We start from the raw sequence: 54,523 nt of genomic DNA, 5'->3' as shown, positions 1-54,523 counted from the left end.
TCCTGATCCACTGCCCAGAAAAAACGGTCCGCCCATTCCAGATAGCCCTGCCATTTTGCGTCAGAGGTGAAATCTGCGCGTGAGGATTTGCATTCAACCACCCAGATCTCTCCCTTTGGCCCCAGCGCCATCACATCAACGCGCAAACCCCGCGTCGGCAGCAGTTCTTCGACACAGGCAAAACCGTGACTGACCAGATGTCGTGCCACACCGCGTGCCAAAAGCTGACCCGGTTGCAGGGGTGAGACCGAAGGGTGCAGATCAATTTGTGCCATACCCGATTAATGAACATTTCGTGAACATGACGCAAGTCCGTTGCCGCAGAATGGTATTTCAATGCCTCGCTCCTATCTTGAACAGCGGTGAGCGAAAAAGGGGGCGTCAATGTCCAAGGAAATTACGAACGCCCATGGGGTGCGTTATGCGCAGGAGCTGGAAGGCCATCTGGGCTGGCTGGACACCTTTACGGGCACAGCGCTTGGCGTGCTCGCTACAGCCTCAGGTATCTACACATATCTTGGCGTGTCCTCGCTTCTTGATAGCAACGGCGCGATGTCTGCCTTTGCCGCGATTGCCTATTCCGTTGCGGTTTCAGTCGGCATTTTTGTGTTCTGGTCCTATATGTTACGCCTTTTCCCTGCCGTGCGCAGTGCGCGGGCGCGGGTTGGCCTGCTGGGGGCAATGGGGCTTGGATCGCTTGCAATCATCGCGATGTCGAGTTGGCTGAACGCGGCCGCGCTTGCCGGGTCTGCCGCCGTCGAACAGCATCTGGCGCGCACCGTGCAAGACTATCAATCGTCGCTGGAACGTGCGCATGAAATCGCCATCTCTGCCCAAGGGCTGGAGCGCGATGTATCGCGTGTGCGGCAGAGTTTTGAAGATCTGAGCGAACAGGAGGCCACGGGGGGGCTGTCAGGCCTTGCAGGCAGAGGTGCTGTTTTTCGAGTGCTTCGGCAGAAATCAGCCGAACTTGCTAGCCTTGAAACGCAGATAGCCAGCCAGACACCGCTGGTCGAACAGGCTTTCGCTGAGGGCAACCAGATCCTGAGCAGGATACGTGCTCTGACCGTTGAGCAGGGTCCGGTAGAAGCGCGCTCTGTCGAATTTTCCGAAGCCTCTGTCCGTCTTGCCGGTCTGATCACCCAATTGCGTCAGCTTTCCGTGGCGCCATTGGTAGAACGCGCAGCCCAAGACCTTGCGGCATCAGTCGTGCTGCCCGAGCTGGACGCTAGTACGGCTGAAGATCGAGGGGCCCAGACCGCGACGATCACCTCCGTGCTGGAGAGGTGCTCGCCCAGCGCGCGGCCACGCTGGAGCGTGCCGCGCAGGCTGTCTTGGCTATGCCCCCGCCCACCGAGACCACTTACACACCCATCTCAAGTGCTGACGCGGTCATCCTTTATGCGCGGAATTTCGTCCCGTCTTGGGCCGGAGCAATCGCGATTGATCTTTTGCCGGCAGTGCTGGTCTTCATTCTTGCGATCACCCAGTCTGCCATTCGGTCAGGCCGTGACGACGCCAGCCTCGCAGATACGCTCACGCTAGCGGAGTTACGCGCCGCCGCCGCCGCGCTGCGGGATGTGGATTTCATTATGAAAGACGACACTCCCGAACAGACGCCTGCGCCTAAGGAAACAGCCGCGCAGGTCACATCGCTGAAATCCTCATGACAGATACGAGCACCCAGTCCCGCAATCCAATCAGACGTGTCCTGACAAGCGTGCTGTTCTTCCAGCTTGGTCTTGCGGGATTGCTGTTCTGGGGCGATTTGCGAAACGGGCTTCGTCTGCCGGGCTTCGGGCCCAGCGCCCCGGCGTTGACCGAGCCTATCCGCCCCGGTGACCAAACCCGGCGTTACCGCCCTGACCGCGCACCGGCGCCCGGCCAGCCTATGCCCACGTCTCCCCTGCCCGACCGGCTGGTCCTGACCATGATCGAAGCCGGTGCATCCGCGCTTTTGGAAGGTAGTATCGCTGCGGGTGACGGGGACCGGATGGCAAAAGAATTGGATGCTTTGCCACAACAACCTCGGCGCATCATCCTCAACTCACCGGGTGGCTCTGTTCAGGAGGCGCTGGCATTGGGGCGCTTTCTGCGTGCCGAAGGGTTCAACACTGCCCTGCGCGATGGTGACATTTGCTATTCCGCCTGCCCCTACCTACTGGCATCCGGCGTAGCGCGCGACATCCCGGATGGGGGCTCTGTCGGGGTGCATCAGCATTATTTTGGCGAGAGCACCCTTCTCCCCGCATTTGTCGCGGTTGAAGACATTCAGCGCGGTCAGGGTGAAGTGATGGGCTATCTCGATGAAATGGGGATCGACCCACTGGTCATGCGTCACGCGCTGGTGACACCGCCTGACGAAATCTACATTCTGGTTCCAGAAGAGCTGCGCAGCTACAAATTTACCACCAACCCCGCAGAGAGTTGACCAACGGCCCTTGTCCAAAGCCACAGTGCGCTCTACCTACAACCTTGTGACGGGTACTGCCCTGTTCGTGAGACGTTACATTCCAGTGGCCTTAAGCAAATCCGAGGGAGCTGGCTCTGTCCGGGCCCTGGTCCGGTTACCTGGCGCCCACCTGTATATACAGGTCCTCGGGAATAAAAAACTGACCGGCAGGTGTGGTCCCGTCACGCAAGACCACTGTTCCAGCCAAATTTCTTTTGATGAACCCGCTTAAAACGGACCCTTCTCCGCCTGCGCTGTCTGTGGTGCCGGGATCAAGGTTTCGGGCGTACCGCCACGGGGTCTATCTTCATCCTGATCGTCCTCGGCCATCAGCATGATCGCGACACCGTTTTGAACACCAGCAAAGACGATACCGTTCAATACCCAGAACACGACCAAGGCCATGATACCGATGTCAGAGGTGCTGATCAGGTGCCACAGGTTGGCCACGTTGAAAAACATCAGCGCCCCGATAAAGACTGCAGAGACAGCGAACCCGATGATGCAATGCTTGATGTAGAACCTAATGATTACTGGCATATCGCGCCCTCCTACAAGTCAATCATAGCACGGCACCTGCCCGGGGCAAATCAGTCAGAATGCCTCAGGTCGCGCTTCGCGTGCCATGTGATCAAGCACGGCATTCACGAACTTGGGTTCCTTGCCATCGGGAAAGAAAGCGCGCGCAACATCTACGTATTCAGTGATGACAACCTTTGGTGGCGTCTGGCTATCGCGCAACTCTGCCCCGGCTGCACGGAAAAGCGCCCGCAGGGTTGGGTCAATACGCGCAATCGGCCACTTGGCAACCAGTGCGCGGTCGGTCAACTGATCAATCGGAGCCTGATAGTTCACTGCATCTTCAAGGACGCGCGCGAACAGGGTTACGTCACCATCCAGCATTTCCTCGCCCTCATAGGTCTCACCGAAACGGTGCTCCAGAAACTCCCGCCGGACTACGTCCACGGTTTGGGACGAATGCTCCATCTGAAACAAGGCCTGCACCGCGTAAAGCCGGGCCGCCGATTTCATCTTGCGTTTCTGGTTGCCTGAAAGGGCGCTTGTCATGCTGTTGTATTTCCGTCCGTATCGCCCGCCATCAGCGTGTCTTCGCCGCGCGGCTTGAAGCCAATGCCTTTGCTGGCCGAGGCCCACTTACGGGCGAGCGCGATCAGATGCAAGGCCGCAGCCGCAGCCCCGCCTCCCTTGTTCTGGCCCTCAGGATCAGCCCGCACTTCGGCCTGTTTCTTGTTCTCAACCGTCAAAATGCCGTTGCCGATGCACAGACCTGACAGGCCCAGCATTGATAGTGCGCGCGAACTATCATTGCAGACTGTCTCGTAATGCGTTGTCTCACCCCGGATCACACAGCCCAGCGCGACATAGCCGTCAAAATTGCTGCGCCGGTCCGATATTCCGATGGCCGTCGGAATCTCCAGCGCGCCGGGCATTTCCACCACTTCGTAGGTCGCGCCTGCCGCCTCAAGCTCAGCCTTGGCGCCGGTCAGCAGACCTTCGGCGATTTCACTGTAATAGGGCGAGACCACGATCAGCACTTTGACAGGTTTGTCGAACGTCGGGCGCGGCAGGACGGTGTGTTCTTCGGCTGAGGCCATGTTATTCCCCTTGGGTGATTGGACGGGTGCCCACGATTTCAATGTGATAGGCATCCAGACCCAAATAGCGTGTTTCCGGATTGTCTGTCAGCAGGATCAGCTTGGTCAGCCCAAGCGTTGCAAGGATTTGAGAGCCAAGCCCGGTGTTCTTGACCGTGCGTGGCCCTTCGTCTTCTTCACCCTCCAGCCGCAGGCGTGGAAAAGGGTCGCGAAAGAGAAGAACCGCCCCGCGCCCTTCGTCGGCGATGATCTGCATCGCACGCGGCAATTCATCCGCCTGAGACGGCCCAAGCCCCAAAACATCTTCAAGAGCATTAATCGCGTGGGTCCGCACCAGAACCGGTGCGTCAGACGTGATGTCCCCCTTGGTCAGAACCACATGGTCTGTTCCAGTGATCTGATCACTGAATATCCGCATCTGCCAGTCACCGCCGTAGGCAGAGGTAACGTTGCGGCTGTCGCGCTCTACCAAAAGATTGTCGTGCTTGTGACGGTAGGCAATCAGATCGCTGATCGTTCCGATCTTGAGCCCGTGCTTGGCGCCGAACGCTACCAGATCCGGCAGACGTGCCATGGTGCCGTCGTCATTCATGATCTCGCAAATCACTCCCGAGGGATGCAGCCCTGCCAAACGGCTGATATCGACTGCAGCCTCCGTATGGCCGGCGCGCACCAACACACCGCCATCACGGGCCCGCAGCGGAAAGACGTGGCCCGGTGTCGCGATATCCGCCGCACCGGCCTGCTCGGAAATCGCAACGGCTACCGTCAGCGCACGGTCCGCGGCCGAGATACCGGTGCTGACGCCCTCGCGCGCCTCAATGCTGACGGTGAATGCCGTCTCGTGCCGGGATGAATTGTTTACCGCCATCATTGGCAGACCCAGTTCCCCCACCCGCTCTGCGGTCATAGGCAGACAGATCAGGCCACGCCCGTAAGTAGCCATGAAATTGATCGCTTCGGAATCGGCAAACTGCGCCGGTATCACCAGATCGCCTTCGTTCTCGCGGTCTTCGTGATCGACCAGAATGAACATCCGGCCCTGCCGCGCGTCATCAATAATATCTTCGATCGGAGAGATGGCGCTTGCCAGCTCTTCCTCGACCGGCCCCGGTGTTTCGTAGTTCATCAGCTTCCCCGTTGTGGCTGCGCCTCATGTAGCCCAGCCTTGCGCCTTTGACCAGCGGTGGCCGGGGTGTCGATCTTACGGCGTCAAGTGCATCCTGCATCTCATGTTTGACGGTCGACAGCTTGCAATGGGGCATGCAGCGCCAGTGCTTCCAGACCCGATGAGGTATCCGTGTCTGTCGCAATTCGATGCATGACAGAGTAGATCGCAGGTTTCAGGTTTGGCGATCCCTGAGAGGGTGAATTGGCGCATTTTCCGGGTCAGCAGAGGCTCTTTCAACTGACTTGGGCATACCACTGGTCACGATCATCGTGGCCTTTCAGCCCGCAAAGTACCGCGTGGCGTCAAGATATCCCGCTGCACGTGCGGCCGTCGTCCAGTCCCGTTCGAACGCCGTATCACCGATGATCAGAACCTGATCGCGGGTCAGGCGACGTTCGTTGATGAAGTTGCCCAGATGCGCGCGCATTTCGCCCCAACTGTCGGTGAATTTGGGGGCTAGTTGGACCGCATCCAATACCGGGTTCGCGATGCGGATCATGTCCGCGCTGAGCGGACGGTGAACCAAAGCAAGCTTCTGTTCGCCTTCAACAGCACGCACGACATCGCCGCGTTCAAGCGGAATGTATGGGGATGCAGCACGCACCACGCGCAAGGCATTCGATGAAAACAAAAGGCCCATGATATCGCGGCCCGAAGCTTTGCGGACAGCTGCATATGGCGGGTAATCCAGACCAAGCTGATGCGCCCGCGCAACATGCATTTTGACGACCATCAACGGCATCGCCTTTGGCATCGCCTCTGCACGGGCTTTTTGCCATTGGAAAGTGCGCCATTTCTGGCCCCGCTCCATTGTTGGGCCCTGATTGTGACCTATCCCCGGGATCATGACACGCACCAGGGGGCGGCGCCTCTGGCGGCTGCCTCTGCGGCTACACGCTCGCTAAATCGCTCCCCACTTGCTGCCCCAATGTGACGCCAGCCGTGTCCGTCTTCGGGATCTCTTCGACAGATCACATACCCAAAACTGCCATCCTTATGAGAAAGAATATCGACACAGCGCAGTCCGTCGGGATCTTCCCACGAGGCCAGAACGACGGGTTTCACGACATCTCTCCGAGCCGCGCGACATAACGCGCCAGTGTATCAATCTCGAGGTTGATCAAATCGCCGACCTTCGTATCGCCCCAGGTCGTCACCTCTTTTGTGTGAGGGATGAAGTTGATGCCGAAATCGCAGCCATCGACTTCATTGACTGTCAGCGAGGTCCCGTTCAGCGCAACGGACCCTTTTGGCGCAATAAATCGCGCCAGGTCTTTCGGTGCCCGCAGGGTCACACGTGTACTGTCCCCCTCATCCGCCATCGCCACGACCTCTGCAACGCCGTCCACATGGCCTGATACGATATGTCCGCCCAATTCATCACCGACCTTGAGCGCACGTTCGAGGTTGAGACGTTTACCAACCTTCCAAGACGACAGGTTTGTCTTGTCGACGGTTTCAGCACTGATCTGGACCTCGTACCAATCCGGACCCAAGCCAACCACCGTCAGGCAAACCCCGTCGCTCGCAATAGACGCGCCCATATCGATCCGGGATGTGTCATATCTTGTCTTGATCCGCGCCCGCAGATCGCCTTCCTGCTCCAGCGCAGTGACTTCGCCAACGTCCGTAATAATGCCGGTAAACATGCGCGCAGGCTCCTTTATTCCATTCAGCTTAGGAGGTAGCGGCCCCACCTTGCCATGGCAAGTGTCCCACACGCCGCATTTTCGTAGAGATTATCTTGTTTATCTGCGGCGCTGAAAGGCATAGCAAGGTACGTAATGACCGCAATCGCCAAGGACCACAGGGTCTTTCTGTTCCTGCAAGGGCCGCACGGACCCTTCTTCAACCGGCTGGCCAAAATGCTTCGCCTGGCAGGGGCCGAGGTTTGGCGCGTGGGTTTCAACGCTGGTGATCGAGCATTCTGGTTTCATCCGCAAAGCTATATTCCTTATCGCGGCACGACGGCGGATTGGCCTGAAACCTTCCAGTCGTTGATCGAGGAGAAAGGCGTGACGGACATTGTCCTGTACGGGGACACGCGCCCAATCCACGCCCAAGCCGTCGAAGAGGCCAAGGCACGCGGTATCACCATCCACGTTTTTGAAGAAGGCTATATGCGACCCTATTGGGTAAGCTATGAACGGGGCGGCTCAAACGGCAACTCGCGACTGATGCATATGACGATCCCGCAGATGCAGGCGGCACTTGCGCAATCAGATATGGAAGCCCCCGTGCCACCCGGTGACTGGGGCGACATGCGCCAGCATATCTTTTATGGCGCGTTATATCATTGGTTCGTGATGTTTCGGAATCGCGATTATCTTAACTTTCGCCCGCACCGCAGCTTGCCTGTGACCAAGGAATTCAGGCTTTACGTCAAACGCCTGCTGTTGATGCCCTTCCTGTCCGCTGATCGCCTGATCGCGACAGTGCGTATTCGCCTGGGCGGATTTCCCTATCACCTCGCCCTTATGCAACTTGAACATGACAGTTCGTTTCAGATGCATTCACCCTTTGAAACCATGACCGACTTTCTGGAGCTGGTCATTGAAGGTTTTGCCAAGGGTGCACCGAAACACCATCACCTGGTCGTCAAGGCGCATCCGCTGGAAGATGGCCGCGTGCCGGTGCGGCGAGAATTGAAACGACTGGCGCGGAAACTGGGCATCTCTGCACGGGTTCATTATGTGCGCGGCGGCAAGCTTGCACAGCTTCTCAATGACGCGCGCAGCGCTGTCACCGTCAATTCCACTGCGGGACAGCAGGTCCTTTGGCGGGGTATCCCCTTGAAGGTATTTGGCCGTGCGGTCTATGCGCAGCCGGAATTCGTCTCGGACCAGCCGCTGCCGGAATTCTTTGCAAAGGCCATCCGACCAGACAATAAGGCATACAAGGATTATAGGCGCTTTCTGCTTGAAACTTCACAGATTCCTGGCGGCTTCTATTCCGCACGAGGACGCCGGCAATTATTGCGGCAGGTCGTCGACATGATGCTGTCTCACGAAGATCCCTATGATGCCCTGCGATCTGGCACCGCGTCCCCACGGCAACAGTTGCGTATCGTCACCTGACACAAGCCCCTCACCTGACTAGCTTTTCGCTGCGACCTGCGGTAGCCTGCGCCTAATTACGTCGGTAAACCGACGAGTTTTGAGGCAGAGTTGAACAGGTCGAGGAGACCGGGCAGTGAAATCCGTAGTTTTTCGGTGGGCGCGCCCCATCGCAGCAGTCGCGGCCTTGGCCGTTGTTTCGTCTTGTGGTTTGCCGCAGGTCGGTCCGAACAAACGCCAGATATTCTCAGGTTCTGTGCAGGAAGAAGGCGACGCGTTCATCGTCTCCGTGAATGACCGCGTGACCCGTGCCACTTCCGTAGTGCCCGCACTTGGTTTCTCAGACGCATTCAAAAATGCAGGCCTGCTGGGTTCTGACGTGATCCGTCCGGGCGATGTTCTGGGTATCACCGTTTACGAGAACGTCGATGATCCGCTTTTGGGGGTCGAAGGCTCTCCGGCGACCGTGCTGGAAGAAGTCCAGGTTGACGGAGCAGGATTCATCTTCATTCCCTATGCAGGCCGGATCAAAGCGGCAGGCAATACGCCGGACGCCATCCGCCGCATCATCACCGACAAGCTGGGTGAACAGACCCCCGACCCACAGGTCGAGGTCCGCCGCGCGGCCGGTGACGGCTCGACCGTTTCGCTGATCGGGTCCATCGGTGCGCAGGGTGTTTACGCGATCGAGCGTCCGACCCGGACGCTGGGCACCATGCTGGCACAAGCGGGTGGTGTGACGATCGAGCCCGAGATCGCGCAGATCACCGTGATCCGCGGGACACACCGCGGCAAGATCTGGTTGCAGGACCTCTACGACCACCCCGAACTTGATATTGCCCTGCGCGGCGGTGACCGTATCCTTGTTGAGGAAGACAGCCGATCCTTTACTGCGCTGGGTGCCACCGGCGGTCAGGCGCAGGTGCCATTTGAATCCCAAACCCTCTCTGCCCTTGAAGGGATCGCGCAAGTCGGCGGTCTGAACGCAGGTACTGCGGACCCCACCGGCGTTTTCGTCTTTCGGAATGAACCCGAAGAAATCGCAGGGGCCGTACTGGGCCGTGACGATCTGCAGGGCGCACAGCGCATGGTCTACGTGCTTGACCTGACCCAGCCCAATGGCATGTTCATGGCCCGCGATTTCGTGATCCGCGACAGCGACACGATCTATGTAACCGAAGCGCCGTTTACCCAGTGGAGCAAGGTCATCTCGGCCATCACGGGTACTGCGAGTTCGGCAGCCGGTCTGACGACTTTGACAGGGGGCTGACCCCGCGACATGGCTCTTGGGCCTGAAACATACGACACCCCCGCCGCCGGCCCTGCAAAGGACCGGCGGCTTTTTATCTATAACGGGGGATTCCTGACCCAGCGCCGGGTGCGCCGCATTCTTAAGCTTGCGGGACATTCCTTGCATCTGGGCTTGCCCAAAGAAGGTGATGCCGTAGCGATCTGGGGCAATTCCCCCACAGCGCATCGCGGCTTGAGCGTGGCTGAAAAACGCGGCGTGCCTGTGGTCCGGGTCGAAGACGCGTTCTTGCGTTCGCTTTATCCCGGTCGCGCCGGAGAAGCGCCGCTGGGTCTGCTGGTGGATCACAAGGCGGCGCATTTCGACCCAAGCCACCCTTCCGACCTTGAGGATCTGCTCGCCACGCATCCGCTTGACGATACCGCCCTGTTGAACCGCGCACGGGGTGCGATGGCCCGACTGGCCGAGGCGCATCTGACGAAATACACCGCTTTTGATCTGGAAATCCCTGTGCCCGATCCCGGCTATGTGCTGGTGATTGACCAGACCTTTGGCGATGCCTCCGTCACCGCGTCGGGTGCCGACCGTGCCCGCTTTGTCGAGATGCTGGTCTTTGCGCAAGAAGAACACCCCGGCGCGCGAGTGATCATCAAAACGCACCCTGAGACGGCCCAAGGGTTTCGCAAGGGTTACTTCAGCCCCGACGATGCCAATGACCGCATCACGCTGCTGACCGACCCGATAAGCCCATGGACACTTTTCGAGGGTGCCGTCGGCGTCTACACCGTCTCGTCGCAAATGGGGTTCGAGGCGATCTTTGCAGGCCACAAGCCGCGCGTCTTTGGCCAGCCTTTCTATGCCGGATGGGGTCTGACGACAGACGAGTTCGAGGTCCAGCGCCGCCAGCGCAAGCTGACCCGCCCACAGCTCTTTGCCGCCGCGATGATCCTCTATCCAAAATGGTACGACCCCTACCGCGACCGCCTGTGCACGCTGGAAGACGCAATCGAGACGCTTGCCGCGCAAACCCGTTGTTGGCGCGAGGATCACCGGGGCTGGACGGCGTCGGCGATGCGGCTTTGGAAACGCAAACCTGTGCAGCAATTCTTTGGTCAGCACAAAGCGGTCGTGTTCGAAGACGATCCTGTCAAAGCGCGTCAAGCAGGCCGTCCATGGATGGTTTGGGCAGGTAAGGCGCAGGTCGGCCACGCGGATGCGATGCGGGTCGAGGATGGTTTTCTGCGCTCCAAAGGGCTTGGCGCAGAACTGATCCCACCGCTGTCGCTGGTCTGCGATGATTTGGGGATTTACTACGATCCTGCGCGCCCCTCACGACTGGAGAAATGGATCACCACTCGCTCCGATTTGCGCCCCGATCAGCATGCCCGCGCGCAGCGTCTGATCGAACGTCTGAGGGACGCGGGCCTCAGCAAATATAACCTGAGCGCCAAGCCACCTGATATGTCTCCCCTGCCTCAGGGCAAACGTATCCTTGTCCCTGGTCAGGTCGAGGATGACGCCTCGATCCGCACCGGCACCGATCAGGTGCAGACAAATCGTGCCTTACTTGAGGCCGTGCGCGCCGCGCATCCTGCGGCCCAAATCCTGTTCAAGCCGCATCCGGATGTCGAAGCAGGTCTGCGCGATGGCGGCACAGACGCGGGCGAGCTTGCCGATATGGTACTGCGCCAAACCGATCTGATTGCGCTGCTGGGTCAGATTGACGAGGTATGGACCATGACGTCGCTCCTTGGGTTCGAGGCGTTGTTGCGCGGCGTTCCGGTGACCACTCTTGGCGCACCTTTCTACGCCGGATGGGGGCTGACACGTGATCTGGGCGACGTTCCGCCGCGCCGACGGGCGGAACCAAGCCTTGAAGGTTTGGTCCATGCGACGCTCATCGACTATCCGCGCTACCGCGATCCCAAGACCGGTCTGCCCTGCCCGGTCGAAGTGATCGTGGACCGGCTCGCCTCTGGTGATATTCCGCGTCCCGGTCCGGCAAATCGTGTTCTGTCTAAACTTCAGGGGCTTTTCGCCACGCAGGCGCACCTTTGGCGGCGGGGCTGATGACCCACATTTGTTAACGTCAATAACCTGCTGGACGCGCACAATTGTCCGGCTACTCTGGTCATGAAACCAAGGAGAAAGGCATCATGGGCTTTGTACTGCGTTGGGTATTCGCGTTCTTGTTGCTTGCGGCGACGTTCAACCCCACGGAATAGAATTACGTCGATTGGGTGCGCAGCTACGGCGGGGCCAACCTGTCGATTGCGGTGCTAACCGGGCTGGTCCTTGGGAAAGGGTATATCATCTACCTGCGCGCAACCTTGCGCTCCATCGGGGCGTTCGGAATGCTGCTGGTTCTGGCAGTGGTCGGTGCTGCACTTTGGGTGCTTCATGATCTGGGTGTGTTGCGACTGGACAATGCCAGCTTTAATCTGTGGCTGGCGCTGGGGGCGTTGAGTTTCGTGCTGGGCATCGGTTTAAGCTGGAGCCATGTGCGCCGCGCCCTATCTGGTCAGTCAGACATGGATGATGTGGACGAATAGGGAGCAGACTTAATGGGACGCAGACCGGACAAAGCCCAGGATTTTCAGAAATTCTATTTCGACAAGGTGGCCACGGGCGAAGGGTGCGGCTGCGCCGAGCGGATCATCGACAACCATGAATTCAACCGTTTGGCCGGCACGTCACGCACTGTTACAGGGTGGCTGCCACGCAAAGGGGCATGGGGCCGGTTCCTGCGCAAAGCGGGGATTTTCAGCCGCAAGTGATGGGACTGCTGACGGGACACATCGCCCCCGTCGGCAATTGCATCGTCATGCATCTGCCAGCTTGACTGGTGCGCCATGTGGGGTGCTGAGATAGGCAGCCTCCCAGGCGTCGCGAAGCGCGGCTACATCCTCAGGTGCAGCCATGCCAATTTCATCGAGCAAGCTTTCAAGCGTTTCCAGCCACGCCGCGAAGTAATCCTCGCCGCCGTTCAATTCGCGGCCCAACCCGTGACGTTTCAGGGTTGCGCCAAAGCGCTCAGCCCATGCGCCCCACTCGAAATGCCCCGCTTCGTTCAGATGGACGGTGAGTGCAAAAACCTGCGCATGCCAAGGCGTTTCGAAGACGGGTTCAGGCTTCATGATGTGGGCTTGAGATAGCTTTGCCACATGTCCAGCACGACCTCATCGCGCGGATGCTCTGGATGCGCCCAAAGCTCGGACGCAGGGAAGACCACCGCATAGAGCGGCTCTGGCGCTTCGCCGAAGCCATGCGCGTGCGCATCGGGCAAGATGTGGCTGCCATGCAGACGCAGGATGGTGCCACGCGCACCGGCCGCGTAGGCAGGCAGGCGCGTATGCCCACCGCTGACTTTCATGTTCTCCGCATGGGGACGCGCAATCACCGTGTCGCCGGGGGCAAACATCGGGGCCACATTTCTGGGCCGGTCCACCGGACCGCCTTTTGACAGGACCTTGGCGATCTCCGTCGGCTTCCACGCTTTCTCGGCAAGGTCGGATGGAGCAGGCTCAGCGTTCCCAGCCAGTTCATCACGGGTCACAACACCTGTTTCCACCAGCAACGTCGCGAAGCCACCCATCCACTTTTCATAGTAGGAAAATCGCGCATAGTCCGTTGGCTTCAACCGCTCGCGCGCGTGACGTGAGATATCGAGGTTCCACTTCCCCAACGCCCCACAGGCCAGTACTACGGCCAGTGCCCGTTTGTGCCAGTCTTCATGGAATACTTCGTGCTCTGGTTCCGGCACAACGGCTCCATCCCCAAACCGCCCGCCCATATCATGCACGCGGGTCATGGCGTGCCCGCCAGTGCCGTGCCGATCATGCTGTCACGGCTCACAAGGTTCATCAGGGCTTCTTCGTCCATGTCTTCGGTTCCGGCAGGACGCTGCGGGATCACCAGATAGCGCATCTCGGCCGTTGAATCCCAAACGCGCACAGCCATGTCTTCGGGCAGGGTGACACCGAAATCCGCCAAGACCTTGCGCGGCTCACGCACGGCGCGGGCGCGGTAGGCGTCGGACTTGTACCAGCCGGGCGGGATGCCCAGCAAAGGCCACGGGTAACAAGAGCACAGCGTGCAGACGACCATGTTGTGCACTGCATCCGTGTTCTCGACCGCGACCATGTGTTCGCCTTGCCGGCCATAGTAACCAAGGTCGGCCACCACAGACGTGGCATCTTCAAGCAAGGCTTTGCGGAAATTCGGATCGATCCACGTCTTGGCGACGACCCGCGCGCCGTTGCGCGGCCCGATCTTGTTTTCATAGGTGTCGATGATCTCATCCAGTGCGGCAGGATCAATCAGGCCCTTCTTTGTCAAAAGAGTCTCAAGCGCCTTGACCCGAAGGGCCGGATCAGAGGGCAACAGCGCGTGCGGGTCGTCGTGGGAATGATCGTGTGGCATGGACTAAGACTGCACCACCAAATCAGCCGTGTCCATCGGGATTGAGGCCAAGTCCCTCATTCTCCTTAATTCTTTGTGTGCGATTTTTGCGCGCTTTTGTGATAAGGTAATTCCCATAGAGCGAGTCTGATCCACCTCAATTCCAGGATAGCCCTCTTAACATGGCGTGGTAGAGAACCGCTCGAAAAAAGACCGCCGCAATTTCGGCGGTCTTTGTTCGTGGATAGGCTACATTCGGCGCACATGTGACCCCAATCCCTCCTTGCCCCTAAGCGCAAAGATGCATAGATAGCCGCAAACCAAAAACGAAAGTCACCGCCCCATGGAAAACGTCGTTCTGATCATTCACCTTCTTCTGGCCCTTGGCCTGATTGCCGTTGTGCTGATGCAACGCTCTGAAGGTGGCGGTCTGGGCATGGGCGGTGGTGGCGGCGGTGCCGTGTCTGGTCGCGCGGCTGCCACGGCACTGACGAGGCTGACCTGGCTTTTGGGTGCGGCTTTCATCGTGACCTCAATCACGCTGACCGTGATTGTTGCACAGAAATCCTCCGGCGCTTCCGTCATCGACCGCTTGGGCGTCACACCGCCTGCGGCGACCGAAACAGACAGCACAGTGCCATCCGGCGAGAGCCTTCTGCCACCAACGGCTGATGACAACGCGCCTCTGGTGCCCCTGTCGGATTAAGCAAGAACTACAACACCTTGAGGAAGGCTCGAATTTCCCAACATGATGTTGGGCACCGGCCTTGCCTTGAGTTCACGAATCCTGTTATCCTTAAATCCCGTGATGCTGTGGTTTTTCGACGGCGGCTCAGGCGGGTTTTCCGCACAAACTGAACTTCACGGGGGTCCTAAAACGGATGGCGCGCTATATTTTCATTACCGGCGGTGTGGTCTCTTCCCTTGGCAAAGGGTTGGCGTCGGCTGCTTTGGGCGCGTTGTTGCAAGCCCGTGGTTTCTCTGTGCGCTTGCGCAAGCTTGACCCCTATCTCAACGTCGATCCCGGCACGATGAGCCCCTTTGAGCATGGCGAGGTGTTTGTCACCGACGACGGGGCAGAGACAGACCTTGATCTGGGCCATTACGAACGCTTTACCGGCGTTCCTGCCCGCAAGACGGACTCAGTCTCGTCTGGCCGCATTTATTCGAACGTGCTGGAGAAAGAGCGTCGGGGCGACTACCTTGGCAAAACAATTCAGGTGGTTCCCCATGTCACCAATGAAATCAAAGAGTTCCTCGCCATTGGCGACGATGAGGTTGATTTCATGCTATGCGAGATCGGCGGCACTGTTGGTGACATCGAGGGCCTGCCTTTTTTCGAAGCCATTCGTCAGTTCAGCCATGACAAGCCGCGCGGGCAGTGCATCTTTATGCATTTGACGCTGCTGCCCTATCTGGCGGCTTCTGGTGAGTTGAAGACAAAACCAACACAGCACTCGGTCAAGGAACTGCAAAGCATAGGCATCGCGCCTGACATTCTCGTGTGCCGCTCTGAAAAACCAATCCCTGAAAAGGAGCGCGAAAAGATCGCTTTGTTCTGTAACGTGCGCAAAGAGGCGGTCGTTGCCGCCTACGATCTTAAATCGATCTATGAGGCCCCGCTGGCCTATCACGCGCAAGGGCTTGATCAGGCGGTACTAGATGCCTTCGAGATCTCTCCGGCCCCGAAACCGGACCTGACCGTCTGGCATGACGTCTATGACCGCATTCATAATCCCGAAGGCGAAGTGCGCGTGGCGATCGTGGGCAAATATACGCAGCTTGAAGACGCCTATAAGTCCATTGCAGAGGCTTTGACACATGGCGGCATGGCGAACCGCGTCAAGGTCAGGATTGAATGGGTTGATGCCGAAATCTTCGACCAGTCCGAAGATGTCGGCGCGCATCTCGAAGGTCTTCATGCGATCCTCGTTCCCGGAGGATTTGGCGAGCGTGGGACAGAAGGCAAGATCAAGGCGGCCCAATATGCCCGCGAGCACAAGGTGCCCTATCTGGGCATTTGTTTGGGCATGCAGATGGCAGTCATCGAAGCCGCACGAAACGTGGCAGGTCTTAAATCAGCCGGATCCGAGGAATTCGATCATGAGGCCGGCAAGAAGCGGTTTGAGCCTGTGGTCTACCACCTCAAGGAATGGGTGCAGGGCAATCACAAGGTCGAGCGCAAGGTAGGTGACGACAAGGGAGGCACAATGCGTTTGGGGGCCTACGATGCGACACTGAAGCCAGGATCGAAGGCGGCCGAAGCCTATGGCACCACGTCGATTGATGAACGCCACCGGCATCGTTACGAAGTCGATATCGCCTATAAAGACAAGCTTGAAGAAGTCGGCCTTTGCTTTTCGGGCATGTCACCTGACGGCAAACTGCCCGAGATCGTGGAATGGACGGACCATCCATGGTTTATCGGGGTACAGTTTCATCCAGAGCTGAAATCCAAGCCTTTCGCACCGCATCCCCTGTTCAAGGATTTCATCCGCGCGGCCAAGGAAATTTCGCGTCTTGTCTGAGCGCCTCAGAAAATCCCGGTTTTCCTCCTAAAACTCTTGCAAGAGCTGTGTCCGGCCCCCACAGGTGGGACATGCTGTCATATCAACACATTTACCACGCCGGAAACCTCGCTGATGTCCACAAACATGCCTTGCTGGCGTGGATGCTGGCCTATCTGGCGGTCAAAGACAAACCTCTGACCTACATTGAAACACATGGCGGTCGGGCGCTCTATGACCTGTCCGGTGATGAGGCGCTCAGGACTGGCGAAGCCGCGCAAGGCATCAAAAAGGTGCGCAGCTGGTTTGCGCCCGATCACCCCTATGCACGTGTTTTGAAACAGGTTGAGACCGAAAACGGCCCCAACAGCTATCCGGGCTCCCCCCTAATCGCCGCCAGCCTGTTACGACCGACGGACCAGATTCACATCGCAGAACTGCACCCGCGCGAACATGCAGCCCTTGAACTGGCCCTCTCACCCTTCCCTGCCAAAATCCACAATCGCGACGGGTTTGAGATGGCTCATGCCCTCACCCCGCCGACACCCCGCCGTGGACTGATGCTGATTGACCCCAGTTACGAGGTCAAAGACGACTATGCCGCCATTCCACGTCATATCTCCAAGATTGCGAGGGCATGGAACGTGGGCATCATCGCGCTTTGGTATCCTTTGCTGGTCAGCAAGGCACATCTGCCAATGCTGAACGCGCTCACAAAGGCCCACCCCGACGCGCTGCGTCACGAGGTCCGCTTTCCGCCCGCACGGCCCGGCCACGGGATGGTTGGATCAGGCATGTTCATCATCAACGCACCCTATGGTACGCAAGACGAGGCCAAGCGGCTTTCAGCGAAATTCGCAACACTCTGATAAAAGGACAAAATATGCCCAAAGGATACTGGATCGGACAGATGGATGTGAAAGACGCCGAAGTCTATGACACCTACCGCGCAGCGAACGCCAAACCTTTTGCTGATTACGGTGCAAAGTTTCTCGCTCGTGGCGGCAAACAGCAAGTCGAAGAAGGCACATGGCGCGCCCGGACAGTGATCATCGAATTCGCATCCTACGCGGATGCGGTGGCCTGCTATCACAGCGACGACTACCAAAATGCCAAAGCGATCCGCCTGCCCGTCGCCGAAGGCAGTCTCGTGATCGTTGAGGGGTACGAAAGCTGAAAATTGTGCTAAACTGATGTTATGAAACGTCTGGCGGCCCTTTTTCTGGCACTTGCTCCCGGCGCGGCTTTGGCCTGCGGCGCGCAGGTCTGTCTGGTTGATCCCGATAGTCTGACCCTGACCGAAATCATCACGTTTGAGGATGTGCGCAGTGGCGCGGGTCCGGGGCGCAATTTCGATGACATTTTGCCCCTGCCCGGCGCCACTTTCGGAGAGCGTTTTGCGGGTCAGAGTACGCGCGCCCGCGGCTCACACGATGAAATCACGGGCGATGCCTTTGCCCCATTGACAATGCTGCCGGGCGCGACCGGGCAAAATCTTTCGGTGGTGCATTTCTACGGACAGACGGTGCTCAATGGCTACGGCGCGGCGGGATTTCCCAAACGCGAGGCGCAAGGTGAAGGCGCGATTGCCGTTCTGTTTGACGCCGATCAGTCCGCGCTTGCCTTCGATCTGCGCGGCGGTGAGGCAGGTGCCGCTTTTGTCACCTTCTACCGGCGCGATGGCAGCGCAATCGGCCAGGTGCCTGTACAGCCCACCGGTGAATTCGCTGTCGGTTTCTTGCGCAGTACGGGTCAAGCCGATATCGCTGGGTTCATCATTACCAACACGGACCCACAGGGCCTTGCCATTGATACGTTACGCTTTGGAAAACCACCTGATTTGAGTTAACAATCCATTATGTTTGAACGCCTTTTCCCGCGCCGCAAGCCCGCGCCGGCCCCCTTGCCACAGCCGAATGCACAATTGGCCCTCGGCGCTTTGTTGGTTCGTGTCGCTTTCGCGGACCGCAACTATAACGCCAAAGAGATCGGCCAGATTGATCGCATCCTGTCACAGACGTTTGACATTGGACCGATTGAGGCAGCCAAGCTGCGTGCAGTCTGTGAAAAGCTGGAACATGACGCGCCCGATACTTCCGATTTTGCCCGCATCCTGCGCGAAGAAGTTGATTACGCCCATCGCCTTTCACTGGGACAGGCCATGTGGTCCGTCGCACTTGCCGATGGTCATCGCCACGAGGCCGAAGAAATCCAGCTTTTGGCGATTGAAACCGCCTTGGGGCTGACCGACACAGACATCGAGGCGCTGCGCAAGGAAGCCACCGGCGAAAGCTGACTTGGCCTTTCCTGAACCGCCGCCTATATCCACACCATGTTTGGTGATTTTCTCAGACGGCTGACAGAGCCGGACCCCGCCCCCTTTGCCGATGACGACGCCCGTTTGGCGTTGACCGCCCTGCTTGTGCGCGTCGCGAAATCGGACCACGATTATGCCACGTCCGAGGCGCGCCTGATCGAAGATATCGCGTCAGCACGCTATGGTCTGAGTTCAGCAGACGCGCGGGAATTACGCAGCCAAGGTGAGGCTTTGGAGGCGGAGGCACCCGACACGGTGCGCTTTACCCGCGCGATCAAGGATGCTGTGCCGTATGAAGAGCGATTGGGTGTGATTGAGGCACTGTGGAAAGTTGTATTGGCAGATGGGACACGTACCGACGAAGAAAATGCGCTTTTGCGGCTGGTCGCCAATCTTCTGGGGGTGACAGACACAGACAGTGCGATGGCGCGGCAGCGTGTCGATGGCTGAACAAAAGGTTACTTTGGCAGCATGACCCAAAGTAAACCGCGCCGGTTATCCACACAATGCGTTGCAAATTGAGGCAGATTGCCGCTTTATACCCTCTGGAATCAATAGCAGTGGCTCGTACTTCGTGAATTCAGCACCCCCGGTGATCCAGATTGACGGCCTGCACAAGGCATACGGTTCTTTGGAAGTGCTCAAGGGCGTGAGCCTTAAGGCCCCTCGTGGGCATGTTGTTTCCCTTATCGGCTCTTCCGGCTCTGGCAAATCCACTTTGCTGCGGTGCTGCAACCTGCTTGAGGACAGCCAGCAGGGCGAGATCCTGTTCAAGGGTGAGCCGGTGAAGTGGAAAGGAACCCATCACGGTCGCCGTCCCGCCGACCCCAAACAGGTGCTGCGCATCCGCACGAACCTGTCAATGGTGTTCCAGCAGTTCAACCTCTGGGCCCATATGACGATCCTGCAAAACGTCATGGAAGCACCGCTGACCGTGCTGAAACGCGACCGTGCAGAGGTGGAAAAGGCTGCGCGTGGCTACCTCGACAAGGTCGGCATCGGCGATAAATGCGATGTCTATCCGGCACAGCTTTCTGGCGGTCAGCAGCAGCGCGCTGCGATTGCCCGTGGCCTGTGCATGGAGCCCGAAGCACTGCTTTTTGATGAACCGACGTCTGCTCTTGATCCGGAACTGGAACAGGAAGTGATCAAGGTCATCAAGGATCTGGCAAACGAAGGTCGCACGATGATCATTGTCACACATGACATGAAACTGGCCGCTGACGTGTCTGACCACGTTATCTTTTTGCATCAGGGCCTTATCGAAGAACAAGGGGCGCCCGATCAGCTGTTCGGTGCACCCAAATCAGAACGCCTGCGCGGGTTCCTTTCGGCCACCCACGCAACGTAACCAAAACCCAAGAAAAAAACGGGAGTATCGCTCAATGAAAAAACTGATCCTTTTGACGGCTGCCCTTGCGCTGACCGCCGGTCTGGCGTTTGCCGACGGCCACGCCAAAACAATCCGTATGGGAACCGAGGGCGCCTACCCTCCCTACAACTTCCTTGACGACAACGGCGAAGTGGCCGGTTTCGAGCGCGAAGTAGGCGATGAGCTGTGCGCGCGTGCCAAGCTGACCTGCGAATGGGTCACCAACGAATGGGACAGCATCATTCCGAACCTCGTTTCCGGAAACTACGACGTGATCATCGCAGGCATGTCAATCACGGACGAACGTGATGAAGTCATCGACTTCTCCGATGCCTACACCCTGCCCGACCCATCGGCCTATCTGGCGATGGGTGAAATGGACCCGTCGACCGGCGTGATCGCGGCTCAGTCGGGCACCATTCAGGCGGCACACATCGCGTCCATGGAAGGTGCGACACTGGTTGAATTCGCCACACCCGAAGAGACAGTTGCGGCCGTCAAAAATGGTGAGGCCGACGCGGTCCTGGCCGACAAGTCCTTCCTCGCCCCCATCGCTGAGGCTGAAGCCGACCTGATGCTGCTCGAACAGCAGGAGCTGATCGGTGGTGGTATTGGCTTGGGCGTGCGCGAAAGCGACGGTGAGTTGCGTGCCAAGCTCAACACCGCCATCCAGTCCATGAAGGACGATGGTTCCCTGAATGAACTGATCAAAAAGTGGCTCCCCGAAGCCGAACTGTTCTGATCAGATGATCCCGGGGCGGGCCATCATTGGCCTGCCCCTACCCGTCAAACCGCCCCGGTCGGTACGGTGCCAAAAGCGCGCCTGAACGGTTTGATACCCCTTCCAGCATTTCCTGCGCCACCACCTCGCCCGCAAGGGCACCCAGCGTGATGCCGGAATGCATGCAGGCGACATGCAGCCCGTCACGGACACTCCCGATGACAGGCAGACCGTCCTGCGGCACCGGTCTGAAAGCCAGCGTCAGTTCCTGCCAATCCAGCGCAACACCCGGCAACAGCGCGCGCAACCGCTCAAGCACACGCTGGGCTGTGACATCCAAAGGTTCCGCCAGTGGATCGGACGCATCCCCCTGATGGCTGACCGCCGCAGGCATCAAAAGCGTTCCATCCGGCAGCTGCCGCAACTCACCCAATTCAGAGACGAGGACGTGATTCAGTACGGGCGGCACGGGCCGGGTGCGCATGACAAGCGCGGGCCGGTGCAGCATCGGAAGCGGCACGCCAACCGCCGCCATCAACGCCGCCGTGCCGGTACCTGCGGCAACAAGAACCTGATCCGCTGTTGTGACGCCAGCCTCCGTTCGGATACCCGTGATGCGTCCTCCTTGTTCGACCAGTTCCCTGACCCGCAGACCGCGCAGTCTTTGCGCACCGGCAACGACTGCTGCGTTCATCAGCGTTTGCACCACCATCGGGCTGTCGGCGGCACCTTCCTGATGAAACTGCAAGGCCCGCTCCGGCGGCGTCGCGACATGTGGTTCCAGCTTGGCAAAGTGGTCTGAGCCGATTTCCGTGACGTCATAGCCTAACCCGCGCAATTGATCGCGCTGCTGGTCAAATGCCGCACCGGTCTCTTCCCAACACAAGGTACCTTGCCAGTCCAGAGGCAGCTTCAGCCTATCCGACAGGCGATGCCACGCGACGATCCCTTCCTCGCGCAGCCGAAAATGCGCCTCATCATGGAAAAAACTTGCATTGATCCAGCCAAAGGACGCAGTTGTCGCCGTCTCGCCCCCCGCATCGACGATTGTCACCCGCGCCCCTCCCGATTGCAGCGCATAGGCCGCTGCGGCACCGATGATGCCTGCGCCAACGATGATGATGGAGGGTCCCTGCTCTGTCATGACGCACCTTTCGCTGAAAACCTTGCAGCGGACACTGCACTGGCCCCGATCCTGCAGCAAGAGGTTGACACCGGCAGCCTACTGGGAAAACTGGGACAACCCAAAATGAGCACGTGATGTTTTCCTCCTGCGCTGACCCCGAACAACTTGAAAGCCTGCGCTGGTTCGCCTGCTACCTGACCACGGGCAAGCACATGAACCTTTATTGGTCGGTGCTGACCGTGTTGATCCTGCTTGGGATCACCGCGCCAACGGCACTTGCCTTCGGATTTGCCGGCGCCTCCGCCGCCCGCTCAGTCTTTGCGCCTCTCAGGTGGATCGGCAAGACCTACATCGCCATCGTGCGCGGCGTGCCGGACATTGCGTTTTTTCTGTTCTTCGTCATCGCCCTTGATCAAGCCATCGAATACACGCGCCACCGCATTCTATGCCCCGACGTGCTGGAGCCCGTTCGGCAGGGCAACGATTTTGTCGTCTGTCAGGCCGCCAAGATGCCGCTGGGCGAAGCCCCGCAGTGGGTGCACGAAACCTACGGCTTCGCCATTGCCGTGCTGACCTTTGCCATTGTCTACGGTGCTTTTGCCGCCAATGTCCTTTTCGGTGCCATGCGCGCCGTGCCGCATGCCCAGCTTGAGACTGCCGCAGCTTACGGCATGAACACGCGGCAGACCTTCTGGCGCGTGCTGGTCCCGCAGATGTGGGTCTTTGCACTGCCGGGTCTGTCGAACCTGTGGATGCTTCTGATCAAGGCAACGCCGTTGCTGTTCCTGCTGGGGGTCGAAGACATTGTCTATTGGGCACGGGAATTGGGGGGGACAAAGACACCACGCTTTACCGACTACCCACACGATGACTGGCGGATGTGGTATTTCCTCGGGCTTCTGGTTTTCTACCTGTGTTTCACGCGCATCTCAGAGATCGTCCTGGGCCGGGTCATGGCCCGGTTGACCCATGGCCAGGCTACGACAGCCGGTGAAGCACAAAGGAAAGCGGCATGAGTTGCTGGCAGACCATTCAGGATTACGGCCTGCGCGCTGTGGGCATTGGAGAACGCCTCCTCCCGCGTGAGGATTTCACGCTGTGCCAGCAGTTCACGCTGATCGGTTCGGGCATGATCTGGAACATCTACTTTGGTGTGATGGCACTGGCTTGTGGGTTTTTCCTTGCAACCGCTCTTGGTGTCGGCAAGGCCAGCGCAAACCCGTGGCTGCGCAAACCTGCAGAATGGTTCATCTTTGTCTTTCGCGGCTCACCGCTGTTTATCCAGTTCTTCTTTGGCTACTTCCTTTTCCTGACGCTCAAGTCGAACTACGCCTTCTTTGACCCGTTCACCGCCGCATGGCTGGGTGCGCTGATTGTTCTGTTCTTCAACACCGCGGCCTACGCGGGCGAGATTTTCTATGGCGCGCTGCAATCCATTCCAAAGGGCGATGTCGAGGCTGCTGACGCCTATGGTCTGTCAGGCTGGTCGCGGTTCCGCCGCGTAATCTGGCCCACCATGCTGCGCCTTGCGTGGCCTGCCTACACGAACGAGGCGATCTTTCTGTTCCATTCCACGACGCTGGTATTCCTGTCCGGCTTCCCCGCATGGCAGCAACGCGGCGACGCGCTTTATTACGCGAGCTATTTTGCGGACAAGACCTTTAACCCGTTCGTCCCCTATCCCATCCTTGCGGGCTATTTCATTCTGCTGACCCTGATCGTCATTGCTGCCTTTGGTCTGATCAACATGCGTCTTAACCGCCATCTGCCACAGCAGCGCCGTCAAAAAATGCGCTTGCGTCTCAATCTGATCCGGTAGTATCCAACATTTGATCAAATTATCCGGCGCGTGGGCGACGGAGGTATTCGGCACCCGCTGAACTGCATGGCCCACCGCCCTATCAGGTGTGCAATGAATAGCTGGCTTCGCAAGAACCCGCAGGTCCGGTCCATCCGGGTGGCTGCTGCTGATCTCAACGGCCAGCCACGCGGCAAACGCATCCCCACCCGCTTTGCCGACAAGGCGATCGAAGATGGCACCCGCTTTCCTTTTTCTGTCCTGAACCTCGATATCTGGGGCGAGGATATCGATGACAGTCCGCTCGTGCTGGAAAGCGGTGACAAGGACGGTGTGCTGCGCCCAACGGAGCGGGGTTTCATGCCTATGCCCTGGCTGGAGTCGCCCACAGCGCTGCTGCCCATCTGGATGTACCATGATGATGGGCGCCCTTACGCGGGCGACCCGCGCCATGCACTGAACGCGGTGCTGCAACGCTACAAGCAGCGGGGCCTGACTCCGGTCTGCGCGGTTGAGCTGGAATTCTTCCTGATCGACGATTCCGGGCGCAAACTACAGGTCCCGCCATCACCCCGCACAGGAAAGCGTCGTCAGGCGGGTGACATTCTCAGCATGCGGGCGTTGGACCAGTTCGATAACTTCTTTACCGATCTGTACGATGCCTGCGAGGAAATGGACATTCCTGCCGATACGGCGATTTCCGAAGCAGGTCTGGGCCAGTTCGAGATCAATCTAATGCACTGTGACGACGCGCTGCGCGCCGCTGATGATGCCTGGCTGTTCAAGATGCTGGTCAAGGGTCTGGCCCGCAAGCACGGTTTTGCCGCCAGCTTCATGGCCAAGCCGTATCCCGATTACCCCGGCTCTGGTCTACACACGCATTTTTCCGTCTTGGATGCAGAGGGCGAGAACGTCTTTGACAACGGTGGGCCCGAAGGCACTGACATGTTGCGTCATGCAGTAGCGGGATGCCTTGCAGCGATGGCCGGTTCTGCCCTGATCTTTGCCCCTCATGAAAACAGCTTTGCGCGGATGGTACCGGGCAATCACGCGCCAACCGGCATCAGCTGGGCCTATGAGAACCGAACGTCATCGATCCGCATACCGTCGGGCAATCCCAAGGCACGCCGGATTGAGCATCGGGTGTCAGGCGGCGATGTGAACCCCTACCTGATGTTGGCCGCTGTGCTGGGCGCCGCGATCAATGGCATCGAAGACGCCCAAGAACCGCCCGCGCCGATCACAGGCAACGCCTATGAACAAGACCTGCCACAGATCCCGTGCGACTGGCAGTCAGCCATTGATCTGTTTGAGAACGACCCCCATGTCGCCCGCATTTTCGCGCCTGAACTGATCCGCAACCTCGTGCTGACCAAGCGGCAGGAGCTGCAATATATGGAAGAGCTGAACCCCGAAGAGAAGGTCGAGATTTATCTCGACACCGTGTAAGGAAATCCCATGAAAATCGGCATCCTGATTACCGGTCATCCCCCCGAAGAACTGTCTGAGAACGGGCGCTATGACGCGTACTTCCGCAAACTTTTGGGCGAGGATACCTTTGAATACGCCAGTTGGTCCGTGGTGGACGGCGAGATGCCCGCAGCGGCCACCGAGGCGGATGGCTGGCTCATCACCGGGTCGCGCCATGGTGCTTATGAGCCGCATGACTGGATACCGCTCTTGGAGCAGTTTATCCGCGACAGCTTTGCCGCCCGTGTGCCCATGATCGGTGTGTGTTTCGGGCACCAGATCATCGCTCAGGCGATGGGCGGAAAGGTCGAGAAATTCGGCGGCGGCTGGTCGGTCGGGCCGGTCGACTATACCATTAACGGTGAGACCTATGCCATCAACGCGTGGCATCAGGACCAGGTCGTCGAAAAGCCGGAAAGCGCCCAAGTGATCGGAGCGACCGACTTCTGCGCCAACGCAGCGCTGGTCTATGACGATCTTTTCTGGACGATCCAGCCACATCCCGAATACCAGAATGACTTTATCGACGGCCTGATCCGCTATCGCGGCAAAGGGCTCGTTCCCGATGACCAGCTTAAGGCCGCCCGTGCCAAGCTCACGACACCGCTCGATTCCCCCAAAATTGCTGACCAGATGACCGCGTTTTTCAAGAAAGAGAGGGCCTGATGGCCGATTGGATCAAAAGCCTGCCCGGTGCTGCCCAAGTATATTTGGAAGACAAGCGGCTCGACGAGGTCGAGTGCATTATATCGGACCTGCCCGGGATCGCGCGCGGCAAGGCAGTTCCTGCGACAAAATTTGCGCGGCAGGACTACTTTCATTTGCCTGACAGCATCTTTTACCAGACCATTACAGGCGACTGGGGGGAAGCCGCCGGCGATGAGGGTTTCATCGAAAAGGACATGATCCTGAAGCCCGACATGGAGACAGCAACCGCAGCACCATGGACCGGCGACTGGACGTTGCAAGTGATCCATGACGCCTATGACAGGGATGACAAACCTGTCCCCTTCTCTCCGCGAAATGTGCTCAAGCGCGTGGTGCAGCTTTATCGCGACAAGGGGTGGGAACCTGTCGTGGCGCCCGAGATGGAATTCTTCCTTGTCGCTCGCAATCTCGATCCAGCGCATGAAATCGAACCGATGATTGGCCGTTCCGGGCGCCCTGCAGCGGCACGGCAGGCCTATTCGATGACCGCGGTGGACGAATTTGGTCCGGTGATCGACGACATCTACGATTTTGCGGAACATCAGGGGTTCGAGATTGACGGCATCACGCAAGAAGGCGGTGCCGGTCAGCTAGAGATCAACCTTCTACATGGCGACCCGGTCAAGCTGGCGGATGAAGTGTTCTACTTCAAGCGCCTCATTCGCGAGGCTGCGATGCGCCACAATTGCTATGCCACCTTCATGGCCAAACCCATCGAGGATGAGCCGGGATCGGCCATGCACATCCACCATTCCATTCTGGATGCGAAAACCGGCGAAAATATCTTCTCGAACAAAGACAGCAGTGAGACTGAACATTTCCAGCACTATATCGCCGGGCTGCAAAATCACATGCCAGCCGCCCTTGCCGTGATCGCGCCCTATGTGAACAGCTACCGCCGGTACGTGAAGGACCACGCAGCCCCCATCAACCTTGAATGGGGCCGCGACAATCGAACGACGGGCATTCGCATCCCGCTGTCCAGCCCCAAGGCAAGACGCGTTGAGAACCGTTTGGCCGGGATGGACTGTAATCCGTATCTTGGTATCGCGGCATCACTTGCCTGTGGCTATCTTGGGCTGACGGAAGGCAAAAAGCCAAAGGATGAATTCAAAGGGGATGCCTATGACGGCGACGGTGATATCCCACGCGTTTTGGGTCAGGCAATTGATCTTTTCGATGAAGCGACTGCGCTGCACGAAGTCCTCGGTCCCGAGTTCGCCCGCGTCTACAGCATCGTGAAGCGCGCAGAATATGATGAATTCCTGCAGGTCATCTCTCCGTGGGAGCGCGAGCATCTGCTGCTGAACGTTTGATGAACCTGCTCTTTGCCAATGACCGCCGGGGCGCTTATCCTGACAGCTGGTATGCCGCAACGGCCACACCGCTGGACCGTTTTGCACCGCTGAAAGGCGCGACCAAGGCCGACGTCTGCATCATCGGTGGTGGTTACACGGGCCTATCCTCCGCGCTGCATCTCGCACAGGCGGGGCGCGACTTGGTTGTGTTGGAGGCGCAGCGCGTGGGGTTTGGGGCATCGGGGCGGAACGGCGGACAGCTGGGCACCGGTCAACGCGTCGACCAAATGGCGCTGCAAAAAATGGTCGGGGCTGACCATGCACGCCAACTTTGGGAATTGGGGCTGGAGGCGGTCGCTCTCTGCAAAGACCTGATCAACGAACACCAGATTGATTGCCACCTGAAACCGGGCGTCGCATGGACTGCGTCTGACACCGCTGATCTCTCTCACCTGCACGAGTACGCGGACTTTCTTGGTGATCGCTACGGCTATGATCAGATCGAAAAGCTGGATCATTCAGCGCTGCAATCGGTTTGCCCATCGCCTGACTACAAAGGCGGCATTCTTGATATGGGAGCCGCGCACCTGCATCCGCTGAATTTCGCACTGGGATTGGCGCGGGCCGCCGATGCCGCAGGTGCGCGCATTTTCGAGGGAAGCGCGGTACATCACATAGAGGGTGGCAAACAGATCAGGGTCCAGACAGACGCGGGCCATGTCATCGCGGACCATGTGATCCTCGCCTGCAATGGCTATCTGGGCGGGCTAAACCGCAAGGTTGCCGCCCGTGTCATGCCCATCAACAATTTCATCGCCGCGACAGAGCCCTTGGGCGAAAGTGTCAAAGACGTGCTGCCACGCGACGTGGCAGTTGCCGACAGCCGTTTCGTGGTCAACTACTTTCGGCTAAGCCATGACGGCCGATTGCTTTTTGGTGGCGGCGAAAGCTATGGCTACAAGTTTCCCAGCGATATCGCCGCGAAGGTGCGCAAGCCGATGTCGGTGGTTTTCCCGCACCTGAAGGACGTCAGGATTGACTACGCATGGGGTGGCACGCTTGCCATCACGATGAAGCGTCTGCCCTATGTCGCAAGGGTCGCTCCCAATATCTTGTCTGCCTCTGGGTACTCAGGGCATGGCGTCGGCACTGCAACCCATGCCGGGATGCTGATGGCCCGCGCCATCCAAGGCGATGGTGACGGCTTTGACACGATGGCCGCCATTCCGAACATGCCATTTCCCGGCGGTCCGGCAATGCGAAATCCTTTGCTTGTTTTGGCGATGAGCTGGTATGCGATGCGGGATCGCTTGGGGTTCTGATCAGCAGGGTCAGTGCGCCGACGGACAATCTCTAGCTTTGATCCAGGCGCCTCAACCGCGCTCCCAGATGTGCATCACGTCCGCACCGACATGCCGGACAGATTGCAGCGCGTATCGCGGTGCAGCTGCCAGTTTGGACAGGCCCATCGCACCGATACCCGGCAATCCTTCGGCACCGATCACAACGCCAGCGGTAAAGCCAACCAGTTCATCCACAAAATCCGCCTCAATCAAGGACGCGGCCAGCGCGCCACCGCCTTCGCAGAACACCCGTGTCAGCCCATGAGCGCCCAGTTGCTGCAACACATCGGCAGGGTCCAGTTGTGTACCCCGGATGGCGCAGGGCAAAAGCGTGGCACCCAGATCGCGCCATGTCTTTTGAAGTGCATGATCCGCATCCGCGCCGTGGCACAGAATGACAGATGTCTCTGATGCAGTTCGCGCCAGCTTCCCCATCAATGGCAGGTCCAGCCGTCTTGATACGACAACCCGTGCGGGTTGATGCGAGATACCCAGATCGCGCACGGTCAGGCTGGGGTCATCCTTGCGAGCGGTACCGCCGCCGACCATCACCGCGTCGTGCCTGCTGCGCATCCCGTGTACCAGGCGACGCGCCTCTGGCCCTGTGATCCATTGGCTTTCGCCCGTCCCTGTCGCAATCCGACCATCAAAGGAATTAGCCAGCTTCAAGGTCAGGAAAGGACGACCGACTTCGGTACGCGTAAAAAAGCCCGCATGATCACGGCGGGCCTCTGATGCGCCTTCTCCCACCGAAACCTCAATCCCAGCCGCACGCAATATCTCCAGACCTTTTCCATCAACCCGCGCATCATTGTCGGCAACCGCGACAACAACGCGGGCCACACCGGCATCGACCAATGCCTCGGCGCAGGGGGGTGTTTTTCCGTGATGTACGCAGGGTTCAAGCGTGACATATGCCGTGGACCCACGGGCGTTGTCCCCCGCTTGCCGCAATGCTTCTGTTTCAGCGTGGGGTCTGCCGCCATCCTGCGTCCAGCCACGCCCGACGATCCGCCCGTCTTGCACGATCACGCATCCAACAGCTGGATTGGGCCATACCCTTCCCTGCCCTCGCCGGCCCAAGGACAGGGCCAGCGCCATGAAGCGGGCGTCGCTCACTCTTCCGGTGGTGTCTCTGGGCGCAGTTCCTGAACGAACTTGTCAAAGTCATCCGCGGCCTGGAAATTCTTGTAGACGCTGGCAAATCGCACATAAGCCACAGTGTCGATCCGGGCCAGTGCTTCCATCACGATCTCACCGATCTGCTTGGACTGGATGTCGGTCTCGCCCATGCTTTCGAGCCTGCGCACGATACCGGAAATCATCTGGTCAATACGTTCGGGGTCAATGGGGCGCTTCTGCATCGAGATACGGATGGATCGCTCCAGCTTGTCGCGGTCGAAATCCTCGCGCTTGCCGCTGGATTTGATGACGACCAGATCACGCAACTGAACCCGTTCATACGTGGTGAAGCGGCCACCACACGCGGGGCAAAATCGACGTCGCCGGATCGATACGTGGTCCTCAGCGGGTCGAGAATCCTTCACCTGGGTGTCAATATTTCCACAAAACGGGCAGCGCATGGGCCGTCCCCCTCTTTTTTCCTGCCATGACTAGTGGGGCGTGAGGCCCTCTTGTCCAAACTTATAGGGCAGCCGCGAGGTTTTGGGTAGGGGCGAAATGCACCGCAACATCTGGGGGTCAGAACGTGGTGAACCGGATCGGCCCATCGCGCGTTGAGCCGGGAATTCAAACAAACAGGAGCATCCCATGACCAAGACACTTTTCATCACCGGCGCCTCAAGCGGCATCGGTGCCGCCACTGCCAAAGCCGCTGCTGCTGCAGGCTGGAACGTTGGCCTGTTTGCCCGCAGCGAAGACAAGTTGAACAAGTTGGCAGACGAGATTGGCGAATGGGCGATGGTCTTGCCCGGAGACGCGACAAGCTACGACGCGCAGAACGAAGCGATTGAAAAGCTGGTCGGGCGATACGGTCAACTCGATGCCGCTTTTGCCAACGCCGGGCGCGGAACCTCTAAGGCAGGTACGGAGAAGGGCGATCCATCAGATTGGAAAGATATGGTGGACATCAACATCATGGGCGCGCTTTACACCGCGCACGCGGCCCTGCCCCACCTGCGCAAGACAACCGGCCAGTATGTTGTCACCGGGTCGCTTGCCGGGCGCCGTCACCTCAAAGGGTCAATCTATGGGTCGACCAAGTGGTTCATTCACGGATTTGCCGGCAACCTTGCAGACGAAATGGTCGAATGGGGCGGACGTTGCATGGTGGTCTCTCCGGGGATGGTGAACACCGAGTTCTTTGCCGAGGCCAAGCCAGATAAACTGCAGCCCGACGATGTGGCCAATGCAGTTGTCTATGCCCTGAATGCGCCAGATCATGCCGCTGTGCGGGAAATCCATTTGATGCCCACAGGCTAAGCCCGCATGATGCCCTTCTATTGGCGATAAGTTCAGTGTCCGCGCACATGCGCGGGCCGCCGCCGCCAAAACAGAGAGGAAACATCATGTCTATCGCACGCGTTACTGAAATTTCCGCAACCTCAACAAAAAGCTTCGAAGATGCCGTGACAGAAGGCGTCGAACGGGCGAGCAAGACCTTACGCAACGTCGTCAGCGCATGGGTCAAAGAGCAATCTGTAAAGGTCGAGGGCGGGAAGATCGCGCATTATCAGGTCAACCTGATGGTGACGTTCCTGTTGGAGGACTAACCTAAATTGGCCACTGAAATGCGCCGCCACCTGCCGGGTGTGCGGCGCATCGCGATGTTCAAACAGATAGACGCCTTGCCATGTTCCCAGCCGCATCCTGCCTTCAAGCACAGGAATGGACAGGCTGATCGGCAGCATCGCGGACTTGATATGTGCGGGCATATCGTCTGGCCCTTCCATTCGGTGGGTCAGGTAAGACATTGCACCGTCATTCGCGGGCGGAACAAGCCGTTGGTAAAAGGCCAGCAGATCAGCCTCACATCTGGATCCGCGTTTTCCTGAATAAGAAGTGAAGCCGAAGGATGTCGCACCATCAGCGTCAGCAATCCATCGGTCTGACCGGAAAGCCATGCTGCGATATCGGTCGTGAACTCATAAAGCCCCTGACCTCTTGTCTCAATGATAAAGGTGGTTTGCATTTCGGCACTCTGCCGTGGCCAGCATTGCTTGGCAATCCAAGGACACGCCAGCTATTTCGTAGATCTGGTGAATGCATCGCGGCAGTAGCGACGCGCCTGGAAGGATTTTAACGTCGCGCCGGTTCTTTGAACGGTCAAAGTCACCCTGCCCGGATCCGCAGGCGGCAGCCCTGCATCAGAGGTCGAGAATACAACGCCGTTACGCCCGGGTGACGTTACACTTGGCCCACGCGGACGTTTGACAAAGATCGGGGTCAACTCTGACAGGCGGCTCCGGCGTTCGATGAATGTCGCGGCACCGCACCAGAATTCCGCTGCACCAAAGTTGGTACCTTGGATTACCTCGAAATCAGTGCTGTTGATGCGGTTGATTACGATGGTATCTTCTTCGCCAGTGGTGGCCGCACCTACGGCTACAGGCGCCAGCGCCCACGTCAAAGCCAGTATCATCCATTTCATCAATTGATCAGCCTCGCATCTGCACAAAACCTGTACGCAAGCCCAACAGATAGATTGGAACCGGCCCTGCTCAAGGAAGCACCGACAATAATCACGGTACGAGGCGTGAGACCGGATGCATCCATCGTAAAGCGCACTGGCGCGCGTTGCCCCAACCCCGGTGGACGCCCCTCTGCCACGTAAATGCGGTCAACGGATGCCGCCCCCAGCACCCTGCGCGAATAATCTGCTGCCGCACACCACATGCCGCGCGCCCCATGGCCGCCATCACTTTGGACCTCAAAGCCTGCTGAGAAAGGGAGGACAAAAACACCGTTCTCCGCGCGAAATGTTTGCGCAGCGGCAGATGTGGCGATCAACAGAAATGCTGCAAGAAAGACGACCCGGCGCATGGTTTATCTCCGGTGGCGCCTGAAGAGACCATCGTCAAGATCGAGGAAGTAATCCCGGCAGAACTGATGTGCATGATGCACGGGCAGACCCAGACCCTTGGTCCGGACTGTGACGGAATAGGATTGTTTTGGGCTTGTCCCCAAGGATGCCGCATCGGTTGTAAAGACCACACCCACACGGCCGACACCGCTGATAGAGGGTCCTCGCGGCGACTTGACATAAATGCGCGCCTGGCGTGGGGCGTTCATACTGTAGATGGCAAAGTCCGCGGCCGCACACCATATACCGCGCGCACCCTCGCCGCGGCCCTCAATCACCTCAAAATCAGTCGCGTTCAGCGGCACAACCGTGAGCCAGTTGATGGCCCGGTAAACTTGCGCAGAAGCGGGAAGAGGCAGCAGAGTGCAAAATGCAAGAAGAGAAAAAAGAACCGTTCGTATGATGCCCATGATGAAATTCCCAGCTTATGGATTGATCTAACGGTAGAGCAGCGCGTGAGCCAGTCAAAATCACGCTTGCGTCACAAGCCAACGACCGCCAATTGAAAGAGGTTAACGGTTGAGACGCTTCTCAACTTGAGAAATCTCAATAGGACAACTGCGGCCTTGGTCACTGAAGGCTCCGCGCACGCCAGAAACACGAAAACCCAGCCGCGCGGGCTGGGTTTGTGATGACTTTAGGGTCGCTGAGCGCGCCCTGAATTATTGATCCAGGAATGACCGCAACTTGCGTGATCGGCTGGGATGTTTCAGCTTACGCAGCGCCTTTGCCTCGATCTGACGGATGCGTTCGCGTGTCACACTGAATTGTTGGCCCACTTCTTCGAGCGTGTGATCGGTGTTCATACCGATACCAAAGCGCATTCGCAGAACCCGTTCCTCGCGCGGAGTAAGGCTTGCCAGAACCCGCGTCGTGGTTTCCTTGAGGTTTTCCTGAATGGCGCTGTCCAAAGGCAGCACAGCATTCTTGTCCTCGATGAAATCACCCAGCTGGCTGTCTTCCTCGTCACCGATTGGGGTCTCAAGCGAGATCGGCTCCTTGGCGATTTTCATCACCTTGCGAACCTTCTCCAAAGGCATCTGTAGCTTTTCGGCCAGTTCTTCTGGCGTGGGCTCGCGACCAATTTCGTGCAGCATCTGACGGCCCGTGCGCACCAGCTTGTTGATCGTTTCGATCATGTGCACAGGGATACGGATTGTGCGCGCCTGATCAGCGATTGACCGCGTGATCGCCTGACGGATCCACCATGTCGCGTAGGTCGAGAATTTGTAGCCACGGCGGTATTCAAACTTATCGACCGCCTTCATCAGGCCGATGTTACCTTCCTGAATCAAATCAAGGAATTGCAGGCCACGGTTCGTGTATTTTTTGGCGATCGAGATCACCAGACGCAGGTTCGCCTCGACCATTTCCTTCTTGGCCTGACGGGCTTCTTTTTCGCCCTTCTGAACCTGCTGCACGATACGCCGGAATTCGGAGATATCGAGACCAACGTACTGCCCCACTTGCGCCATGTCCGCGCGCAGTTCTTCAACCTTGTCGGTTGATCGTTCGATGAACATCTGCCAGCCGCGCCCGGGCTTTTCAGCCATCCGCTCCATCCAGTTGGGATCAAGCTCGTAACCACGGTAGGCGTCGACAAATTCCTTGCGGTTAATGCGGGCCTGATCGGCAAGCTTCACCATTGCGCTGTCAATTTGCATGATGCGGCGATTGATGCCGTAAAGCTGGTCAATCAGCGCCTCAATACGATTGTTGTGCAGGTGCAGCTCATTCACAAGCAGCACAATCTCTGCGCGCAGCTTCTGGTACTTTGTTTCTTGTTTATCACTGAACGATCCATCCTCGTTCAGTGTCGCCGAGATACGGCTGTCCTGCATCTCGCTCAGCTTGGCGTAATCATCCGCGATGATATCAAGTGCTTCGAGCACCTGTGGCTTGAGGGCGGCCTCCATCGCGGCAAGCGACATGTTGGCCTGTTCGTCCTCGTCATCGTCATCGTCCACGGCGATAGGATTGCCGTCGGCATCCAATTCCTGCTTGGTCTCTTCTTCCTTCGTCTCGCTTGGTGCGCCCGCAGCAGGGACAACGGGTGTTGTCTCTTCTTCATCCAACTGGTTGCCAAAGGTGGCTTCCAGATCGATCACGTCGCGCAGCAAAATGTCCTCGGACAAAAGTTCGTCACGCCAGATCGTGATCGCCTGAAACGTAAGCGGGCTTTCACAAAGCCCGGCAATCATCGTGTTGCGGCCCGCCTCAATGCGTTTGGCAATCGCGATCTCGCCCTCGCGGCTGAGCAGTTCAACAGAGCCCATTTCCCGCAGGTACATGCGCACCGGATCGTCCGTCCGGTCCAGCTTTTCCGCAGTACCAGAAGAAAGCGCGACTTCCTTGTTGCTGTCGGTGGTCGCCAGTTCGGTCGAGCCCTTGGCCTCTTCCTCTTCCGCATCCTCGTCTTCGATGATGTTGATGCCCATTTCGGACAGCATCGACATCACGTCTTCGATCTGTTCGGAGGATACCTGATCCGGCGGCAGGACAGTATTCAGCTGATCGTACGTGATGTAGCCTTTTTCACGCGCCTCCGAGATCATCTTTTTGACGGCAGCCTGGCTCATGTCCAGCGAATGACCGCTGTCGGCGTCGTCCCTCTTGGCGTCTTCGTTCGTGTCCTTAGCGGCCATATATGTCCCTCCAGCGCCAGCGCGCGAATCAGATGCAGATGATTCGTTATTCCGAATCATGCGGGTTTCGAGGTGATTCTTAAACCCGATATCCTGCTTTTTCCTAAAGTACCTGCCAAAAGGTCACGGGTTTCAGCCACCGCCCTTTGACTTGCTGAAATTGATAGTGCCCAGCAGCGTGTCCCACGCGCTGCGTTCGTCCTTGCTGATGCGTGCGCCATTGTCGCCTACATCGTATTCCGCTTTGTCTTCCTGCCCTGAACGTTTCGCCAGATCGGCAGCGCGTGCGGCCTCAGACAGTCGCCACGTCACGCCCTCATCTGCCACCCCGCTCAGGTCCTCCACCGCTTCTGCGATTTCGGCATCCAGCCCGCGTGTTGCCTCCAGTTTGGCCAGTTCCTCGGCTACGGTGAGGCTGGCCATCTCGATATTGCCCGGATTTCGCACGCAGGGTGTGATGGCAACGTGGCGCTGTGACAGCAGGTTTTCAAGGGCGTCAGGCCCCAGTGCGCTAAATATTTTTTCGCGCAACGCGTCCGCGCCGCTGGGACCGTTGCGCAGCATGATGTCCCGCAGGGTCCGGTGCGTGGGGTCGGTACAAGTCATTGCTTCCAGCCCGCTTTCAAAATCTTCGATGATCTGTGGACAGGTGAGAAAAGCCGCAAGGATAACCGCCTCGCGCAAATGTTCGGTCGCGTTTGCGTCGGTTGCAGCGGCCAGAACAGAAGACTTGGTCGTGGGCAATGGCGCTCGCGGTGCTGCCTGCCATTTGCCCTTACCCCGCGCCATGGCCTGCCGGCCACCTGTCTGTGGACGGAACAATTTCCAGCGCAAGTCCTTGATTTCTTGACCGTAATGACCGCGGATAGACGGGTCCTTGATCAGCATCATCTTTTCACGCAGGGATTTGTCCAGCGCTGCTTTACGCTCTGGGCTGTCGAACACGCGGCCTTCGGTCTCACGCTGCCAAAGCAGTTGAACCATCGGCAATGCCCCGTCGATCAGCTTCTGGAAAGCCCCCGCTCCAGCCGCTTTCAGCAGATCATCCGGGTCCTGCCCCTCGGGCATCATGACAAAGCGCAAGCTGCGTCCTGCCTCCAGCAACGGGAGCGCCAGATCAATCAACCGGAACGCCGCGCGCTGCCCCGCGGTATCGCCATCGAGTGTGATGATCGGCTCCGCGTCGATGCGCCACAGCATCGCAAGCTGATTTTCGGTGATTGCAGTGCCCAACGGTGCCACTGCCGCCTCAAAGCCCGCGCTATGGAGCGCTATGACGTCCATATACCCTTCGGCCACCAGCAAGGGCTGCCCCTTGCCCGCCGCCGTCCGCGCGTCCTTCACATTGTAAAGGCTGCGCCCCTTGTCGAAAAGTTCCGTCTCTGGCGAATTGAGGTACTTGGCGTTGTCATTGGGATCCATCGCCCTGCCGCCAAAGGCTATCGCCCGCCCCCGCGCATCGCGGATAGGGAACATGATCCGCCCCCGGAACGTGTCGTATGGCTTGCCGCCTCTTGTTGAAGGTTTTGCCAGCCCTGCGCCAAGGATCAGTTCGTCGCTGACATTCTTTCCCTTCAGCGCATCCCAAAGCCCTTGCCAACTGTCCGGCGCGAATCCGATCTCCCAGCGTTCCAACGCGGCATCATCCAGGCCTCGACGACCAAGGTACGCGCGCGACTCTTCCGCAGCACCCGTCTTGAGCTGCAACCGGAACCAGCGCACAGCCAGTTCCATCACCTCGGCCAATTCGGATCGCTTGTCTGCTTTTTCAGCCGCCCGGGGATCGCGTTCGGGCATCGGCATTCCGGCCTCACGGGCCAAAATCTCGACGGCCTCCATGAAGCCTACGTTTTCCGTTTCCCGCACAAATGAAATTGCATCGCCCTTTGCGTGACAGCCAAAGCAGTAATAGAATCCCTTGCGGTCATCGACGTGAAAACTGGCGGACTTTTCCTGATGGAACGGGCACGGTGCCCACATGTCTCCCTTGCCCTGATTTGACTTGCGCTGGTCCCACATGACCTTGCGCCCGACGACCTGTGACAGGCTCGACCGGGTGCGCAATTCGTCCAGAAATCCGGGTGGCAGGCTCATGCCCTGTTATATTGGCGCGGGTTGCTCAGAGTCCAGAAGGCGCGTCATTGGAACCATAAGAAGATTGGCGTCTGTCGGGGTTTTCAATCCAGAGGCTTGCCGTCGCTCCGAGTAAACGTCCTGCCGTCTCCGGAGCGACGCAATTTCACGTCATGATCGGGATAATGAACCACATCCCTCTCGGCACGCGCACCCACCACCAACATCACGGCATCACTGTCGGACCGGTTCTCAAGACAATGCGCGACGGGCTCACCTGCTTTCCACCCGGGCAGCTTCACCCGCCTGCAGCAAGACTTCCTGATCCTCGATCAATACAAGCTCACCGGAAACCACATAGATGAATTCATCCTCGCCCTCATGCCAGTGACGAAAAGAAGACCGTGAACCCGGCGGAAGGCGCTCCAAATGGACGCCGAACTGGGACAGGCCCACCACATCACCAAGGGGGAGATTTGCGTAAGGGCCGTTGTCCAGCCCGATGACCTGGTGGACTCCACCAGCATGCTCAGACCATATGCTGTGTTCGATTTTAGGCATGGCTCAGGTTCTGTTCCAAGAATGGCAACCCTGATCGCAAGGATTTCCCATCGGCCGATGCGCGGGCGTCTTGCTTTTGGCAGACGATGTTACTGCTGCAAGCAAAGCTCTGTCCAAGCGGCGGCAAGGTCCTTGTTGCGCACATCGCGCATCGTCACGTCCTTGCCATAGACCCAGCCCGCAATCAGAGGGATCGCATTGTTGTAATTCTCAGGCCAGGTAGCGTTCTCTCTGACGTGCTCCTGCACCTTGCGTTCGCGCACCCGGTCAAGCCGCGCCTGCTGAACCGCAGCCACGACTGCGGCCTGGTGCCTGCAATCGACCTTACGCGCCTCGCTGGTCTGCGCCGACATCGGACCACCAAGCCCCATTACGAACACCGCCGTCAAAACTCCCGCACGCACCATCACACACTCCATCAGATCAGAATCGCGTTGATGTTAACCGCGTGATGCCACAGCTGCCATAGCTCCCTTGAGGTCATATACCAGCGTCCCAGCCATCGATCGGAAGACCATGATCATTAAATGATCCGTGCCCAGTTTGGTGATCGAAGCATTCATGTGCATCACCTGCGTGCGCACCGTATGCCCGCGCTTGAAGGCAGCGTCGCGCAGATCAACGGGCACCAGTCGCGCCAGAACGTCTACCGCGCCAGGTCCTGCCAAGGATACCACTGCCCAGGCATCAGATTGATCCACCACCGCACCGTGCTTGGCCAAACCCATGTCAGGCGCGGGCCCAATCAGAAGCGCTTCATCACGCCCGAACCATATGCACCGCCCACCGTCCTTGCCGGTACTTCTGTTCGGCTTGGGCCAAGTACACCCATGCGCTTTTTCCAAGGCCGCAGACAAATCCGAAGCATCACCGAAGGGTGACAATGAGGTCAGCCGCCCAACATCCTGTTCATCCAGCGTGACCGACCCCAGAGTAATCGGCAGCAACCCCGCGCAGGGGCTTATTTGTATTAACTCAACCACGCACCCGCTCCCCTTCCGGATCAAGGAAAACGGGATGGCATATTTCCACCTCCGTCTCAACGCCGCGCAGGTGATCGACCATCCGGATCACCTCGCCATGCCGCTCTGGCCCGCGCGCAAAGAATCCCAGACCGATCATCGTTCCGAGGTCTGGCGAAAATCCGACCGAGGACACGTGCCCCTTGGAGTTGATACGCACTGCCTCGGCATCACGCTCAAACAGATGCGCGCCCGCGGTCAGCTGCTTTGCGGCATCGACAGGTTTGAGGCCGACCAACTGCGGTCTGTCTTCATCCACCAAACCGGGTCTGGCTGCCATCGTTTTTCCGACACAGTCTTTCTTGGCCGAAATCATTTTTGCCGCGCCGATGTCAAAAGCCGTAGCCCGCCCTTCAATTTCAGCATGCGTGATGAACCCTTTTTCAATCCGCAGGACGTTCAACGCTTCCATACCGTAAGCACCACCGCCCATCTCTTCAGCCCGTTTCAAAAGGATATCGAAAAGGCTCGCTCCATACCGCGACGGTACTGCAATTTCGTAGGCATGTTCACCGGAAAAGGAGATCCGGAAGAGCCGCCCCTCAACACCGACAACGCTGACCGGCCCACAGGCCATGAAAGGCCAGCTCTCGCCCTTGATCGGTTCATCCAGCAACCCGTTCAACAACTCCCGCGACTTCGGCCCTGCCACTGCAAACTGCGCCCATTGCTCTGTCACCGAAGCAAAGGACACTTCCCACTCCGGGTGCAAAGCCTGCGTCACGAATTCCAGATGCCGCATCACATTGCCGGCTGCCGCCGTCGTCGTGGTCATAACGAAATGCTGCTCGCCCAGCCGCGCGGTGGTGCCATCGTCCATGACGAAGCCATCCTCGCGCAGCATCAGCCCATAACGCACACGCCCCACCTTCAGGCTCGAGAACATGTTGGTATAGACGAAATCCAGCAGTTTGGCCGCATCCGGCCCCTGAATGTCAATTTTTCCAAGCGTGGACACATCACAGACGCCCACGGCATTGCGCACATAGCCTACTTCCCGATCACAGGACTGCCGCCACGTGCTTTCCCCCGGCTTCGGGAAATAGCTGGGCCGGTACCATAAGCCCGCCTCAATCATCGGTGCGCCCATCTCGACCGACCGCTTGTGTGACGTCGTCCAGCGCTCCGGCGCGAAGCCATGTCCCTGCGCGCCCGCGCCCATTGCAGCAATGCTGACCGGCGAATAGGGCGGCCTGAAGGTTGTCGTTCCGGTCTCCGGTATGCCGCGCCCCGTCGCATCGGCCAACATAGCCAAGGCCGCGACGTTGGAATTCTTGCCCTGATCCGTCGCCATGCCTTGCGTGGTATACCGCTTCATGTGCTCGACCGAGCGGAAGTTCTCGACCGCCGCTTGTTTGATGTCCTTCACGCTCACATCGTTCTGGAAATCAAGCCACGCCCGCCCTTTGCCCGCGACCGCCCAAAGCGGCGACATCTGGTAGGGCGCGTCTTCTGCTTTGGGCACCTCAACATCTGCGTTTTTCTTGCCCAGCGCCTTCAAAGCTGCCTTGGCTGCCTCAACACCGTCGTTCAAACATTGCTGCGTCGAGAACACACCGTTGCAGGCGCCAGCGACCGTCATGTTCGGGATGCTGCCGTCCGTCGGGACAAAGGCCTGAATATCTTCGCGCCACGTGGGCCGCCCGCCCATGTGGCAGGTCAAATGCACCGTCGGGTTCCATCCCCCCGAGACCGCGAGGCAGTCTACCTGCAGCGCCTCTTCACCGGTCGCAGTGCGGATCGTGATGCTCTCCAATTCCTTACGTCCCGCCGCATTACAGACTTGCGCTCCCTTAAAAACCCGCCCGTCGAAATCCGGCACCGCCACATCGTTCCGACTGTCGATCAGGGCCACAACATGTACGCCCGCCGCCGCCAGATCTCGTGCGGTCCGGTGCGCATCGTCGTTATTGCCAAACACAGCAACACGCTTGCCGGGCGTCACGCCCCAGCGGTTGAGATAGGCACGGACAGCGCCTGCCGTCATCACACCGGGCCGATCGTTGTTCTGAAACGCAATCGGTCGCTCCAATGCCCCTGCGGCCAGCACCGCGTGCTTCGCCGAAATCCGCCAAAAACACTCCAGTGGCGCCCCGCCTCCTCGGTGCGACGTGTGCTGGTTCACCCTCTCCAGCGCCCCGTACATGCCGCCGTCATAGGCCCCGGTTACGGTCGTCCGCGACATCAGCCGCACGTTTTCCATGCTGGAAAGTTCTGCGACGACCGCTGCGGCCCAGGCCGCGCCGGACTGATGACCCACTGCTCCCGTTTCTGCATTCAGCCTGCCACCCAGAAGACTGTCTTCATCGGCTATAATCACATCTGCCCCGGCCCTTGCCGCTGTCAATGCAGCCATCAACCCGGTTGGACCTGCACCGATAACCAGCAGATCGCAAAACGCATAGGCCCGTTCGTAGGTATCCTCGTTGGACTTGCCCGAAAGCGCGCCAAGGCCGGCTGCTTTGCGAATGACAGGCTCGTAAACCGCCTCCCAGAACCGCTTGGGCCACATGAAGGTCTTGTAATAGAAACCTGCACCCAGAAATGGGGCGCCAAGGTCATTCACCGCCATCACATCGAAATCGAGCGAGGGCCATGCGTTCTGTGAGCGTGTTACCAGCCCGTCATAGACCTCCTGCACCGTCGCCCGCACATTGGGCTCCTGCCCTGCGCCCTTGCCGGTCGTAATCAGCGCATTCGGCTCCTCGCTGCCTGCGCTCAATACCCCGCGTGGGCGGTGATATTTGAACGACCGCCCCATCAGTTTCACACCGTTGGCCAAGAGCGCCGAGGCCACCGTATCCCCTGCGAACCCCTTGTATGTTGTCCCATCGAAGGAAAACTGCACAGGTGTTGAGCGATCAACCAGCCCCTTGCCCGCAAGTCTCATGACGCTTTCCTCATTGCCCGCTTAACATCCTCCGCCAGCGCCACATTGGAAATCTCGTGGCTTACCGTGTCTCGTGTCACCACAAGCCACGCGCCACAGCCGCCGTCATGCTGCCACAACTCTTCCGTTTCACCCGCCGGGTTCTCCCGCAGATGCAGGTAGTCATCCCAAGCCGCCTCTCCTGCATCGGGGGCAGGTCGCGCCAGCATCACCGCGCCCCCCTGATAGTAATACTCACGCCGGTCTCGCGACCCACACATTGGACAGTCAATTCTCACGACACGTCTCCCTATCGGGCATAGGCCCGCATTCCCTTTTGGCCTTGTATACCGTCCGCACTCTCAGCCCCGCGCTAGTGCAGATTGTGCTGAGACCCGGTGGCCTCTTCATCCATCAAGCCGCGCCCCTTGCGGAACCGGTCCAGCCGGTACTTTGCCGCCGGTTCGTGATGTTCCCCCGTCGCCATCAGATGCGCGAAGCTAAAGCCCGATCCAGGCACAGCCTTGAACCCGCCGTAGCACCAGCCACAATCAATGAACAAACCTTCGGTATCGGTCTTGTCGATGATCGGTGATCCATCCGGCGTCATGTCCATGATCCCGCCCCATGACCGCAACACCTTGGCCTTGCCGATCATCGGCATCAGGGTCATCCCTGCCTCCATCACATGCTCCATCATCGGCATGTTGCCGCGCTGCGCATAAGACGCGTAGAAATCCAGATCACCGCCAAAGACAAGGCCGCCCTTGTTCGACTGGCTGATATAAAAGTGCCCCATGCCGAAACTGACCACGTGGTCGATCACGGGTTTGATCCCCTCGGTGACAAAGGCCTGCAACACATGGCTCTCGATCGGCAGACGCATCCCTGCCATGGCAGCCACCTGCCCCGACCGCCCAGCAACCACGATCCCTACCTTCTTGGCGCGGATCGCCCCGCGCGTTGTCTGAACCCCGCGCACCTTGCCATTCTCGATGTCGATGCCCGTAACCTCGCACTGCTGTATCAGATCAACACCCCGCTGATCTGCCCCACGCGCAAAGCCCCACGCCACAGCATCGTGCCGCGCCGTGCCGCCGCGTCGGTGCAGAAGGCCACCGTAAATCGGGAACCGCACGTTGTCGAAATCAAGGTAGGGCAGCAAGCGCCGCACGCCCTCACGGTCAAGCAGCTCCGCATCGTCGCCCTGGTTGATCATCATGTTGCCGCGCCGGGCAAAGGCATCGCGCTGTCCGTCGGAATGAAACAGGTTGATGATACCGCGCTGGGACATCATCGCGTTGTAGTTCAGGTCTTCTTCAAGGTTTTCCCACAGCTTCAGCGAATGCGAATAGAACTCCGAGTTGCCTTGCTGACCGTAATTCGCCCGCACGATCGTGGTGTTCCGCCCCACATTGCCGCCGCCCAGATACCCCTTTTCGAGCACCGCGATGTTGGTCATCCCGTGGTTCTTGGCCAGGTAATAGGCAGTTGACAGCCCGTGCCCCCCGCCACCGATGATCACGGCATCATACTCCGCCTTGGGTTCCGGATCACGCCAATGGGGCGCCCAGCCCTTGTTGCCGGTCAAGCCTTCGCGCAGCACGCGCCACCCTGAAAACCGCATGATCACTCCCTCCTGGTTGGTGCCCTCATCTAGACAGCCCCTGAGAGGAGTATCAACGCGTTATTCCGCCCACTTGTGACCTTGCGCCAATTGCTGGTCCTGTTGCGACGTTTCGGGGACGTCGCAACAGGACCGCCGACGGATTAGACCAGCGCGGCTTCTGTCAGGGCTTTCATCGTCGCGAAGTAAGGACCGGGCCCATGGCTGATCCGTGCTGCGCCCGCCTGCGCCAGATCGGCCAAGCTGATCGTATCGCCCGTCCGCATCACATTGACCGGCAGCGGCTGGCTTGCGCTGATCCGGGCGATGAGTTCCGGGTCCTCAAGACCCGGCACAAAGAGGCCGTCCGCACCGGCATCTGCATAAGCCGCTGCGCGCTTCAGCGCTTCTTCAATCAATTGGCCCGCGGGCTCTTTGTTACCGCAGAAAAACACATCTGTCCGCGCATTGATGAATAAGGGCACCCGTGCTGCCTGTGCCGAAGTGCGGACCGCTGCAATCCGTGCGGCATGTTCGGCAATTGGATAGAGCCCCTCCCCACCGACCACCCGGTCCTCGATGTTCAGACCTGCAACGCCGGTCTCGATCAACCGGCCAACGTTTTCGGCAATCTCAGCAGGAGCCACAGCATAGCCACCCTCGAAATCAACAGATACAGGCACGTCCACCGCACCTACCACCTGTTTTGCGACCCTAAGCGCCGCCTCCATTGGCAGGGCTTGCCCATCCGCAAATCCTTGGGCCGCAGCTACGGCCCAACTGCCCGTCGCTATCGCGCCTGCCCCGGCATCTGCCACGGCTCTGGCGGATCCTGCGTCCCAGATATTCCATAGCACCAGCGGCGCGCCTTTCACGTGCATTGCCCGAAATGCCTGCGCCTTCTCAACCTGACTTGTCATCCGTCTGCTCCCTGTCTTTCCCGCGCAAACCCACGCTCCAATTCGATCAATGCCTGCTTGCGCCACAGCCCACCGCCATATCCGGTCAAAGCCCCGTCAGCACCGATGACCCTGTGACAGGGGATCGCAATCGCAATCGGATTGGCCCCGTTCGCCCGTGCGACCGCTCTGGTCGCCTCAGGTCGGCCCATCATTCGAGCCACATCGCTGTAAGAGCGGGTCTCTCCTGCCGGGATGGTGCGCAGGGCGCGCCAGACCTCTTGGGTAAAGGCGCTGCCCAATGGGGCCAGCCGCGTCTCGAAGCGATCCGATTGCCCGTGCATGAAGGCATCCATCTCACGCTCAATCTGGTCCGTTGGTCCAAAACGACCGAACCCCAGACTGCCCTTGGCGTGGGCGTAGAGGCGCTTGAGTTCCGCAGGCAGCGCCTTGCGCTCGGCGAACTCAAGCAGGTGCAGTGTATGGGCATCGCTGACCGCGATCATCGGTCCCAGCTTGGTGTCGATCCAGTCGGCCCGTAACAATGCGTTCGTCACGAATTTGCCGGGGGCCAGCCCCAGCCACTTGCCAAAGGCCGCGCGGAAAGCAGCGGGGCTGTCGTATGACGCCTCCAACTGCGCGTCGATGACCCGTCCCCCGTCAGGAAGGGCCCCGGCCCCCGCGCGCAGTCGCGTCAGCCGTGCCATCTCAAGAAAGGTCATTCCAAAATGACGTTTGAAAGCGCGGCGCACCGTTGACGGATCCATGTCCAGCGCGACGATATCGCTTTCGGACCAGCGCCGCGCGGGGTTTTCGCGCAATGCCTGTAACAATTGCCCGACGAGCGGATCGGCCTCTGCTGCCGGGGCCATCGGGTGACATTTCTTGCAAGCGCGAAAACCAGCTTTGATGCAGTCGCAAATACTGTCGAAGAAAACGCAGTTCTCCCGCTTTGGCTTGCGCGCTGAACAGGTCAGCCTGCAAAATATCCCGGTTGAGGTCACGCAGACATAAGCGCGCCCGTCGTATCCGGCATCTCTGGCAATCAGCGCTGCATAAAGCGCGTCATCATCTGGCAAATCAAACATCATGTTGCCAAGATAAAGCCGGGCGGCGCGGCTGTCCGCCTCAGATCGGGCGTCTATTAAAAAAACATCCGCAAGCGAGGCAGTGGCGGGGCAAAGCTGCCCCGCATTCTCGTCTCGCCCCTCACAGCCCCTTGGCGTGATAGCTCGCTGCGACCTTCTCAATCGACACAATATACGCCGCTGTGCGCAGATCATCTACGTCCTTCCGGCTGTGCCAGACACGCGCCATGGCTTCGTATGCAGTCGACATGGTGTCATCAAGGCCAGAACGCACCAGCTCCAATTCACCGGCACCGCGCAGATATTTCTCCTTGAAGTTCGGGCTCAGCTGCCAGCCAATCCCGCTGTCCGCACTCAGGCGCTCCAATTCATCGACGACCAGCTGATGGCGCGATTCTTCCTGACGGCGTTGCATGCGACCAAAGCGGATATGGCTCAGGTTCTTGACCCATTCGAAATACGAGACAGTCACGCCGCCGGCGTTGGCGTACATATCCGGGATGATCACAGTGCCTTTGGAGCGCAGGATTTCATCCGCGCCTGCCGTTACCGGACCATTCGCTGCTTCGATGATGAGCGGTGCCTTGATCCGTTCCGCGTTCGAAAGGTTGATGACTCCTTCGAGAGCAGCAGGGATAAGGATATCACAGTCCGCTTCCAACAACGCGGCACCGTCTGGCTGCAAATTTGCGTTAGGATATCCTTCGATCGTTCCATGTTTCGAAATCCACTGATGCACCGCCTCGACATCCAGACCGGCATCGTTGCACAAAACGCCATCACGTTCGATGATCGCCGTGATCAGGCAGCCGTCTTCCTCGCTGAGGAATTTCGCCGCGTGATACCCGACGTTACCCAACCCCTGAATAACGACACGCTTGTTCCTCAGGGTACCGGTCAGGCCGGCCTTTTCCTTGCCCTGTGCGTCCCGAAAAAATGCATGCAGGGCATATTGCACCCCGCGTCCGGTGGCTTCGGTCCGGCCCTGAATGCCGCCTGCGTGGGTCGGCTTGCCGGTGACACAGGCCACACCGTTGATGTCTGTGGTGTTCATGCGCTTGTACTGGTCCGCAATCCAGGCCATTTCGCGTTCTCCGGTGCCCATGTCAGGGGCAGGCACGTTTTGCGCAGGGTTGATCATATCGCGCTTGATCAACTCGTAGGCGAAACGGCGGGTGATCAACTCCAGCTCGTGTTCATCATAGTCGCGTGGATCAATGCACAGCCCGCCTTTTGATCCACCAAAGGGCGCCTCGACCAAGGCGCATTTATACGTCATCAGCGCGGCCAGCGCCTCAACCTCGTTCTGGTTCACGGCCATGGAATAGCGGATACCGCCCTTGACCGGCTCCATGTGTTCGGAATGCACAGACCGATAGCCTGTGAAGGTTACGATCTTGCCGCGCAGACGCACACCGAAACGCACAGTGTAGGTGGCGTTGCACACCCTGATTTTCTCTTCCAGCCCCGGCGGCAAGTCCATCAGCGCGACAGCACGGTTGAACATGATGTCGACACTTTCACGAAAGCTCGGCTCGTTTTCAGGCTGCATGGGTCTCTCCTGTTTTGCACCATTGGCTGCTGTCCATGGCCTTCGAACGGAGTGAAGACTGATTTGGGTCGGCAACCTTTCGCCACCCTAACGACTGAGTTTGCAAGGAGCGACTTTATTAATCGTTAATGCCTGTGTTTCTCGCACGACAAGCGAATCGGGCTTTATGGCGCCATTGTTCACGTCTTCGAAACAGCTGCCGCAATTGGGCTGCATTGCTGCTCGAGAAAGTCACAAAATGCCATTATTCGACAATGATTTGCCCCAATTAGGCCACGTTCACAGGCGACAACTCTCACAAGCGAAAATCCGCCAAGAGCGCTGAGTCCATTCTTTGACGGGCCAGCCGGAAAGGTTGTCGAAGATGAAGAACGAACAACGCGAAACACGCCCTGAGCTACGCGATCTGCTTGCCGTTTGCCGCAGCTTTGCCCGCGATGAGGACGGCATGGTCACGATCTTTGCCTTCTTCATGGTCTTCTGCATGATGATGATCGGCGGCATCGGCGTTGATATGATGCGTCACGAGATGGAGCGCACACGTATTCAGGCGGTCGCTGACCGTGCGGTACTTGCTGCGGCCGACCTCGACCAGACGCTGGACCCTGAATTCGTTGTGCGTGACTACTTTACCAAGTCTGGTATTGGAGATTTCGTCAGTCAGGTCGATGTTGATGAGGGCCTGAACTACCGCACCGTGACGGTGGATGCTTCGACCGACGTGAACACGATGTTCATGGATTACCTCGGAAGACAGACGCTTCACGTGCCCGGCATCTCAACCGCCGAAGAAAAGGTCAACAAGGTCGAAATTTCCTTGGTCCTCGATATTTCGGGGTCTATGAGGCGGAATAATAAGATGCCACACCTGAAGGATGCGGCATCTGTGTTCTTGGATACGGTTCTGAAGTCGGACAATCAGGACCTTATATCAGTATCAATCGTGCCTTACACAGCTCAGGTCAACGCAGGCGGAAACATCTTCTCAATGATGGATGTAAACCAGAAACATATATGGTCCTACTGCATCGATTTCACCGACGCCGATTTCAACAATACCGCGGTGTATGCGGGCAACAATTTTGGTGGCGAGCCATACGAGCACATGCAGCATTTCGATGCTGGATACTACTGGAACGGACGAGACAATGGATCAGACAACATTGGTAATCCAGGCTGTCCAAAGCGTGACTTCGAAACTGTATTCGCATTTTCGCAGGACATAGAAGTGCTGAAGGCCCGGATCAATCAATTTGAGCCACGCGCGAACACCGCAATCCACCTCGGAATGAAATGGGGAGTTGCCATGCTTGACCCTGCCTGGAATGCATTCAACCAAGCATTGCCTGAAGTCGATCCGGTGTTCCGCGACCGTCCGGCAGCCTTTCCAGATCCGTCCAACCCAAGCTCGAGCGAGACGCTAAAGACGGTGATCTTGATGACGGACGGGGAAAACGTAACTACGCAGCGAATTTCGGATAGCTATTATCGCAACAGCAGCCATGCGCGCCACTGGAGCAACTATCCGTTGAATTGGTACCTGAGCCACTACGTACGTTCCAGCGATCGGTCGAATTGGAAATACAGCAAATATTCGCCCTCAAAGGCAGATAGCCTGCTGTCAAATATCTGCGACGCAGCAAAGAATAAAAACATCATCATCTGGTCCATTGGGTTCGAAGTCACAGACCATGGTGCAAATGTTATGCGTGACTGCGCCTCGTCGCCCAGCCACTTCTTCCGAGTGGAAGGTGTTGAGATCACCGATGCGTTTTCTTCGATTGCACGCCAGATCAACCAGCTGAGGCTCACACAATGATCGGCGCTGTCAAAAACTTCCTTGGGCGTTTTCGCCGCAGTGAGGATGGCTCCGCCCTCGTAATCGAATTCTGCATCTTCGTACCCCTCCTTTTCGGTGCGTTCTTGATGGCCGTAGAGATGGGCTTTTACTCCATGCGCCAGATGTATCTGGACAGGGGCCTCGACATCGCGGTGCGCTTTGTCCGCCTGAATACAAACGCGAACTACACGCACGACGATATCAAGCAGATGATCTGCGATAACTCGGGTTGGCTTGAGAACTGCGAAACGACGCTCCGTCTTGAGATGATCCGCGTAAATCCAAGGCAGTTTGCCCAATTCGACCAAGCAGCAGACTGCGTCGACACCTCTGAACCAGTGGAGCCTGTGCGGGGCTTTGCACTGGGCAAGGAAAACGAAATGATGATGCTGCGCGCCTGTGTCAAATTCGACCCGGTGTATCCAACAAGCGGATTGGGCCATGAGTTCGAAAAAGACGGCTCAGGTCAGGCCAAATTGATCTCGCTTGCAGCCTTCGTACAGGAGCCAGGCTAATGTTTATGGCACGCATTAAGACAGCGCTGGCGGGCTTTGCCCGTCGCGATGACGGCACCATCGCGCTTGAGGCGATGATTGTCATACCGGTGATGTTCTGGGCGTTCCTTTCAGTATTCTCGGTGTTCCATTCTTTCCGCACTTACAGCATCAACCAAAAGGCTGCCTTCACCATCGGTGATGCAATCTCTCGCGAGACAGCACCGTTGGATGATCAGTACCTGAATGGGGCCTATTCGCTGTTCAACTATTTGTCCGGAGCGACCGGCGATACCGCGCTGCGGGTCACGTCACTGGTTTGGAATGCAACTGAAAATCGCTTTTATCGTGATTGGTCAAAATCGCGCGGACCCCGGGTTGAGTTAAGCGACGACGACGTGCGTGAATGGTCTACTCTTCTGCCGGTCATGCCACACAATGAGCGTGTGATGCTGGTGGAAACCTGGGCTGACTATGACCCGCCCTTCAAAACGGGCATCGAAGAGCAGGAAATCCGCAACTTTGTCTTCACGCGCCCACGTTTTGCCCCGCGTGTTTGCTGGAACCAGTGTAACTAAACCAGTTCAGGCCTGACACCTGAAGCGTCAGTCCTGCGCGTCACGGGTTGCCATCATCGCAGCCAGCACTTCAGACATGAACTTGGTCTGGCTGCCGGGTGTCATGCCGCCAATGCCGATGCGCCGTCCCATGCGCCACCAAAGACCCGGACGCCAAGCGCGCCCGGCTTTGGTCTTTGTCTTGAGCAGAAATCCGTTCGACGGTTTGAACGCGAAAAAGCCTCGGTCAATCCCTTCGATGTCTTCAACAAGTGCAATCACCGTGCCATCCGCATCGCGCAACTCCGTCGGTGTCAGTTCGACCGCGCTGGATGTGGCGCGGCGCATGGCGTCCATGCACCACAGGGACGCCCCCCCGATCACCAGCAGAAAAGCCTGCCAGCCAATTGATGGCGGTCTTGTAAACGCGATATAGATCACAAGAAATCCAAGCATCCCCAGCGATACGATACCAAGAATACGCCGCCCCATCGACGCGCGCACAACGGCCAATACTTCGTTCTCGTCCTGAAATTCCAAGGGCTCTGCTCCGCTCATGTTCTCGCGTGCGTACCCTGCGTCCCCGTTCAGGGCAAGCAGGCACAGACGAGAATAGGGTCAGGGACGCCGCTCGCCTTTGTCACGCCGCCGCGTCAGCGCCTCTTCCAGCCGCGCCGCCACATCCGCTCGATCATCTGCAGTCATGCCGGACACGATCTCAAGCCATCCCGCCTGCGCACGCGATTGAAGGCTCTGCGCGGTGCTTGCTTGCGTTGCGAAAATTGCGCTGATGTCGTCTGGGTCAAACGGCTCTGTCCTCAGGACCTCGATCATGCTGGCATAAAGCGCGCGCCGCTCTGCCCGGGACGGTAAATCAGTCGCCTCACGACGCAGCTTGCGTCCGAGTGCCCGCCTTGCATCATGCGGCAAAGCCCGTACGAAGGGCGCACCAGACAGTAAAAGCTCCGGTCCTGGGCGCCGTTCTGCCCAATCCTTGCCGGAAAAGCGCATAGCCGCCCCGGCGAGAAACCCGACCAAGATCAGGTTAATCGCCAGAGACAGCCCTAACGCCCACTTCAGTGCGCGGCCCACGCGCCGGGGATTTCTTTCATTCGTCATGCCCTCACCCCTCACCGATATCCCAGCCGTATCCGTTGATCACCGAGCCTTCGTACTCAGGGTTTGCCGTTGTTTCGACGCCCATCACTGCTGCGGCCAGATCTGGCAGTATATCAGGCGGCGCGACACCCATCCAAAACCCCACGCATGTCGCCGTCACCAACCCGCCAAGCGCTGGCAAACCGCCAAACGCAGCAAACCAATTGCGCCACCGGGAACCGGTACCGGATGGCTGCATGGTTTTGGCATCCGCGATCACCCGCGCCATCATTTCATGGGGCACCACCGGAGGATGCGCACGGGCGTTCGCAAAAAGTGCCTCAAGCTCGATATCGTCGTTATGGTTCTTATCACTCATCGCTTAACCCCAATGCGTCTCGCTGTCCTTCAAGCGCCTGTTTCAAGGCACGTTTTCCCCGCGCCGTCAGACTTTCAACCGCTTCAACGCTAATCTCCAGAATGGCGGCTATTTCCGGATTGGCCAAGCCGTCTATGTGCCGGAGCACGACCGCCTGTCTTTGCCGGTCCGGCAAGGTGTTGAGGGCCTTTTGCAAGGCATCCACGCGCGCTGTCTGTTGCATGTTCTGCTCTGCTGACATCTGCGGGTCTTCAGGCTCCGCAACCTCGTCCAATCCCGTTGTCCCGCGTTTACGCAAACGGTCGGTACACAGGTTCGCCGTCACCCGGTAAAGCCATGTGGACACTTTCGCGTCGCCTTCGCGCCAGTCGGGCGCGATCCGCCACAGCCGCATCATCGCTTCCTGCGTCACGTCTTCGGCTTCGGCATGGTTGCCCAGCACCCGCATTGCGTGGCCAAAGACCCGCGGCGTCATCTGTCCCGCCAATAGCCGTGCCGCGACGGGATCGCCCTCCGCGTAGCGGCGCAGCAAGGCGGCTTCGTCACTGGCCTCTGTCGGGTGGTTTGATTGAGACATGTCCATTCTGGCTAATCGGACCGGACGCCCGTGACAAGCGCCCGGTCCAAAGCATCTGACTGCTTAGTCCTTTTGGCGACCGTGCCGGTGCTTGCGCGCTTCTGCAAACTCCTCGGCACTCAAAGTTCCGTTCCCGTCACTGTCCAGCCGCTCGAAGATCCTGGCCGGGTCGCGTCTTGCTGTCATTTCCTCCAACGCCAGCTTGCCGTCGTTGTTCGTGTCCAGACGTGTCATCATCCAATTGGCCCGCTTGCCGCCGCGCTCAGCCGCTGCCGCTTCAAGCTCGTCTGCACTCAGCTGGCCGTTGCCATCCGTGTCGTGCCGCTCAAGCATCCGCTCTGCTCTTTTGCCAACGCGCGAAGCCATCATTTCTTCTGGTGTCAAAAAGCCATCTTTGTCAGTGTCTGCCTCCGCAAAGCGGGCTGCGGCATGTGCACGCATTTCTTCCTGTGTCACTTCACCATCGCCATCGGCATCAATCGTTTCGAAAATTGGCCCAGGTCCAAAGGTCTTGGCCGATACGGCGACACCGCCAAGTGTTATCAGGCTTGAAAGCACTGCAATCTTGAGAACTGTTCGATTTATCATTTCTGTCTCCATTCTGTGATCTGCTCGGCCCCGTTTTCCTGGGCCAGATGATCATCAAACGGCATCGCTCGGACATTCCGTCGCAGAAAAATGCAAAATCTCGCGGATTTTTGCGACATCGCGCCGCAACCAGGTGCTGAACCCTTTATTTTTCTGCGGCGGAAGCGCATGTGAGTCTTATTCAAGGACAAATCCATGACCCAGCACGCAGACCCTTCACACCTTCACGCGCCCACCACCGAGAGCGACGACCAGCGTCCCCGCTGGAACGCCATGTGGCGGGGCTGGCGTGGAAAATGCCCCAAATGTGGGTCTGGCCCGCTGTTGCGGAGCTATCTAAAAGTGAATGACGATTGCGCGGTATGCCGTCAGGAATTCCACCATCACAGAGCAGATGATGGCCCGGCCTACCTGACCATCCTCTTTGTGGGTCACCTGATGGCACCATTGCTGCATTGGGTCTTTGTAACATGGCGACCTGAGCCACTGACGCTGTTCACGATTTTTGCGGTTGGCTGTGTCGGTCTATCGCTTTACCTTCTGCCAAGATTGAAGGGGGCTATGATCGGCTTTCAATGGGCCAAGGAAATGGGCGGCTTTGCCCGCACCACCTGATCCCGCCCCTTACGTCCAAGAACCGGACAAGGAGCAGGCATGACCATCGACAAAAGTCAGATACGCAACGCAGCGACCGTAATCGTGTTGCGCGACCGGTTTGAAGCACCGCGCATCCTCATGGGGCAGCGCGGGGCCAAAGCTGCGTTCATGCCCAACAAGTTCGTTTTTCCCGGTGGTGCTGTTGATGCGGCTGACGCTGAGATCCCGCTTGCGGCCCCCCTGCCCGACACCTGTGCCACACGTCTGGCCGAAGACGCGAACCCAAGTTTGGCCCATGCAATTGCCGTGGCTGCCATCCGGGAATTGTGGGAAGAAACCGGCCTGATCCTTGGCCGTCCCGGCACATGGAATGTGCCCCCGCCACCAGATTGGGAAAGCTTTGCTGCCACCGGGCATGTGCCACATGCGTCCCCGTTGCAATTTACCTTTCGTGCGCTGACCCCTCCGGGTCGACCACGCCGGTTTGACGCACGGTTTTTTCTGGTCGATGCAGATGAGATCGCGAGTGACCTAGATGATTTCGACGCCGCCTGCGATGAACTGAGCCATTTGCAATGGGTGCCGCTGTCGGAGGCGCGTTCATTCGACATGCCGTTCATCACAGAAGTTGTGTTGGCCGAAGTCGAGGCCCGCGCCAGGGACCGCACACCGCCTGCCTCTGTGCCGTTCTTCAAGAACAATGACGAAGAAAGCCTGTTCCTGCGCCTGCGCGGACGTCCGATGGCGGAGTGATCGGGGCCTAGTTACACTGCGTAAAGGGACAGCTAGGGTCGGGTTTGCGGACGAAGCGGCCTTTCCCTGTGCCCGCACCAATGTCGGTTGAATGCACATCGCGTCTGCAGCGAAAAGCCGTAAAAGCAGACACCGCTTACGCAAAATCTAACGGCGAGAAGGGCGGTCCGAAGAAAGCAAAAAAAAACGGCATTGGGAGTCATGAACGAGGCGAGGCGGATATTGGTCAATTGATCTGCGTCAAGGGTTCGCCTCCCTGTCTTGCTACCCAAACGAAGGGGAGTACTGACATGTGCAAGAATCTTCTTACGGTTTATCTGAAGAGTATCATGAAAGCGTTGGTCCTATTTGCCATTGGCATGTTCGCGCTGCCAAATGACGCGAGGGCGCAATGCGGAGACGTTCCCAACAGCCAGTACAATACCTTTGAGATTAACTTTTCGCTGTCAATGGCGGAGTTTCCGTTGATCCCGGATTGTGCGGCCGGGAACATGGCGTCGTGTCAAGAGGCGTTTACCCAACTATATGAAGCAGATGTAGCGATTAACCAAGGGAGTATCCGAAACTCTGTGTATGAGGCTCAGCCGATGCAGTTGAAACGGGTCATATGTTGAACCGTTCTGGGTATAGGATAGCGAACTGGTTCCGTGCGGCAACCCATTCTCTGACGGCCCTGCC

Annotated in this window: 60 protein-coding genes, 1 other RNA gene and 3 pseudogenes (1 of these 64 cut by a window edge); 31 read left to right on the top strand and 33 right to left on the bottom strand. The window is 58.4% G+C overall.

Annotation, left to right across the window (positions count from 1 at the left end; genetic code table 11):
• A protein-coding gene (locus GV827_RS20155; protein WP_164355613.1) for an MmcB family DNA repair protein crosses the window boundary here: on the bottom strand, window positions 1-275 show its 5' portion. It extends 196 nt beyond the left edge of the window; only the first 275 of its 471 coding nucleotides appear in the window; it begins with the start codon at window positions 273-275; its stop codon lies beyond the left edge, outside the window.
• Window positions 276-384: 109 nt separating this feature from the next.
• On the opposite strand from GV827_RS20155, the pseudogene GV827_RS20150 reads away from it, so the two are divergent.
• The 3 genes and pseudogenes from GV827_RS20150 to ssrS all read left to right on the top strand — a co-directional run bounded on the left by GV827_RS20150 (window position 385) and on the right by ssrS (window position 2,636).
• Window positions 385-1,670, top strand: a pseudogene (locus GV827_RS20150) (hypothetical protein).
• Complete coding sequence (locus GV827_RS20145) at window positions 1,667-2,431, top strand: COG3904 family protein (RefSeq protein ID WP_164355612.1); 765 nt, start codon at window positions 1,667-1,669, stop codon at window positions 2,429-2,431. Before GV827_RS20150 ends, GV827_RS20145 begins: the two are co-directional and overlap by 4 nt.
• A 50-nt stretch (window positions 2,432-2,481) precedes the next feature.
• Window positions 2,482-2,636: non-coding RNA, 6S RNA (gene ssrS, locus GV827_RS20140), on the top strand.
• 44 nt (window positions 2,637-2,680) lie between these two features.
• On the opposite strand, the gene GV827_RS20135 is transcribed toward ssrS, so the two are convergent.
• The 6 genes from GV827_RS20135 to GV827_RS20110 form a co-directional block, all read right to left on the bottom strand.
• Window positions 2,681-2,992: a hypothetical protein gene (locus tag GV827_RS20135; protein WP_164355611.1), complete on the bottom strand. Its 312-nt coding sequence runs from the start codon at window positions 2,990-2,992 to the stop codon at window positions 2,681-2,683.
• A 54-nt stretch (window positions 2,993-3,046) separates the two neighbouring features.
• Window positions 3,047-3,520, bottom strand: coding sequence for a transcription antitermination factor NusB (gene nusB, locus GV827_RS20130; RefSeq protein ID WP_164355610.1), 474 nt, complete (start codon window positions 3,518-3,520; stop codon window positions 3,047-3,049).
• The gene (locus GV827_RS20125) at window positions 3,517-4,068 is read right to left on the bottom strand and encodes a 6,7-dimethyl-8-ribityllumazine synthase (RefSeq protein ID WP_164355609.1); all 552 of its coding nucleotides are present in this window, start codon (window positions 4,066-4,068) and stop codon (window positions 3,517-3,519) included. Before GV827_RS20125 ends, nusB begins: the two co-directional genes overlap by 4 nt.
• Window position 4,069: 1 nt before the next feature.
• A complete protein-coding gene (gene ribB, locus GV827_RS20120; protein ID WP_164355608.1) occupies window positions 4,070-5,197 on the bottom strand; it encodes a 3,4-dihydroxy-2-butanone-4-phosphate synthase in 1,128 nt (375 codons plus the stop codon).
• Between the two features lie 319 nt (window positions 5,198-5,516).
• A complete protein-coding gene (locus GV827_RS20115; RefSeq protein WP_164355607.1) occupies window positions 5,517-6,086 on the bottom strand; it encodes a hypothetical protein in 570 nt (189 codons plus the stop codon).
• 214 nt (window positions 6,087-6,300) lie between these two features.
• Window positions 6,301-6,888, bottom strand: coding sequence for a riboflavin synthase (locus GV827_RS20110; protein WP_164355606.1), 588 nt, complete (start codon window positions 6,886-6,888; stop codon window positions 6,301-6,303).
• A gap of 135 nt (window positions 6,889-7,023) precedes the next feature.
• Here GV827_RS20110 and GV827_RS20105 point away from each other — a divergent pair, with 135 nt between their 5' ends.
• The 5 genes and pseudogenes from GV827_RS20105 (at window position 7,024) to GV827_RS20085 (ending at window position 12,321) form a co-directional block, all read left to right on the top strand.
• A complete protein-coding gene (locus GV827_RS20105) occupies window positions 7,024-8,316 on the top strand; it encodes a capsule biosynthesis protein (RefSeq protein ID WP_164355605.1) in 1,293 nt (430 codons plus the stop codon).
• Window positions 8,317-8,431: 115 nt separating this feature from the next.
• Window positions 8,432-9,565, top strand: a complete 1,134-nt coding sequence (locus tag GV827_RS20100) for a polysaccharide biosynthesis/export family protein (protein WP_328823192.1) — start codon at window positions 8,432-8,434, stop codon at window positions 9,563-9,565.
• A gap of 9 nt (window positions 9,566-9,574) precedes the next feature.
• Window positions 9,575-11,614 (top strand): capsular polysaccharide biosynthesis protein, encoded by a 2,040-nt coding sequence (locus GV827_RS20095; protein ID WP_164355604.1) that lies wholly within the window; start codon window positions 9,575-9,577, stop codon window positions 11,612-11,614.
• Window positions 11,615-11,700: 86 nt separating this feature from the next.
• Window positions 11,701-12,096 (top strand): annotated as a pseudogene (locus GV827_RS20090) (DUF6524 family protein).
• A 12-nt stretch (window positions 12,097-12,108) separates the two neighbouring features.
• Window positions 12,109-12,321, top strand: a complete 213-nt coding sequence (locus GV827_RS20085; RefSeq protein ID WP_164355603.1) for a hypothetical protein — start codon at window positions 12,109-12,111, stop codon at window positions 12,319-12,321.
• 45 nt (window positions 12,322-12,366) lie between these two features.
• On the opposite strand, the gene GV827_RS20080 is transcribed toward GV827_RS20085, so the two are convergent.
• From GV827_RS20080 to nthA, 3 genes are read right to left on the bottom strand one after another with little or no spacing between them, the layout of a single operon-like run.
• Window positions 12,367-12,681, bottom strand: a complete 315-nt coding sequence (locus GV827_RS20080) for a nitrile hydratase accessory protein (RefSeq protein WP_164355602.1) — start codon at window positions 12,679-12,681, stop codon at window positions 12,367-12,369.
• Window positions 12,678-13,355 carry a nitrile hydratase subunit beta gene (gene nthB, locus GV827_RS20075; protein ID WP_164355601.1) on the bottom strand — a complete coding sequence of 226 codons (678 nt, stop codon included), beginning with the start codon at window positions 13,353-13,355 and terminating at the stop codon, window positions 12,678-12,680. The genes GV827_RS20080 and nthB overlap by 4 nt, the downstream gene beginning before the upstream one ends.
• A complete protein-coding gene (gene nthA, locus GV827_RS20070; RefSeq protein ID WP_164355600.1) occupies window positions 13,352-13,966 on the bottom strand; it encodes a nitrile hydratase subunit alpha in 615 nt (204 codons plus the stop codon). The genes nthB and nthA overlap by 4 nt, the downstream gene beginning before the upstream one ends.
• Before the next feature lie 322 nt (window positions 13,967-14,288).
• On the opposite strand from nthA, the gene secG reads away from it, so the two are divergent.
• The 9 genes from secG to GV827_RS20025 all read left to right on the top strand — a co-directional run bounded on the left by secG (window position 14,289) and on the right by GV827_RS20025 (window position 20,883).
• The gene (secG, locus tag GV827_RS20065; RefSeq protein WP_164355599.1) at window positions 14,289-14,651 is read left to right on the top strand and encodes a preprotein translocase subunit SecG; all 363 of its coding nucleotides are present in this window, start codon (window positions 14,289-14,291) and stop codon (window positions 14,649-14,651) included.
• A 175-nt stretch (window positions 14,652-14,826) separates the two neighbouring features.
• The gene (locus tag GV827_RS20060; protein WP_164355598.1) at window positions 14,827-16,473 is read left to right on the top strand and encodes a CTP synthase; all 1,647 of its coding nucleotides are present in this window, start codon (window positions 14,827-14,829) and stop codon (window positions 16,471-16,473) included.
• 71 nt (window positions 16,474-16,544) lie between these two features.
• On the top strand, window positions 16,545-17,321 hold the full coding sequence (rlmJ, locus tag GV827_RS20055; protein ID WP_164355597.1) for a 23S rRNA (adenine(2030)-N(6))-methyltransferase RlmJ: 777 nt from the start codon (window positions 16,545-16,547) through the stop codon (window positions 17,319-17,321).
• Between the two features lie 14 nt (window positions 17,322-17,335).
• Window positions 17,336-17,629 carry a DUF1330 domain-containing protein gene (locus GV827_RS20050; RefSeq protein ID WP_164355596.1) on the top strand — a complete coding sequence of 98 codons (294 nt, stop codon included), beginning with the start codon at window positions 17,336-17,338 and terminating at the stop codon, window positions 17,627-17,629.
• 21 nt (window positions 17,630-17,650) lie between these two features.
• Complete coding sequence (locus tag GV827_RS20045; protein ID WP_164355595.1) at window positions 17,651-18,301, top strand: hypothetical protein; 651 nt, start codon at window positions 17,651-17,653, stop codon at window positions 18,299-18,301.
• A gap of 9 nt (window positions 18,302-18,310) precedes the next feature.
• Entirely contained in the window at window positions 18,311-18,748 is a 438-nt protein-coding gene (locus GV827_RS20040; protein ID WP_164355594.1) for a tellurite resistance TerB family protein, read from the top strand.
• Window positions 18,749-18,784: 36 nt separating this feature from the next.
• Window positions 18,785-19,219 (top strand): tellurite resistance TerB family protein, encoded by a 435-nt coding sequence (locus GV827_RS20035; protein WP_164355593.1) that lies wholly within the window; start codon window positions 18,785-18,787, stop codon window positions 19,217-19,219.
• 124 nt (window positions 19,220-19,343) lie between these two features.
• Entirely contained in the window at window positions 19,344-20,120 is a 777-nt protein-coding gene (locus GV827_RS20030; RefSeq protein ID WP_164355592.1) for an ABC transporter ATP-binding protein, read from the top strand.
• A 34-nt stretch (window positions 20,121-20,154) separates the two neighbouring features.
• A complete protein-coding gene (locus GV827_RS20025) occupies window positions 20,155-20,883 on the top strand; it encodes a transporter substrate-binding domain-containing protein (protein WP_164355591.1) in 729 nt (242 codons plus the stop codon).
• 37 nt (window positions 20,884-20,920) lie between these two features.
• On the opposite strand, the gene GV827_RS20020 is transcribed toward GV827_RS20025, so the two are convergent.
• A complete protein-coding gene (locus GV827_RS20020) occupies window positions 20,921-22,006 on the bottom strand; it encodes an NAD(P)/FAD-dependent oxidoreductase (RefSeq protein WP_164355590.1) in 1,086 nt (361 codons plus the stop codon).
• A gap of 116 nt (window positions 22,007-22,122) precedes the next feature.
• Here GV827_RS20020 and GV827_RS20015 point away from each other — a divergent pair, with 116 nt between their 5' ends.
• The 6 genes from GV827_RS20015 (at window position 22,123) to GV827_RS19990 (ending at window position 28,584) form a co-directional block, all read left to right on the top strand.
• Window positions 22,123-23,004, top strand: coding sequence for an ABC transporter permease (locus GV827_RS20015; RefSeq protein ID WP_164355589.1), 882 nt, complete (start codon window positions 22,123-22,125; stop codon window positions 23,002-23,004).
• Window positions 23,001-23,807 (top strand): ABC transporter permease, encoded by an 807-nt coding sequence (locus GV827_RS20010; RefSeq protein WP_164355588.1) that lies wholly within the window; start codon window positions 23,001-23,003, stop codon window positions 23,805-23,807. The genes GV827_RS20015 and GV827_RS20010 overlap by 4 nt, the downstream gene beginning before the upstream one ends.
• Window positions 23,808-23,900: 93 nt before the next feature.
• Complete coding sequence (locus GV827_RS20005; RefSeq protein WP_164355587.1) at window positions 23,901-25,235, top strand: glutamine synthetase family protein; 1,335 nt, start codon at window positions 23,901-23,903, stop codon at window positions 25,233-25,235.
• A 9-nt stretch (window positions 25,236-25,244) separates the two neighbouring features.
• Complete coding sequence (locus tag GV827_RS20000) at window positions 25,245-25,922, top strand: type 1 glutamine amidotransferase (RefSeq protein WP_164355586.1); 678 nt, start codon at window positions 25,245-25,247, stop codon at window positions 25,920-25,922.
• On the top strand, window positions 25,922-27,280 hold the full coding sequence (locus GV827_RS19995; protein ID WP_164355585.1) for a glutamine synthetase family protein: 1,359 nt from the start codon (window positions 25,922-25,924) through the stop codon (window positions 27,278-27,280). The genes GV827_RS20000 and GV827_RS19995 overlap by 1 nt, the downstream gene beginning before the upstream one ends.
• Window positions 27,280-28,584 carry an NAD(P)/FAD-dependent oxidoreductase gene (locus GV827_RS19990; protein ID WP_164355584.1) on the top strand — a complete coding sequence of 435 codons (1,305 nt, stop codon included), beginning with the start codon at window positions 27,280-27,282 and terminating at the stop codon, window positions 28,582-28,584. The genes GV827_RS19995 and GV827_RS19990 overlap by 1 nt, the downstream gene beginning before the upstream one ends.
• Before the next feature lie 51 nt (window positions 28,585-28,635).
• Here GV827_RS19990 and ribD read toward each other — a convergent pair whose 3' ends face one another.
• A complete protein-coding gene (ribD, locus tag GV827_RS19985; protein ID WP_164355623.1) occupies window positions 28,636-29,706 on the bottom strand; it encodes a bifunctional diaminohydroxyphosphoribosylaminopyrimidine deaminase/5-amino-6-(5-phosphoribosylamino)uracil reductase RibD in 1,071 nt (356 codons plus the stop codon).
• 14 nt (window positions 29,707-29,720) lie between these two features.
• The gene (gene nrdR / locus GV827_RS19980; RefSeq protein WP_164355583.1) at window positions 29,721-30,188 is read right to left on the bottom strand and encodes a transcriptional regulator NrdR; all 468 of its coding nucleotides are present in this window, start codon (window positions 30,186-30,188) and stop codon (window positions 29,721-29,723) included.
• Between the two features lie 187 nt (window positions 30,189-30,375).
• On the opposite strand from nrdR, the gene GV827_RS19975 reads away from it, so the two are divergent.
• Window positions 30,376-31,047 (top strand): SDR family oxidoreductase, encoded by a 672-nt coding sequence (locus tag GV827_RS19975; RefSeq protein WP_164355582.1) that lies wholly within the window; start codon window positions 30,376-30,378, stop codon window positions 31,045-31,047.
• Between the two features lie 86 nt (window positions 31,048-31,133).
• Window positions 31,134-31,337: a dodecin family protein gene (locus GV827_RS19970; RefSeq protein WP_164355581.1), complete on the top strand. Its 204-nt coding sequence runs from the start codon at window positions 31,134-31,136 to the stop codon at window positions 31,335-31,337.
• Between the two features lie 12 nt (window positions 31,338-31,349).
• On the opposite strand, the pseudogene GV827_RS23730 reads toward GV827_RS19970, so the two are convergent.
• The 15 genes and pseudogenes from GV827_RS23730 to GV827_RS19895 form a co-directional block, all read right to left on the bottom strand.
• Window positions 31,350-31,756: pseudogene (locus tag GV827_RS23730) on the bottom strand (secondary thiamine-phosphate synthase enzyme YjbQ); the annotation flags it as partial.
• A 51-nt stretch (window positions 31,757-31,807) separates the two neighbouring features.
• A complete protein-coding gene (locus tag GV827_RS19960) occupies window positions 31,808-32,215 on the bottom strand; it encodes a hypothetical protein (protein WP_164355580.1) in 408 nt (135 codons plus the stop codon).
• Window positions 32,215-32,607: a hypothetical protein gene (locus GV827_RS19955; protein WP_164355579.1), complete on the bottom strand. Its 393-nt coding sequence runs from the start codon at window positions 32,605-32,607 to the stop codon at window positions 32,215-32,217. The genes GV827_RS19960 and GV827_RS19955 overlap by 1 nt, the downstream gene beginning before the upstream one ends.
• A 3-nt stretch (window positions 32,608-32,610) precedes the next feature.
• Window positions 32,611-32,856, bottom strand: coding sequence for a hypothetical protein (locus tag GV827_RS23725; RefSeq protein WP_235930525.1), 246 nt, complete (start codon window positions 32,854-32,856; stop codon window positions 32,611-32,613).
• A 453-nt stretch (window positions 32,857-33,309) separates the two neighbouring features.
• A complete protein-coding gene (gene rpoD, locus GV827_RS19945; RefSeq protein WP_164355577.1) occupies window positions 33,310-35,292 on the bottom strand; it encodes an RNA polymerase sigma factor RpoD in 1,983 nt (660 codons plus the stop codon).
• Window positions 35,293-35,424: 132 nt separating this feature from the next.
• Entirely contained in the window at window positions 35,425-37,386 is a 1,962-nt protein-coding gene (gene dnaG / locus GV827_RS19940) for a DNA primase (RefSeq protein ID WP_164355576.1), read from the bottom strand.
• Window positions 37,387-37,638: 252 nt separating this feature from the next.
• Window positions 37,639-37,926: a cupin domain-containing protein gene (locus GV827_RS23720; RefSeq protein WP_235930523.1), complete on the bottom strand. Its 288-nt coding sequence runs from the start codon at window positions 37,924-37,926 to the stop codon at window positions 37,639-37,641.
• An 89-nt stretch (window positions 37,927-38,015) separates the two neighbouring features.
• A complete protein-coding gene (locus GV827_RS19930; RefSeq protein WP_235930520.1) occupies window positions 38,016-38,333 on the bottom strand; it encodes a hypothetical protein in 318 nt (105 codons plus the stop codon).
• Window positions 38,334-38,366: 33 nt separating this feature from the next.
• On the bottom strand, window positions 38,367-38,909 hold the full coding sequence (locus GV827_RS19925; protein WP_164355575.1) for a sarcosine oxidase subunit gamma: 543 nt from the start codon (window positions 38,907-38,909) through the stop codon (window positions 38,367-38,369).
• Window positions 38,902-41,838, bottom strand: a complete 2,937-nt coding sequence (locus GV827_RS19920; RefSeq protein WP_164355574.1) for a sarcosine oxidase subunit alpha family protein — start codon at window positions 41,836-41,838, stop codon at window positions 38,902-38,904. Before GV827_RS19920 ends, GV827_RS19925 begins: the two co-directional genes overlap by 8 nt.
• Window positions 41,835-42,116: a sarcosine oxidase subunit delta gene (locus GV827_RS19915; RefSeq protein ID WP_164355573.1), complete on the bottom strand. Its 282-nt coding sequence runs from the start codon at window positions 42,114-42,116 to the stop codon at window positions 41,835-41,837. The genes GV827_RS19920 and GV827_RS19915 overlap by 4 nt, the downstream gene beginning before the upstream one ends.
• A 74-nt stretch (window positions 42,117-42,190) precedes the next feature.
• Window positions 42,191-43,444: a sarcosine oxidase subunit beta family protein gene (locus GV827_RS19910; protein ID WP_164355572.1), complete on the bottom strand. Its 1,254-nt coding sequence runs from the start codon at window positions 43,442-43,444 to the stop codon at window positions 42,191-42,193.
• A gap of 143 nt (window positions 43,445-43,587) precedes the next feature.
• Window positions 43,588-44,343, bottom strand: coding sequence for an isocitrate lyase/PEP mutase family protein (locus tag GV827_RS19905; RefSeq protein ID WP_164355571.1), 756 nt, complete (start codon window positions 44,341-44,343; stop codon window positions 43,588-43,590).
• Complete coding sequence (locus tag GV827_RS19900) at window positions 44,340-45,413, bottom strand: bifunctional transcriptional activator/DNA repair enzyme AdaA (protein WP_164355570.1); 1,074 nt, start codon at window positions 45,411-45,413, stop codon at window positions 44,340-44,342. Before GV827_RS19900 ends, GV827_RS19905 begins: the two co-directional genes overlap by 4 nt.
• A gap of 118 nt (window positions 45,414-45,531) precedes the next feature.
• Entirely contained in the window at window positions 45,532-46,962 is a 1,431-nt protein-coding gene (locus GV827_RS19895; RefSeq protein ID WP_164355569.1) for a Glu/Leu/Phe/Val family dehydrogenase, read from the bottom strand.
• Between the two features lie 448 nt (window positions 46,963-47,410).
• Between GV827_RS19895 and GV827_RS19890 the strand changes: the two genes are divergently transcribed.
• Genes GV827_RS19890 through GV827_RS19880 form a run of 3 tightly spaced genes read left to right on the top strand, consistent with a single transcriptional unit; the run spans window position 47,411 to window position 49,874 of the window.
• Window positions 47,411-48,781: a Tad domain-containing protein gene (locus tag GV827_RS19890; protein ID WP_235930518.1), complete on the top strand. Its 1,371-nt coding sequence runs from the start codon at window positions 47,411-47,413 to the stop codon at window positions 48,779-48,781.
• Complete coding sequence (locus tag GV827_RS19885) at window positions 48,778-49,317, top strand: TadE/TadG family type IV pilus assembly protein (protein WP_164355567.1); 540 nt, start codon at window positions 48,778-48,780, stop codon at window positions 49,315-49,317. Before GV827_RS19890 ends, GV827_RS19885 begins: the two co-directional genes overlap by 4 nt.
• A gap of 5 nt (window positions 49,318-49,322) precedes the next feature.
• On the top strand, window positions 49,323-49,874 hold the full coding sequence (locus tag GV827_RS19880) for a TadE/TadG family type IV pilus assembly protein (RefSeq protein WP_235930511.1): 552 nt from the start codon (window positions 49,323-49,325) through the stop codon (window positions 49,872-49,874).
• Between the two features lie 27 nt (window positions 49,875-49,901).
• Here GV827_RS19880 and GV827_RS19875 read toward each other — a convergent pair whose 3' ends face one another.
• Genes GV827_RS19875 through GV827_RS19855 form a run of 5 tightly spaced genes read right to left on the bottom strand, consistent with a single transcriptional unit; the run spans window position 49,902 to window position 52,495 of the window.
• Window positions 49,902-50,411: a hypothetical protein gene (locus tag GV827_RS19875; protein WP_164355565.1), complete on the bottom strand. Its 510-nt coding sequence runs from the start codon at window positions 50,409-50,411 to the stop codon at window positions 49,902-49,904.
• Window positions 50,412-50,471: 60 nt separating this feature from the next.
• Window positions 50,472-50,972 carry a periplasmic heavy metal sensor gene (locus GV827_RS19870; protein ID WP_164355564.1) on the bottom strand — a complete coding sequence of 167 codons (501 nt, stop codon included), beginning with the start codon at window positions 50,970-50,972 and terminating at the stop codon, window positions 50,472-50,474.
• A 4-nt stretch (window positions 50,973-50,976) separates the two neighbouring features.
• Window positions 50,977-51,330: a hypothetical protein gene (locus GV827_RS19865; RefSeq protein ID WP_164355563.1), complete on the bottom strand. Its 354-nt coding sequence runs from the start codon at window positions 51,328-51,330 to the stop codon at window positions 50,977-50,979.
• The gene (locus GV827_RS19860; RefSeq protein WP_164355562.1) at window positions 51,323-51,913 is read right to left on the bottom strand and encodes an RNA polymerase sigma factor; all 591 of its coding nucleotides are present in this window, start codon (window positions 51,911-51,913) and stop codon (window positions 51,323-51,325) included. The genes GV827_RS19865 and GV827_RS19860 overlap by 8 nt, the downstream gene beginning before the upstream one ends.
• A gap of 57 nt (window positions 51,914-51,970) precedes the next feature.
• Entirely contained in the window at window positions 51,971-52,495 is a 525-nt protein-coding gene (locus GV827_RS19855) for an EF-hand domain-containing protein (RefSeq protein WP_164355561.1), read from the bottom strand.
• Between the two features lie 195 nt (window positions 52,496-52,690).
• Here GV827_RS19855 and GV827_RS19850 point away from each other — a divergent pair, with 195 nt between their 5' ends.
• The 3 genes from GV827_RS19850 to GV827_RS19840 all read left to right on the top strand — a co-directional run bounded on the left by GV827_RS19850 (window position 52,691) and on the right by GV827_RS19840 (window position 54,459).
• On the top strand, window positions 52,691-53,110 hold the full coding sequence (locus tag GV827_RS19850; protein WP_164355560.1) for a DUF983 domain-containing protein: 420 nt from the start codon (window positions 52,691-52,693) through the stop codon (window positions 53,108-53,110).
• 39 nt (window positions 53,111-53,149) lie between these two features.
• Complete coding sequence (locus tag GV827_RS19845) at window positions 53,150-53,845, top strand: NUDIX hydrolase (protein ID WP_164355559.1); 696 nt, start codon at window positions 53,150-53,152, stop codon at window positions 53,843-53,845.
• A gap of 80 nt (window positions 53,846-53,925) precedes the next feature.
• A complete protein-coding gene (locus tag GV827_RS19840) occupies window positions 53,926-54,459 on the top strand; it encodes a hypothetical protein (RefSeq protein WP_164355558.1) in 534 nt (177 codons plus the stop codon).
• Window positions 54,460-54,523: the final 64 nt, after the last annotated feature.

The organism is Sulfitobacter sediminilitoris (assembly GCF_010667575.1).
GTDB lineage: Bacteria > Pseudomonadota > Alphaproteobacteria > Rhodobacterales > Rhodobacteraceae > Sulfitobacter > Sulfitobacter sediminilitoris.
The sequence above is the reverse complement of the archived record's forward strand: the minus strand, read 5'-3'. Positions and strand labels throughout refer to the sequence as shown.

Bases quoted from the DNA above. Each gene is read 5' to 3' on its own strand.
- GV827_RS20145 (WP_164355612.1), top strand. From the start codon at position 1,667: ATGACAGATACGAGCACCCAGTCCCGCAATCCAATCAGACGTGTCCTG.
- GV827_RS20135 (WP_164355611.1), bottom strand. From the start codon at position 2,992: ATGCCAGTAATCATTAGGTTCTACATCAAGCATTGCATCATCGGGTTC.
- nusB (WP_164355610.1), bottom strand. From the start codon at position 3,520: ATGACAAGCGCCCTTTCAGGCAACCAGAAACGCAAGATGAAATCGGCG.
- GV827_RS20125 (WP_164355609.1), bottom strand. From the start codon at position 4,068: ATGGCCTCAGCCGAAGAACACACCGTCCTGCCGCGCCCGACGTTCGAC.
- ribB (WP_164355608.1), bottom strand. From the start codon at position 5,197: ATGAACTACGAAACACCGGGGCCGGTCGAGGAAGAGCTGGCAAGCGCC.
- GV827_RS20115 (WP_164355607.1), bottom strand. From the start codon at position 6,086: ATGATCCCGGGGATAGGTCACAATCAGGGCCCAACAATGGAGCGGGGC.
- GV827_RS20110 (WP_164355606.1), bottom strand. From the start codon at position 6,888: ATGTTTACCGGCATTATTACGGACGTTGGCGAAGTCACTGCGCTGGAG.
- GV827_RS20105 (WP_164355605.1), top strand. From the start codon at position 7,024: ATGACCGCAATCGCCAAGGACCACAGGGTCTTTCTGTTCCTGCAAGGG.
- GV827_RS20095 (WP_164355604.1), top strand. From the start codon at position 9,575: ATGGCTCTTGGGCCTGAAACATACGACACCCCCGCCGCCGGCCCTGCA.
- GV827_RS20085 (WP_164355603.1), top strand. From the start codon at position 12,109: ATGGGACGCAGACCGGACAAAGCCCAGGATTTTCAGAAATTCTATTTC.
- GV827_RS20080 (WP_164355602.1), bottom strand. From the start codon at position 12,681: ATGAAGCCTGAACCCGTCTTCGAAACGCCTTGGCATGCGCAGGTTTTT.
- nthB (WP_164355601.1), bottom strand. From the start codon at position 13,355: ATGACCCGCGTGCATGATATGGGCGGGCGGTTTGGGGATGGAGCCGTT.
- nthA (WP_164355600.1), bottom strand. From the start codon at position 13,966: ATGCCACACGATCATTCCCACGACGACCCGCACGCGCTGTTGCCCTCT.
- secG (WP_164355599.1), top strand. From the start codon at position 14,289: ATGGAAAACGTCGTTCTGATCATTCACCTTCTTCTGGCCCTTGGCCTG.
- GV827_RS20060 (WP_164355598.1), top strand. From the start codon at position 14,827: ATGGCGCGCTATATTTTCATTACCGGCGGTGTGGTCTCTTCCCTTGGC.
- rlmJ (WP_164355597.1), top strand. From the start codon at position 16,545: ATGCTGTCATATCAACACATTTACCACGCCGGAAACCTCGCTGATGTC.
- GV827_RS20050 (WP_164355596.1), top strand. From the start codon at position 17,336: ATGCCCAAAGGATACTGGATCGGACAGATGGATGTGAAAGACGCCGAA.
- GV827_RS20045 (WP_164355595.1), top strand. From the start codon at position 17,651: ATGAAACGTCTGGCGGCCCTTTTTCTGGCACTTGCTCCCGGCGCGGCT.
- GV827_RS20040 (WP_164355594.1), top strand. From the start codon at position 18,311: ATGTTTGAACGCCTTTTCCCGCGCCGCAAGCCCGCGCCGGCCCCCTTG.
- GV827_RS20035 (WP_164355593.1), top strand. From the start codon at position 18,785: ATGTTTGGTGATTTTCTCAGACGGCTGACAGAGCCGGACCCCGCCCCC.
- GV827_RS20025 (WP_164355591.1), top strand. From the start codon at position 20,155: ATGAAAAAACTGATCCTTTTGACGGCTGCCCTTGCGCTGACCGCCGGT.
- GV827_RS20020 (WP_164355590.1), bottom strand. From the start codon at position 22,006: ATGACAGAGCAGGGACCCTCCATCATCATCGTTGGCGCAGGCATCATC.
- GV827_RS20015 (WP_164355589.1), top strand. From the start codon at position 22,123: ATGTTTTCCTCCTGCGCTGACCCCGAACAACTTGAAAGCCTGCGCTGG.
- GV827_RS20010 (WP_164355588.1), top strand. From the start codon at position 23,001: ATGAGTTGCTGGCAGACCATTCAGGATTACGGCCTGCGCGCTGTGGGC.
- GV827_RS20005 (WP_164355587.1), top strand. From the start codon at position 23,901: ATGAATAGCTGGCTTCGCAAGAACCCGCAGGTCCGGTCCATCCGGGTG.
- GV827_RS20000 (WP_164355586.1), top strand. From the start codon at position 25,245: ATGAAAATCGGCATCCTGATTACCGGTCATCCCCCCGAAGAACTGTCT.
- GV827_RS19995 (WP_164355585.1), top strand. From the start codon at position 25,922: ATGGCCGATTGGATCAAAAGCCTGCCCGGTGCTGCCCAAGTATATTTG.
- GV827_RS19990 (WP_164355584.1), top strand. From the start codon at position 27,280: ATGAACCTGCTCTTTGCCAATGACCGCCGGGGCGCTTATCCTGACAGC.
- ribD (WP_164355623.1), bottom strand. From the start codon at position 29,706: ATGGCGCTGGCCCTGTCCTTGGGCCGGCGAGGGCAGGGAAGGGTATGG.
- nrdR (WP_164355583.1), bottom strand. From the start codon at position 30,188: ATGCGCTGCCCGTTTTGTGGAAATATTGACACCCAGGTGAAGGATTCT.
- GV827_RS19975 (WP_164355582.1), top strand. From the start codon at position 30,376: ATGACCAAGACACTTTTCATCACCGGCGCCTCAAGCGGCATCGGTGCC.
- GV827_RS19970 (WP_164355581.1), top strand. From the start codon at position 31,134: ATGTCTATCGCACGCGTTACTGAAATTTCCGCAACCTCAACAAAAAGC.
- GV827_RS19960 (WP_164355580.1), bottom strand. From the start codon at position 32,215: ATGAAATGGATGATACTGGCTTTGACGTGGGCGCTGGCGCCTGTAGCC.
- GV827_RS19955 (WP_164355579.1), bottom strand. From the start codon at position 32,607: ATGCGCCGGGTCGTCTTTCTTGCAGCATTTCTGTTGATCGCCACATCT.
- GV827_RS23725 (WP_235930525.1), bottom strand. From the start codon at position 32,856: ATGAACGCCCCACGCCAGGCGCGCATTTATGTCAAGTCGCCGCGAGGA.
- rpoD (WP_164355577.1), bottom strand. From the start codon at position 35,292: ATGGCCGCTAAGGACACGAACGAAGACGCCAAGAGGGACGACGCCGAC.
- dnaG (WP_164355576.1), bottom strand. From the start codon at position 37,386: ATGAGCCTGCCACCCGGATTTCTGGACGAATTGCGCACCCGGTCGAGC.
- GV827_RS23720 (WP_235930523.1), bottom strand. From the start codon at position 37,926: ATGCCTAAAATCGAACACAGCATATGGTCTGAGCATGCTGGTGGAGTC.
- GV827_RS19930 (WP_235930520.1), bottom strand. From the start codon at position 38,333: ATGGTGCGTGCGGGAGTTTTGACGGCGGTGTTCGTAATGGGGCTTGGT.
- GV827_RS19920 (WP_164355574.1), bottom strand. From the start codon at position 41,838: ATGAGACTTGCGGGCAAGGGGCTGGTTGATCGCTCAACACCTGTGCAG.
- GV827_RS19910 (WP_164355572.1), bottom strand. From the start codon at position 43,444: ATGCGGTTTTCAGGGTGGCGCGTGCTGCGCGAAGGCTTGACCGGCAAC.
- GV827_RS19905 (WP_164355571.1), bottom strand. From the start codon at position 44,343: ATGACAAGTCAGGTTGAGAAGGCGCAGGCATTTCGGGCAATGCACGTG.
- GV827_RS19900 (WP_164355570.1), bottom strand. From the start codon at position 45,413: ATGATGTTTGATTTGCCAGATGATGACGCGCTTTATGCAGCGCTGATT.
- GV827_RS19895 (WP_164355569.1), bottom strand. From the start codon at position 46,962: ATGCAGCCTGAAAACGAGCCGAGCTTTCGTGAAAGTGTCGACATCATG.
- GV827_RS19890 (WP_235930518.1), top strand. From the start codon at position 47,411: ATGGTCACGATCTTTGCCTTCTTCATGGTCTTCTGCATGATGATGATC.
- GV827_RS19885 (WP_164355567.1), top strand. From the start codon at position 48,778: ATGATCGGCGCTGTCAAAAACTTCCTTGGGCGTTTTCGCCGCAGTGAG.
- GV827_RS19880 (WP_235930511.1), top strand. From the start codon at position 49,323: ATGGCACGCATTAAGACAGCGCTGGCGGGCTTTGCCCGTCGCGATGAC.
- GV827_RS19875 (WP_164355565.1), bottom strand. From the start codon at position 50,411: ATGAGCGGAGCAGAGCCCTTGGAATTTCAGGACGAGAACGAAGTATTG.
- GV827_RS19870 (WP_164355564.1), bottom strand. From the start codon at position 50,972: ATGACGAATGAAAGAAATCCCCGGCGCGTGGGCCGCGCACTGAAGTGG.
- GV827_RS19865 (WP_164355563.1), bottom strand. From the start codon at position 51,330: ATGAGTGATAAGAACCATAACGACGATATCGAGCTTGAGGCACTTTTT.
- GV827_RS19860 (WP_164355562.1), bottom strand. From the start codon at position 51,913: ATGGACATGTCTCAATCAAACCACCCGACAGAGGCCAGTGACGAAGCC.
- GV827_RS19855 (WP_164355561.1), bottom strand. From the start codon at position 52,495: ATGATAAATCGAACAGTTCTCAAGATTGCAGTGCTTTCAAGCCTGATA.
- GV827_RS19850 (WP_164355560.1), top strand. From the start codon at position 52,691: ATGACCCAGCACGCAGACCCTTCACACCTTCACGCGCCCACCACCGAG.
- GV827_RS19845 (WP_164355559.1), top strand. From the start codon at position 53,150: ATGACCATCGACAAAAGTCAGATACGCAACGCAGCGACCGTAATCGTG.
- GV827_RS19840 (WP_164355558.1), top strand. From the start codon at position 53,926: ATGTCGGTTGAATGCACATCGCGTCTGCAGCGAAAAGCCGTAAAAGCA.